Raw genomic sequence first — 55,872 nt, 5'->3', positions numbered from 1 at the left:
CGGCCTACGCGACGGGGCTCGTCCGGATGCGGGCGATCCGCGCGAGAGCGGTCGACCTCGTGCAGACCGGCGGATTGAGCGAGACCGGCCACGACCGCTGGGACAGCTCCGTGAAGACCGTCCTCGGCGACCGTTCGGCCCGTCTCGTGTGGCCGGGGTCGCAGCGGACGACGGGTCGCGACGCTCGGGGACGGGCGATGTCGAGCGTCGGCGACGCGGACGCCCCGCTCGTGTACATCGAGCACGACGCCGCGCTCCTCGACAACCCGCAGCTGCTGCGTTCGGTGTCGGCGTCGTTGCGCATCATGATCGACAACGAACGGCTCACCGGTGAGTTGCGCCACTCCTTGCGCGAGGTGAACCGTTCGCGGTTGCGCATCGTCCAGGCGGCGGACGAGGCGCGCCGTCGTGCGGAGCGCGACCTGCACGACGGTTCGCAGCAGCAGCTGTTCTCGGTCGCCCTCCGGCTCCGGATGGCGAGCGATGCGGCGCGAGCCGACGGGCAGCTCGCGCTCGCCGAAGGACTCGAGACGACCATCGAGCAGCTCGCCAGCGCGATCAAGGAGCTCCGGGAACTCGCGCGCGGGCTCCATCCGGCGCTCCTCGCCGACGGTGGTCTCGGGCCGGCGATCGCCGAACTCGGTCGGCGCTGCACGGTCGTCACCCGCGTCAACGTCGAGCTCGCCGAGCGTCCGACGCAGCTCATCGAGTCCACCGTGTACTACGTCGTGTCGGAGTGCCTCGCCAACGTCACGAAGTACTCGGAGGCCACCGGCTGCGAGGTGACCGTGGTCGGCGACGCGGACGGCCGCCTGCGGGTGGTCGTGGCGGACGACGGTGTCGGCGGTGCGGACCCGGCGAGCGGGAGTGGACTGCGCGGCCTCGCGGACCGGGTCGACGCCGTCGGCGGGACCATGCGGATCGAGAGCCCGCGCGGCGGCGGGACGGTCGTCACGATCGACCTGCCCGTCTGAGCCCGAATCGCGGGCGTCAGTGGAGGAGGGCCTCCCGGCCGAGCCGGTACCGCCCACCGCTCATCCGGACGATCGGTGTGCCCTCGGCCTCGTAGTGCTCGAGCGCGCGTTCCTCGTGGCCGGTCGGCGGCAGGCCTCCGGAGCGGACGACGCGCCACCAGGGCACGGCGTGCCCGTACTGGGCCATCACCCGCCCGACCCCGCGGGCCGACCTCGATCCGATGATCGCGGCGACCTGCCCGTAGCTGAGGGCACACCCCTCCGGGATGTCGGCGACCACCGCCAACACGGCCTCTGCGAAGGCCTCAGCGGTGTCGATCGCCGGCTGCCCGCCCAAAGGTCAGAGGCTGATGCTGCCGATGGTCTCGCCGTACTGCGTCTCACCGACGGGGGAGAAGCCCACCCGGAGGAAGAACGCCTCGGGGCCGAGGTCGCCGGGCTCGTAGATGACGTTCACGTGGTCGAAGTCGCGCTTCTTGGCCTCCTCGATGAGTGAGGCGACCGCGAACCGGCCGACGCCGCGGCCCTGGTCGTCGGCGTCGACGTTGATGCGCCAGAGGGCGGAGCGGAACTCCTCCTGCGTCGACTCGTGGTCGAAGTTGGCGGAGATGAAGCCGACGACCTCGTCGCCGTCGAGGATGACGCGCTGCCAGGAGGTGGCGGGGTTCACGACCGCGGCTGCGACCGCGTAGGACACCGGGGCGATGAACTGCTCCTGCCCGGGTTTCATGGTGAGCGCATTGACCGCCACGATCGTCGATGCGGACAGTTCTTCCAGACGCAGCTCAGCCATGCCCTCAGGCTAACCTGTCCGGCCCACCGCGGATAGTCCGCCCGGGTGTCGACACGCCCCGGGCGTGCACACGCACGGCGGATCCCCAGTCGGCGGCGTGGGTCCCGCTGGTCTCTGATCCGGAACTGTCTCGATGTCAAGAGACCTGGCGCGTCTTGTAAGCTAGGTGCTGGCCGTGCCGTCCCACCTTTCGGATGCGGTCTCCTCCATGCCATGCGGAGCACTCCACCGCGTGCGCACCTCCGTAGGCCGCTCGGCTCAGGGCGGCATCAGAAAGGACAACCAGTGTCGAAGATCAAGGTCGAAGGCACCGTCGTCGAACTCGACGGCGATGAGATGACTCGCATCATCTGGCAGTTCATCAAGGACTCGCTCATCCACCCCTACCTCGATGTGAACCTCGAGTACTACGACCTCGGCATCGAGAAGCGTGACGAGACGGACGACCAGATCACGATCGACGCCGCGCACGCCATCCAGAAGCACGGCGTCGGCGTCAAGTGCGCCACGATCACGCCCGACGAGGCGCGGGTCGAGGAGTTCGGCCTGAAGAAGATGTGGCGGAGTCCGAACGGGACCATCCGCAACATCCTCGGCGGCGTCATCTTCCGCGAGCCGATCATCATCTCGAACATCCCGCGGCTTGTCCCGGGTTGGAACAAGCCGATCATCATCGGCCGTCACGCGTTCGGCGACCAGTACCGCGCGACCGACTTCCTCTTCAAGGGCGAGGGCAAGCTCACGGTCGAGTTCACGCCCGATGACGGCTCGGAGCCGCAGAAGTTCGAGGTCTTCCAGTCGCCGGGCGACGGCATCGCCCAGGTGCAGTACAACCTCGACGCCTCCATCCGCGACTTCGCACGGGCGAGCCTCAACTACGGCCTCAACCGCAACTACCCGGTGTACCTCTCGACGAAGAACACGATCCTGAAGGCCTACGACGGCCGGTTCAAGGACATCTTCCAGGAGATCTTCGACGCCGAGTTCAAGGAGCAGTTCGAAGCTGCTGGCATCACCTACGAGCACCGCCTCATCGACGACATGGTCGCTTCGGCCATGAAGTGGGAGGGCGGCTACGTCTGGGCGTGCAAGAACTACGACGGCGACGTCCAGTCCGACACCGTCGCCCAGGGCTTCGGTTCGCTCGGCCTCATGACGAGCGTGCTCGCCACCCCGGACGGCAAGATCGTCGAGGCCGAGGCGGCGCACGGTACTGTCACGCGTCACTACCGTCAGCACCAGCAGGGCAAGCCCACGTCCACGAACCCGATCGCCTCGATCTTCGCGTGGACCCGTGGCCTGCAGCACCGCGGCGTGCTCGACGGCAACCAGGAGCTCATCGAGTTCGCGGCGACCCTCGAGGACGTCGTCATCAAGACGGTCGAGTCCGGCGCGATGACGAAGGACCTCGCGCTCCTCGTCGGGCCCGAGCAGGCCTACCAGACGACCGAGGAGTTCCTCGAGACGATCTCGGCGAACCTGAAGGCGCGCCTGGCCTGATCGCCGAGGCGATCGGCCGCAGGGCCACAGACGGACGGGGTCCGGGAGCAGCTGCTCCCGGACCCCGTCCGTCGTTCCGGCCTGCTCAGAGGCTGCAGGTCGTACCGAGGTCCGTGAACTCGGACTGGAGCTTCGAGAGCGAGTCCGTCAGAGCGGCCTGGTCGGCGGTCGCCGGGTCGCTGACGGCGGTCCTCGCCTGTTCGATGAAGGCCTGGAGGGCGTCGACGGAGGCGTCGGCCGAGTCCTTGACCTCCTTGTTCGTGACCTTGCCGGCTGCCGCTTCGAAGGTGTCGGCGAAGTCGTCGAGCTGCGTCACGGCGCCCTCGGGGTCGGAGGAGAGCGAGCTGAGGCCCGACTGGAGCTTGGCTGCGGAGTCGGTCACTTCGGATTCGATCACCTTGCAGGCGTCGGCTTTGCTCTGGGCGCCACCGGCACAGCCGGTGAGGAGCAGGCCTGCGACGGCGATCGCGCCGAGGAATGCTGCTGCGTTCTTCTTCATGGTGGTGTGGGTCCCCCGTGTTCGGTACCCGTCACCGGGCCGCCCGCGCGCTGCGGGCCGGTCTCCAGGGTACCGCTGGAGGCCGACACCTGTCGGGGATCGGGTGGCATCGCATCGGCCAGCAGGCTGCGGCATGGACTTGCGCCGCGAATATTTGTAAGCTTGGCAAACAAACCGGTGGGAGCAGCTCGCACCCGGGATCGAAGGAATCACGCCATGCACACGAGCCACGACGATCTCCGCGGACGACCCGCGTGAGGGTGGGACTCGACATCGGCGGCACGAAGACCGACGCCGTCGTCGTCACCGACGACGGCGCGCTGCTGCACCGTCTCCGACGCCCGACCGGGCGGGGCGCGCAGGTCGTGGTGGAGACGGCCCTCGAGGCGGTCCGTGCACTCGCCCTCGCGGTCGACCGCCCGGTCGACAGCTTCACCTCGATCGGCGTTGGCATCCCCGGTCTGGTGGTGCCCGGCACCGGCGTCGTCGCCCATGCCGTCAACCTCGACGTCGAGGAGCTCGAGCTCGGCGCGATCCTCCACCGGCACCTCGGCGTGCCGGTCGCGGTCGAGAACGACGTCAAGGCGGCCGCGCTCGGTGCCTGGCAGCTGCTCGACGGCTCGGGCACCATGGCCTACCTGAACCTCGGGACAGGTGTCGCCGCCGGGATCATCACCGACGGCCGCCTGTGGCAGGGGTCGAGCGGCGTCGCCGGCGAGGTCGGCCACCTCTCGGTCGACCCCCTCGGCGATCGCTGCGGATGCGGCCAGCGGGGCTGCATCGAGACGATGGCCGCGGGGGGCGCCGTCGCCACCGCCTGGGGCGGGAGTGCCGCGTTCCCCGTGCTCGAGATGTTCGACCGCGCCGACGCCGGAGACCCGCGCGCCATCGCCCTCCGAGCGCGTCTCGGCCACGGCGCCGCGGCGGCCGTCCGCATCCTGACCCTCACCGTCGACGCCGACGACATCGTCCTCGGTGGGGGACTCACCGCTCTCGGCGGGCGCCTGCTCGCCGTCATCCGAGAGGCCCTGGCCGAATCCGCCGCCGGGTCCCGGTTCGTCGAATCACTCCACCTGGAACAGCGAGTGCGCTTCGTGCCGACGGGGTCACCCGTCGCGGCGGTCGGTGCGGCACTCGTGGGAAGAGGAGCGTCATCACATGGCTGAAGTCGTGATCGTGAAGGATGCAGCTGCCGCAGGCGAGCTCGTCGCCGAGGCGGTCGTCGCACTGATCTCGGGGCGGCCCGACGCCGTCCTCGGGCTGGCGACGGGATCCACGCCGGTACCGGTCTACACGGCACTCGCCGAGCGGGCGCGCGGACTCGACCTGTCGCAGGTGCGCGGGTTCGCCCTCGACGAGTACGTCGGGCTGCCGGCCGGGCACCCCGAGTCGTACCGCGCCGTCATCACCCGCGAGGTCGTGGAGCCGCTCGGACTCGTGCCGGAGCGCATCCACGTGCCGAACGGTGCGACGGAGACCATCCAGCATGCCGGCGCCGACTACGAGGCGGCCATCGAAGCCGCCGGTGGCGTCGACCTGCAGATCCTCGGCATCGGCACCGACGGACACATCGGGTTCAACGAACCCGGCTCGTCGTTCGCCTCCGTGACTCGGGTGAAGACGCTCACCGAGCAGACCCGTCGCGACAACGCACGGTTCTTCGACTCGATCGACGACGTCCCGATGCACTGCATCACGCAGGGGCTCGGCACCATCCTGCGCGCGAGGCATCTCGTGCTCCTGGCGTTCGGCGCGGGGAAGGCGGCCGCCATCGCCGCCGCGCTCGAGGGTCCGCTGTCCGCGAGTCTGCCCGGTTCCGCCGTGCAGTTGCACCCGCGCGCCACCGTCGTCGTCGACGAGGCGGCTGCATCCGAGCTGCAGCACGCGGACTACTACCGCTACGCCTACGCGAACAAGCCGGCCTGGCAGGGGATCTGACCCCGGTACCCGAGGTGGCCCTTCGACAGGCTCAGGGACCGGCGGGCGGCTCAGGGGCCGGAGCGTGGGTCCGGGGACGGATCAGGCGACGCCGGCCAGGCGCAGGAGCGCTGTGCTGACGGCTGCGGCCAACACGATCACGACGAACGGCGCCTCCCGCCACGCGAGGACGCCGGCGACGAGCACGCCCGAGAGCCTCGCGACACCGGCGAACTGCTGGTCCTGCGTGAGTGCGGTGGTCGCCAGCACGGCGGCGAGGAGGACGATCGCGGCATCGGCGAGGAGGGCCTCGACGCGTTCCGAGACCTCTGCGCGGGTGCGGAGGAGTGGTCCGGCCAGACGGAACGCGTAGGTCCCCGCCGCGAGGATGACGATCCCGGCCAGGACGATGAGGGACTGGTTCACGAGGCGACCTGCTTCGTCGGTCGCCGGCGGCCGAACCCGAAAAGCAAGCCGACGAGGGACAGGAGCACGGGCACGCCCGCCGGCAGGAACGGGGTCGCAGCGACGGCGACGACGGCTCCGACGAGTGCGGCTCGCCTCGTGCGGCGCTCGCGGAGTGCGGGGAAGATGAGCGCCAGGAGGACCGCCGGGAACATCGCGTCGAGCCCGAACGCGTCCGTGTCCTCGATGACCGAACCGGCGAACGCCCCGAGCGCCGCCCCGGCGGGCCAGCAGAGCAGGATGCCGAGCCCGCACGCCCAGAAGGCGGCGCGCTTGCGGTCGAGCGTGTCCTGGTCGAGGGCGAAGACGACGGACTCGTCGTTGAGCAGGTGCGTCCCGAGGATCCGGCGCCAGCCCGTGCCGACGACCTCGTGGATCGCGAGGCCGAAGGGGAGGTGTCGCGCGTTGACGAGCAGGCCGGCCCGTGCGGCCGTCAGCGGGCTGCCTCCGGCCGCGACGATGCCGACGAACAGGATCTCCGAGGCGCCGGCGAGCACGAGCAGGGCGAGTGCCAACACCACCCAGGGCTGCAGGCCGGAGTGGACGGCGACCGCGCCGTAGGAGATGCCGACGAGTCCGTCGGCGACGCACACGAGCGCGATGGCGCGGGTGGTCCTCCGACCGAGCAGACTCCATATCGAACGCACGTACACTATATTGAACGACCGCCCATCGTTCGTCAAATCGAACGCACGGCCTATAGGAGTGAACGCATGACCCAGGTGGAGCAACCGGACGACGGAGCACCGCACGCCGCGGTCGCAGCGGCGCTGACCCGCGAACGGCAGCGCGCCGGTCTCTCCCTCGCCGAAGTCGCCCGTCGCGCAGGGATCGCGAAGTCGACCCTGTCCCAGCTGGAGGCGGGACTCGGCAATCCCAGCCTCGAGACCCTCTGGTCGCTCAGCGTCACCCTCGACGTCCCCTTCGCGCGTCTCGTCGAGCCGGTGCGACGGCCCGTCCAGGTGATCCGCGCGGGGGAGGGGCCGACGCTCGCCGCCTCCGGAGCGAACTACGTCGCGACCGTGCTGTCGGCCTGTCCGCCGAACGCCCGGCGGGACATCTACCGCATCGTCGTCGAGCCGGGTGCGCCGCGGCTGTCCGAGCCGCACTCGCCCGGCGTCATCGAGCACTGGGTGATCAGCACCGGCCGCGCGTCGATCGGTCCCGTCGGCGAGGAGGTCGAACTCGGGCCAGGGGACTACCTCTCCCACGCCGGCGACGTGCCGCACCGCTTCGAGGCGCTCGAGCCGGGCACGACCGCCGTGGTCGTGACCGAACACGTCTGAGCACCTCGACAGGCTCGGTGACCGCGGCGGCTCGGTGGGCGGGACGGCGCGGTGACCGGGACGCCTCGGTAGGCGCTCAGGCGTCGATGACGTGCACGAGCTCGTCGATGAAGCCCGCGAAGTCGTCGGATCGCCGGATGATGCGGGCGACGCTCGACCGTTCGGAGAAGACCTCGACGAACTGGTCGAAGACGGTCTGGAACGCGGCGCGACCCGATTCGCTGAACGCGACGAGCGCGACGACGCTCACGCGCGCTCCACCCCACTCCATCGGCGTCTCGTTCACGGCGATCGCGATGGCCGTCGAGTGGGCCGTCATCGTCATCGCGTGCGGCACCGCCAGGGTGTCGGTGAACGCGGTCGACGACATGCGCTCCCGCTCGATCGCCGCCGTGAGGTAGCTCTCGTCGATGATCCCGCGATCGATCATGCGTTCGCCGAGCAGCCGGATCATCGCCTCCTCGTCGGCCGCGTGCGCGTTGCGGAGGAAGAGGTCGGGGTGGAAGTACTGCAGCAGTTCGTCGCTGATCTCCGACAGCCGGGAGGAGCGGCGCACCCGGCTGACCGCGCCGCGGACGCGCTCCACGTCGGCCGCGGTGAGGAAGGGCTGGATGACGACGATGCCGTCGGCCGGCGCCGGCGGCTCGATCGTCGTGAGCACGAGGTCGCTGTCGATCGCCGACCAGTCGACGTCGGTGCGGGTGATCACGGATCGGACGTCGAGGACGTCCCCGAGCTGCGATTCGACGCGCCGGCGGAGCACCTCGTGCATGTCGTAGTAGCCGGCCGAGACGATCGTGCAGCCGAGCAGGGCCTCTTTGCGAGCCGTCTGTTCGAGCTGGGCGCCGACGTGCATGGCGATGTACGCGATCTCGTCGTCGTTGATGACGATGGAGCCGTGGCGCTGCAGCTGGCTCGCGATGAAGACCGCGAGCTCGTAGATCATCGGATACGAGGTCTTGATCGACCGCGTCAGCGGGTTCCGCGAGTAGGACTGGTCCTGCGCCCGACGGATGAGGTTCTGCACGTGCAGGGTGAGCCGCACGATGAAGTCCTCGTCGGAGAGGTCGACGAGGTACTCGCGGCCGGCGCGGTCGACGGCCTGACGGACCGCCGCGAGGTCGGCCTGGTCGACGTAGTCGTCGACGAGCACCTCGGCGGACGCGCCGCTCCCCGGGGTGACCACGCGCGTGACCAACAGGTAGCTCAGGTAGACGAGGTCGGCTTCCCCGAGGGCGACGTGGAAGTGGGCGTCGACGAGCCGTGCCAGGTCCTCCGCGACCGCCTCGACCTCGGGGGTGCGCGGCGCGTGGTCCGTCGGCTCCGCCGGCCGGTCCTTCGTGACGCGGTCGATCGCGATCGCGATGTGCAGGAGGACGTTCGCGATCCCGTACTCGTTGACGTAGTAGCCGCGGGCGGTCAATGCGTCGAGGAGTTCGCCCTTGAACGGGCTGAACTCGTTCGGCGCGAAGGCCCGCTGGAGTGCTTCGAGCTCGACGATGCCCCGGTCGGTCTCGTCGCGGAACATGCGGCTGAGCAGTCGGCGACGCTCGGTCTCGCCGCCCGCCATAGTGACGGTCGACCCCGAACGGTCGAGCGTGAGTGCGGTGTCGGCCAACATGGCGCGGACGCGGCCGAGATCACCCTCGACGGTCGACTCGCTGACGTGCAGGCGCTGCGCCGTCTCGTGGACGTCGATGCCGGACGGCGCGCTGATGAGGAGGCGGACGAGACCGTACAGCCGGTCCCGGGGCGTCTCGGACTCGAACGCCGACGCTGCTCGCCGGCGGTACACGGCGTACCCGTCCGCGTTCAGCCGGTAGCCGTTCGGGCCCGACTCGACGACGTCGTGCGGTGCAGTGCGGGTGTTGACCGCCGTCACATAGCTGCGCACGCTCCGCGGGGTGACCCCGAGGACCTCGGCGACCTCGGTCGCCGTCGTCCAGCCGTCGCGGCCTGCGAGGTAGCCGAGCATGCGGTCGTGTTTCTCGCGTGCCACGATGCCCCTCTCCGGCGGACGGTCCTCGCGCGGTCCGGGCGAACCGCTTCACCGAGTCAACCATCATCCGATGCGCTTCCGCGCGTTCGACGACCTTTCCGCCCCGCCGGAAGAGCTTCTGGTGGAGCGGCGACCCGCCCGAGGGAATGATGGTTCGGTAGGCAATCGGCGGTTCTGGAGAAGGTTCGATGAAGATCCTGGTGATTTGCGGCGCGGGTGCGTCGAGCACGTTCATGGCGCAACGCCTCCGACGTGCCGCAGCCGACCACTCCCTCGACGTCTCGGTCGAGGCCGGTGCCGAATCCCAGGTGCTCTCCGGCACGCTCACCCTCGACGGCGTCGACGTCCTGCTCGTCGGAGCCCACCTCGCCGATCACGAGCCCGCGCTCCGCGCCGTGGCCGAGCCACTCGGCACCGCCGTCGCTGTGCTCCCCGGCGACGTCTTCGGCGTCGAAGGCGGCGCCAGAGCCCTCGAACTCGTCCTCTCGATCCAGTCACCAACCAGGAGGTAACCCCATGGCAACTCGAACCGTCCGCATCGGCTCGTCGCACGGCCTGCACGCCAGGCCCGCGAAGCTGTTCACGCAGGCTGCGAAGGACGCCGGGGTCCCGGTGACCATCGCCAAGGGCAGCGGCAAGGCCGTCAACGCGGCGAGCATCCTCGGGGTCATCGCCCTCGCCGTCGAACACGGCGACTACGTGACCCTGTCCGTCGAGGGAGAAGGCGCAGCGGCCGAGGGCACCCTCGACACCCTCTCAGAGCTCCTCGTGACCGACCATGACGAGCAGTAGTCCGATGAGCGCGCTCCAGGGCATCGGCATCGGCCAGGGGGTCGCCGTCGGCCCGATCGCACGGATGGCCGATCCACTCCCGGCGCCGGCGGACGTCGCCAGCACCCTCGACCTCGCGACCGAGACCGAGCGGGCGAACACCTCCCTCGCCGCCGTCGCACGCGAGCTCGAAGCCCGCGGTGCAGCCGCCGGTGGTGCCGCACGCGACGTGCTCGAAGCGCAGGCCATGATGGCCGAGGACCCGACGCTGGCCGAGGAGATCGCCACCCGCCTCGCCGACGGCAAGACCGCCGAATGGGCCGTCTACGCGGCGTTCGCGTCGTTCCGCGACCAGCTCGCGGCGATGGGCGGGTACCTCGGCGAACGCGCCGCCGACCTCGACGACGTGTCCCAGCGGGTCATCGCGGACCTCATGGGGGTCCCGGCGCCCGGCGTCCCCTCGCCCGGTCACCCGTTCATCCTCGTCGCCCGCGACCTCGCACCGGCCGACACCGCCCTGCTCGACCTCGACCTGGTGCTCGGACTCGTCACGAGCGACGGAGGCCCCACTTCGCACACGGCGATCCTCGCCCGCGAGAAGTCGATCGTCGCCATCGTGGGCGTCGTCGGTGCCGCAGACCTCACCGACGGCACGACGCTCGTCGTCGATGCGGCGACCGGCGCGGTCACCGTCGATCCCACGCCCGAACTGGTGGCCGAGACGGAGCAGCGCATCGCCGACCGGCTCGCCCTGGTCAACGCCCCGGCCATCCCCGGCGCGCTCGCCGACGGCACTTCCGTGCCGCTCCTCGCGAACCTCGGGTCGGCCGAACACGCCGATGCCGCAGCCGAGCTCGGCGCCGAGGGTGTCGGCCTCTTCCGGACCGAGTTCCTCTTCCTCGACCAGGCGCTCGCGCCGACCGTCGAACAGCAGCGTGCGCACTACGAGAAGCTGCTGCGAGCCTTCCCCGGCAAGAAGGTCGTCGTCCGGGTGCTCGACGCCGGTGCCGACAAGCCGCTGGCGTTCCTGAACGACGCGCACGAGGACAACCCGGCGCTCGGGCTCCGCGGACTCCGCGCACTCCGGGCGAGCGAGGACATCCTTCGCGAGCAGCTCACCGCACTCGCCCAGGCGGACGCGGCGACCGACGCCGACCTCTGGGTCATGGCGCCGATGGTGTCGACCGTCGAGGAGACGAAGTACTTCATGGCGATCGCCGCCGAGTACGGACTCAAGACACCCGGCGTCATGGTGGAGGTGCCGTCGAGTGCGCTCCTCGCCGACCGCGTCCTCGCCCACGCCGGCTTCGCCTCGATCGGGACGAACGACCTCACGCAGTACACCCTCGCCGCGGACCGCCTGCTCGGCTCCGTGGGTGCGTTCCAAGACCCGTGGCACCCGGCGGTCCTCCGTCTCGTGCAGCTCGTCGGTGAAGCCGGCCGGCATCACGGCAAGCCCGTCGGCATCTGTGGCGAAGCAGCCGCCGACCCGCTCCTCGCCGTCGTCCTCGTCGGACTCGGCGCCACCACCCTGTCCATGTCGCCGTCGGCGCTCGCCGACGTCCGACACTCCCTCCAGCAGTACACGCTCGACGACGCCCGACGCATCGCAGCAGCAGCACTGGCCACCGACGGCGCAGCCGAGGCCAGGGCAGCGGCCATCGCCGCGACCACTCCCGAAATGAAAGAGGCAACATCATCATGACAACGACGTCTACTCCCAAGAAGCCGGGAGGTGCACGAGTCGGCGTTCAGCGATTCGGCACCTTCCTCTCCGGCATGGTCATGCCGAACATCGCGGCCTTCATCGCCTGGGGCCTCATCACCGCGTTCTTCATCGCCACCGGCTGGCTCCCGAACGGTGTGCTCGGCGGCTTCGGCAATGCCGACGTCATCGGGTGGCAGGGTGCCGCGACGGCACTCGCACAGGCCGACGACGGCACGACCTTCCCGCAGTACGTGGGCCTCGTCGGCCCGATGATCACCTACCTGCTCCCGTTGCTCATCGCGAACACCGGTGGCCGGATGATCTACGGGGAGCGTGGTGGCGTCGTCGCCTCCATCGCGACCATGGGTGTCATCGTCGGTAGCGCGATCCCGATGTTCATCGGCGCGATGATCATGGGTCCGCTCGCCGCTTGGCTCATGAAGCAGGCGGACCGCCTCTGGGACGGCAAGATCAAGGCCGGCTTCGAGATGCTCGTGAACAACTTCTCCGCGGGCATCCTCGGCGCGCTCCTCGCCATCGGCGGGTTCTACGGCATCGCGCCGATCGTCACCGCCCTCAGCAGCTTCCTCGAGGGCGTCGTCGACTGGCTCGTCGCCAACTCGCTCCTGCCGATCGCGAGCATCTTCATCGAGCCCGGCAAGATCCTCTTCCTGAACAACGCCATCAACCACGGTGTGCTGACCCCGCTCGGCGTCCAGCAGTCCGAGGAGACCGGCAAGTCGGTCCTGTTCCTCCTCGAGGCGAACCCCGGCCCGGGCCTCGGCATCCTGCTCGCCTTCTGCTTCTTCGGCATCGGCCTGGCGAAGGCCTCGGCTCCCGGCGCGGTCATCATCCAGTTCTTCGGCGGCATCCACGAGATCTACTTCCCGTACGTGCTCATGAAGCCGATGCTCGTCTTCGCGGCGATCGGTGGCGGCATGGCCGGTGTGGCGACGAACGTCGCCTTCAACACGGGTCTGCGCGCGCCGGCCTCGCCGGGCAGCATCATCGCCGTGCTCATCCAGACGGCTCCCGACAGCTACATCGGCGTGATCCTCTCGGTCATCGTCGCGGCAGCCGTGTCCTTCGCGATCTCCGCGATCATCCTCCGGGCGAGCCGCAAGCGCGACCTCGAGAACGAGAACGCCGGTGACCTCTCGGCCGCCGTCGCAGCCACCGAGGCCGCGAAGGGCAAGAAGTCGAGCGTGCTCGGCAACCTCTCTGCCGGAAGCGCCGCCGCCGGTGCCGACGTCGTCGACGAGGGCGTCGTCACCACCCTCGAGCGTGGTCCGATCCGCAACATCGTCTTCGCGTGCGACGCCGGTATGGGGTCCAGCGCGATGGGCGCCTCGGTGCTCCGTAACAAGATCAAGAAGGCCGGCATCGACGAGATCACCGTCACGAACAAGGCGATCGCGAACCTCGCCGACGACGTGGACCTCGTGATCACGCAGCGGGAGCTCACGGAGCGCGCGAAGGAGAAGACCCCGAGCGCCGTCCACATGTCGGTGGACAACTTCATGAACTCCCCGAAGTACGACGAGGTGGTGGAGTTGCTCCGCGGAGAGGGAGCACACTAGCAACGGAACGATCCCGGGGTGCACGCGAAGGGCGTGCACCCCGGGCCACACCCACCACCCTTCACCGGGCTCCCGGCCGCTCAGGCGGAGCCCTCCACGAGGAATGCAGAGGAAGCCATGTCGCAGGTACTGACCCAGGACCGCATCACCATCGTCACCGGGACGGTGACCCAGGAGGAGGCCATCCGACGCGCGGCCGACGCCCTCGAGGCGGCGGGGGCGGTCACCGACGAGTACTTCGAGGCGATGCTCGCGCGTGAGCAGTCGGTGTCGACCTACATGGGCAACCTCCTCGCGATCCCGCACGGCACGAACGACGCGAAGGAGGCGGTCCGCGATTCCGCCCTGTCCTTCACCCGGTACGAGACCCCCATCGACTGGGACGGCGAGGAGGTGCGCTTCGTCGTCGGCATCGCCGGCAAGGACGGCGGCCACATGGAGATCCTCTCCAAGATCGCCATCATCTTCTCCGAGGACGACGAGGTCGCCAAGCTGCTCGCCGCTGAGACCGCGGAGGAGCTCTACGCACTCCTGAGCGAGGTCAACGAGTGATGCGGGCCGTCCACTTCGGCGCCGGGAACATCGGACGCGGGTTCGTCGGCCTCCTCCTCCACGAGGGCGGCTACGAGGTGGTCTTCGCGGACGTCAACGCGGAGCTCATCGGAGCCATCGCCGCGGCCGACAGCTACACGGTCCACGAGGTGGGCGACGGGGCGAAGGACACGGTCGTCACCGGGTTCCGCGCCATCAACAGCGCGACCGACGAGGAGGCGCTCGTCGCCGAGATCGCCGCCGCCGACGTGGTGACCACCGCCGTCGGGCCGACCATCCTGCGGTTCGTCGCGCCGGTCATCGCACGCGGCATCGCCGCCCGTCCGTCGGACGCGGCACCGCTGGCCGTCATGGCCTGCGAGAACGCGATCAACGCGACCGACCTGCTCGCCGCCGAGGTGCGGCAGGCCGTCGGCGACACCGCCTGGGAGTCGCTGGCGGGCCGCGCCGTGTTCGCGAACACGGCCGTCGACCGCATCGTCCCGGGCCAGCCCGCCGGGCAGGGCATCGACGTCACCGTCGAGACGTTCTTCGAGTGGGCCATCGAGACCCCGGCCTTCAACGGTTCCCTCCCGTCGATCCCCGGCGCGCACTTCGTCGAGGAGCTCGCCCCGTACATCGAGCGCAAGCTGTTCACGGTGAACACCGGTCACGCCTCCGTCGCCTACTTCGGTGCTCGCGCCGGTATCGGGACGATCGCCGAAGCGCTCGCCGAACCGTCCATCGCGGCGGCCGTCGGTGCGGTACTCGAGGAGACCTCCGCGCTGCTCGTGGCGAAGCACGGCCTCGACGTCGACGCGCAGCGCGAGTACCGCGAGACGATCCTGCGTCGGTTCGCCAACGTGCACCTGCCCGACACCGTCGAGCGCGTCGGTCGCCAGCCGCTACGCAAGCTGAGCCGGACCGAGCGCTTCATCGGACCTGCCGCCGAGCTGGCGGTGCGCGGCATGGGCCACGACGCCCTCGTCGCCGCCATCGGAGCAGCACTGGAGTTCGACGTGAGCGACGACGAGCAGAGCGTCGAGCTGCAGGCCAAGTTGCACGACCTGGCGGCGGAGGCGTTCGTCGAAGAGGTCACCGGGCTCGCGCCCGAGCACCCGCTGGCTCCGGCGGTGCTCGCGCAGGTCACCGCTCGGCAGGCGACGCTCTCCTAGCAGGGCAGCCCTTCGACAGGCTCAGGGACCGGACATCTCCGGACCCTGAGCCTGTCGTTGTTCACGGGTCGGCCACCCCGGTCCCTGAGCCTGTCGAAGGGCTACGGGTCAGAACACCTTGCCGGGGTTCAGCAGGTTCTGCGGGTCGAAGAGCTGCTTGATCCCGTGCTGGAGTCCGAGCTGGTCGGCGCCGAGCTCGTCGCCCAGCCACCGCTTCTTGAGCAGCCCGATCCCGTGCTCGCCCGTCAGCGTCCCGCCGAGCCGGAGCGCGGCGGTGAACAGCTCCTCGGCCGCCTGCCAGATGTGGTCCGGTACCTCGGTGCCCTCGAAGACGAAGTTCGGGTGGAGGTTGCCGTCGCCGGCGTGCGCGACCGTCGGGATGGTGATGCCGTAGCGACGCTCGATGTCGCCGATCTCGGCGAACATCGCGGCCAGCTGGCTCCGCGGGACGGAGACGTCTTCGATGAGCGGGGTGCCGAACCGCTCGAGCGAGGGGTGCAGGGCGCGGCGGACCGCGAGCAGGTGCTCACCGGTCGCGTGGTCGGTCGACATCTCGGCGCGACCGCCGGCGGCACGCAACACCTCGAGGACGGCCGCCGCTTCGACCTCGGCGCTCGGCCCGTCGGTCTGGATGACCACGTGCGCTTCGCCGCTGCTCGGTGTCGGGAGCCGCAGGTACCGGTGGACGGCGACGAGTGCGACGGGGTCGAGCAGTTCCATGATGGACGGCTGGATGCCCGCCGCGGTGACGGCCGCCGTGGCACCGGCGGCGGTGACGACGTCAGGGAAGTACCCGGCGATCGTCGCGACGGTGCCGGGGGTGATCCGCCTGATGCGGACGGTCGCCTCGACGATGACGCCGAGGACGCCCTCGGATCCGACCATGAGGCTCGTGAGGTCGAGCCCGGTCACGCCCTTGATGCTCCGGTGACCGACGCTGATGAGGCGACCGTCGGCCAAGACGACCTTGAGCGCCAGGACGGCGTCGCGGGTCACCCCGTACTTCGCGCACAGGAGGCCGCCGGCGCCGGTGGCGATGTTGCCGCCCACGGTCGAGATCGCCCGGCTCGCAGGGTCGGGGGCGAACCAGAGCCCACGGGTGAGCAGGAGGTCGTTGAAGGCGCCGTTGATCACGCCGGGGTCGACCACGGCGAGCAGATCGGGTTCGTTGATCTCGTGGATCCGCGTCATCCCGAGGGTCGACAGCACGATCTCGCCCGCTCCGCCGAGTGCGCCGCCGGCGAGTCCCGTGCCCGCGCCCCGGGTCACGACCGGTGTCCCGGTCGCCGTCGCGATCCGCATGACGGTCTGGACGTCCTCGGTGGAACGCGCGGACACCACGGCGATCGGCGCGGCGTCCGACACGTGCCCGGACTTGTCCGTTCGCGCCGCCGCGAGGTCGGCATCCGTCGTCGACACCGCGTCGCCGAGGGCGTCGCGAAGGGCGTCGAGGACGTTCGGCGCGGTCATCGCGGCAGGGCGGTTCCGTCGGCCCAGACCGCCTGGACCGACCAGCGGTGGTCGAGGAGGACCGCGTCCGCGGCGTATCCCACGGCCAGGCGTCCGAAGCGCTCGCCGAGGCCCAGGACACGGGCGGGGGTGCTGGTGAGGGCTCCGACGGCCACCGCTGCGGGGATCCCGCTCGCGACCGCCAGGCGGAGCGCCCGGTCGAGCGTCAGGGTGGAGCCGGCGATCGAGTCTCCCTCGACGAGCCTCGCGAGGCCGTCCGTCACCTGGACCTCGAGGGCGCCGAGGAGGTAGCGGCCGTCGGAGGACCCGGCCGCCGCCATCGCATCGGTGATGAGGGCGACGCGGCCGGGAGCCTGCTCGAACGCGAGCTTCGCCACGTCGGGGTGCACGTGTTCACCGTCGAGGATGAGTTCGACCGTCACCCGCTCGTCGGCGAAGGAGGCGATGATCGGCCCAGGCGCACGGTGGTGGATCCCGTTCATCGCGTTGAACACGTGGGTGACGAGGCGTGCGCCGAGGTCGAAGGCCGTCTTCGTCAGTGCCTCGTCGGCGTCGGTGTGGCCGACGGCGACGACGACGCCGGCCTCGACGAGGACCTGGATCGCCTCGAGCGCGTTCGGCAGTTCCGGCGCGATCGTGATCTGGCGCAGGGTGCCACGGCTCGCGTCGATGAGCCGTTCGACGATGGCGGGGCTGGGGTCGATGAGCGCGGTGGGGTCGTGCGCGCCCTTCTTGACGGGCGACAGGAACGGCCCCTCGAGGTGGGAGCCGAGCACCAGGGGGTCTTCGGCGACGAGGTCGGCGATGCCGCCGAGACTCGCGACGAGCGCGTCGACCGGGTTGGACACCAGGCTGATGAGCGATCGGGTCGTGCCGTGCGCGCGGTGGACCGCGAGGGCGCGCTCGATGGCCTCCCGACCGTCGTCGAACGACGCCCCACCACCGCCGTGCACGTGGAGGTCGATGAAGCCGGGCGTCAGGTGGCCTCCGTCGGCATCGTGCACGAGGGCACCGGCGCCGAGGGGGAGTGACCGCCAGTCGTCGCCGGATCCGGTCGCGCGGATGACCCCGTCGACCGCGTGCAACCAGAAGGCGTCGATCTGGCCGTCGACGTCGACCTTGGTGGCCGAGTGGATCAGGAGGTCGGTCATGCGAGCTGCTTCCGTCCGCGGATGACGCCGCTGGCGACGGCGACCACGGCGAAGACCGCCGCGATGATCGGCTGCCCGAGGTGCAGCCACGCAAGGGCCGCCGCGGCGAAGATGAGGAGTTCCACGACGGCTTGGCCGTAGAGGTCGATCCGGATGACCGCGCGGGGCGACAGGAACAGCGCCCACAGGATGATCGCGACCACCGGTGCGGCGATGCCGATGACGACGTTGAGCGGGAACGGCCAGACCGCGACGCCCCAGAACCCGAGTGAGAAGAAGGCGAAGAGGTCGAGGAAGAACCGCAGGATCTCGGTGGGGCCGATCTTCACATCGGCGGGAATTCGTTCAGACACCACACGATTCTACGGCGGTGGCCGAGGTGCCGCCTCGTCTCAGCGGAAGATGATGGTCCGTGCGCCGTCGAGCAGGACGCGGTCCTCGGCGAACCACTTCACCGCCTGCGTCAGGGTGCGGCTCTCCTCGTCCTGCCCGATCGCGACGAGCTCCGACGGCGAACGCGAGTGATCGACGCGGACGACGTTCTGCTCGATGATCGGACCCTCGTCGAGGTCGCTCGTGACGAAGTGAGCCGTCGCTCCGATGAGCTTGACCCCGCGCGCGTGCGCCTGCTTGTACGGGTTCGCACCCTTGAACCCGGGGAGGAACGAGTGGTGGATGTTGATGGCCCGGCCGGCGAGCCGCTCGCAGAGCTCGGGGGAGAGGATCTGCATGTACCTGGCGAGGACGACGAGCTCGATGTCGTGCTCCTCGACCGCGGCGACGACTCGGGCCTCGAACGCCGCCTTGGAAGCGGCGTCAGTGACGGGCAGCGACTCGAACGGCACGCCGTAGAACGAGGCGAGGTCGCGGAGCGAGCCGTGGTTGCTGAGCACGAGTGGGATCTCCACCGCGAGCTGGCCGGCGCGCTGGCGGAACAGGAGGTCGTTGACGCAATGCGCGGCCGTCGACGCCAGGACGAGCGTCCGCAGCGGGCGCCCGACCACATCGAGTCGCCAGTCGAGCGCGTACCGCTCGACGACCGGGGCGATGGCCGCCTCGAACCGGTCCCTGGTGACGGCGGCCTCGACCTGCAGGCGCATGAAGAACCGACCGGTGTCGTCACTCGAGAACTGCTGGCTCTCGGTGATGTTCCCGTCGGCCTCGACGATCGCGCCACTGATGGCGTGCACGATGCCCGGGCGGTCCTCACAGATGATGGAGAGGACCCAGTGGACGGAGCGCTCGTGCGGAGCTGCGGGCGCGGCGGTGGGGTCGGTCGAGTTCGTCACCGACCCAGGGTACCGGCCGGGGGAGGCTCAGGCCGCCGGGACGGACCGCTCGTCGACGAGGTCGGCGTGCGAGGACTGCCGCAGGTAGGACCGGACGGTCTCGCGGCTGCGCTGCAGGCAGTCGATGCGGTCGTCGATCGACGCGATCTGTGTCCGGAGGGATTCGGCCGTCGCCCGTGAGCAGTCGGGCACGGCCCGCGTGGCCCGGGTGTCGTCGAGATCGAGGACCACGCGGACGAGCCGGGTCGTGAGACCGGCGTCGACGAGGTTGTCGACCGTGATCACGTGGTCGACGGCGGACGGCCCGTACTCGTCGAGCGCGTGCGGGGCCCGCACCGGGGCCAGCAGACCCTCCTGCTCGTAGGAGTGGAGCCTGGATGCCGGGACGCCCGTCCGTTCAGCGAGTTCTGCGATGCGCATGTGCGGCCTCTCTGTCACCTTCACCTCACGTGCAACGTCGGACCGAGGCCGCCGCATTCCCGGCCTCGGGTAGACTCGTCCGCGGTCGCCGGATGTCGGTCGGCCCTGGGCGCGCACATCAGCGCGTAGACGAACTCGTCCGCCGTGTCGGCCGACGGGTGAACGCCATCGTTGGAGCGATCCGATGACCTCCTCTCCTCCCTCCTCGGCGCGCCCCGCCGTACCGACCAAGCCGTCCTCGCCTCCGTTCCCGTGGGTGGGATTGATCGCCCTCGCGGCCGGGACCTTTCTCTCGGTCACCGGCGAGATGATCCCGACCGGGCTCCTCCCCGAGATGAGCGCGTCGCTCGGCGTCACGGAGTCCCAGATCGGGCTCCTCGTGAGCGTGTTCGCGTTCACGGTCGTCCTGTCGAGCGCCGCCCTCATCCATCTGACCAAGCGCGTCCCCCGACATGCGCTGCTCGTCGCCGTCATCGCCGTGCTCGGTGTCAGCACCGGCCTCGGAGCCCTGGCACCGAACTACGAGCTCCTCGTGGCGACGCGCGTCCTCGGCGGACTGGCACACGGGGTCTTCTGGGCGGTCGTCGGCGCCTACGCCGGCCACCTCGTGCCCAAGGAGCAGCTCGCGAGGGCCGTGTCCGTGACGATCGCCGGCGGCACGCTCGCGTTCGTCCTCGGCGTCCCGCTCAGCACGGCGCTCGGACACGCCCTCGGCTGGCGGCTCGCGTTCGGCGTCCTGGCCGTGGCGATGCTCCTCGGTGCCCTCGTGGTCTGGTGGAAGCTGCCGCCCGTCGGCCGGGAGGAGTCGCATGCCGCGTCCGCCGGTGCCACCGGTCGCGATCCGAGCGTCGTCCCCGTCGCGATCGTGTGCATCGCCGTCGGCGTGATCATGGCCGGCCACTACGCGTTCTACACCTACATCGCCCCGTTCCTCATCGGCGAGGTGGGTGTCCCGGCCGGTCAGCTGAGCATCCTCCTCCTCGTCTACGGCGTCGCGGGCGCGATCGGCCTGATCCTCACCGGCAGCGTCTTCGCGAAGCGGGCGACGACGGGACTCTTCGTCGCGCTGACCGTGTCGGCCGCGATGGTGAGTGCCCTCGTCCTGTCGACCGACTGGCTGCCCGGCGCGCTCGTCGCGTTCTTCCTGTGGGGCACGGCGTTCGGGATGCTGCCGCCGCTGATGCAGACCCGCCTGCTGCACGCCGCGAGCCCTAGGATCCGCGACACGGCGAACGCGTTCTACACCACCGCCTTCAACACCGGCATCGGTGGGGGATCCGCGCTCGGGGCGCTGCTCCTCGCCGAGGTCGGGCTCGGGGTGCTGCCCTGGGTCTACGTCGTGCTGGCGGTGGTCGCGACCTCGCTCCTGGCCGCGGACGTGCTCCGCACCCGCAAGCGCGTCACCGTCTGATCGCCCGCCGGAGGCTTCAGGGCGTGGTCGGTGCGTCCGTCGCCGGTGCCGCCGGGAGGTCGTCCGACGGTGCTTCGACGGCGACGTCCGATTCGACCGGAGCGGTCTCCGGGTCGGCCGACCCCTCGGGCGACTCCAGGACCGCGTCGTCCGCAGGCTCAGCGGTGGTGGCGTCCGCCGGGGTCGTGTCCGCCGTCGTCTGGGCCGCGAGGTCCGGGTCGGACGCTGCGGGGAGGTTCGGATCCGTCGCTGCCGGGACCGCGGCCGGCAGCGCCGCGGGATCGGCGGCGGATGCGGCCACAGCCGCGAGTTGGGCGGCGTCCAGCGGGGTGGCGTCGAGGGCGAGGGCGACGTCGGTCGTCAGGAGTCCGGCGAGCGAGAGGTAGTCGACCGAGGTCGACGGCCCCCGGCGGGACGCGTCGGCCGGGTCGACGCCCCAGACGGTCAGCTCATGGAGCCCGATCGCGACCGCGTCTCCGGAGAGCACTGCCCGACCCGCGGCGTCGAGCGTGACGCGTTGCTCGTCGCCGCCGTCCACGGTGTAGCCGATGGTGCCGTTCGGAGCGCCGACGACGACGAGTGACGCCCCCAGCTCGAGGACGCGCAGCAGGCGCAGGTCGAGGAGTCCGGTGACGTCGGGGCCCGCCACGGTCACCGTGACCGGCTCGGCCCCGAGGCTCACGACGTCGCCGAGGGTCTGTCGGACGGTCAGGACGAAGGTCCCCGTGCGGCCGAGGTCGACCGGCGCGGTCGACCAGCCGGCCTCGACGACGGCCGCGGTGGCCCGTTGCGTCTCCGAGGCCGCGACGGTCGTCGAGGCGAGGACCGTGTCACCCTCCAGGATGTCGATGGTGGCGCCGGGCGCTCCGGTACCGGTGAACGAGGGCCAGAGGAACCCTCCGCCGGAGTCCGCGGCCATCGTCGGCTGCGCGGGCTCGACGGGGTCCACCGGATCGACCGGATCGACGGGATCGGTCGGATCGGCGGGCGTCACCGGGTCGTCGGAGCCGGTCGGCGGAGCGACCGACGGCGTGGTCGACGGCGGCGTCACCGGTGTCGCGACCGGGTCCGGCGTCCCGTCCTGGTCCGGCGTCGGCTGGGGGCTGGGAAGCGGGGTCGTCGGCGTGGTCGGGCCGGTGGACGTTGGCGCGTTCGGGGCTGCCGCAGCGGGCGGATCCACGGTCTCGCCGGCGGCCACCGAGGTGCCGGGGTCGGCGGACGGGAACACGAGCGGGCCGAGGACGAGGGCCGCGGCCGTGACTGCGGCGACGACCACCACCCCGATCGCCGCGACGAGTCCGCCCGAGAGGCCTGCCGCGCCGGCGGCCGAGGCCGCCCCGACGCCCCCGGCGGTACCCACGGTGGCGATCCCGGCCCCGCCGGATCCGCCCGCTGTTGCGCCGGTCGCGGCATGGCCGCTGAGGTGTGCGGTCAGGACCGCTCCACCGGTGATACCTGCCGGCATGGCGACGACCGCCGTGGACGCCGGTCCGTCCGTCTGCAACCAGGCCAGATAGCCGGTCGCTCCGGCGGCGCCCGCGACCAGGGGGAGGAGGACGAGCGCCATGCGGGACCCGACGTCCTTCGCCTCCGCGGCCACGATCGTGCACCGCTGACAGGCGTCGAGGTGTGCTTCGACCTTCGCCGTGTCGCGGGCGCTCAGGTTGCCGCGCGCGTAGGAGCCGAGTCGGCTGATGGTGAACGCGTGCTCGGAGTCGTCGTCGACGGCCTGCAGGTGCGCTTGGATCCAGGCCTCCCGCAATCCCTCACGAGCCCGGTAGGCGAGCGCGGACACCGAGTTGGGCTTCATGCCGAGCAAGGGCGCAACTTCGGCGGGCGTCATGCCCTCGATCTCCGTGTACCAGAGGACCTCCTGCCAGCGCGTGGGCAGGCTGCGGAACGCCCGGGCACTCAGACTGCGGTCGAGGGCCTCCATCGACGAGGCCTCGTTCGTGTCGGGGTCCTCGAACGAGTCGAGCGTGTCGAGCGAGGTCTCCCGGCGCGAGCGACCCCATGCCGCCGCGGTGTTCCGGATGGTGGTGAACAGGTAGGGGCGGAAGGCACCCGTCGGGCCCTTCCCGCGACGGACCGCCTGATAGATGCGCGCGAACGACTCCGAGACGAGGTCGTCGGGGTCGAGGCTCGAGGTAATCGACCGGGCGACCGTCCGTCCGGCGTTCGCGTGCCTGCGCCACAGCTCACCGTAGGCGTCCTGCGAGCCCGCCCGGGTGCCGTCGATCAGCTCCGCGTCCGAGCGTTCGGCCAGCGGCGCCGCCTGGGACACGTCCACGCTCATGATGCCTCCGTCTGCATGCTGCGCACTGCCGGGCACCATGCCCGCCCGAGAGAGTCGGGTGGGGCGGGATCATGACGCGGAATCCTCATCTTCGCACGGGGGAGCGGCGGTGCGACCGTCCCGGATGGTCCGGATCCGCGGATCGGTTCGGGAACCCGCGTCATGAAGTGGTGCGGAACCGCTCTCTCAGGGTGAACGGCAGGGTTCCCGACTTCGGGGACTCGGCCGGGTCGTCCTCGGACGACCACGATGCGGACCGCGGCCGGTGCGCATCGGGCGGCGGACCCGAACCGCTGCAGATCTCGACGGGAGGGGGCGCCATCGTGCGAACCCGTCGATCGGCCGGGAGTGGCGCTCGGGGGCGAGCGCCACTCCCGGCCACCTTCCGCTCCTCGGATCCGCTCAGCTGACCCAGTCCACCTCGGGGGAGCGGTGGAACGCGATCCCCGCGGCCGACCAGCCGCGGGCGACCTCGGCCAGACGATCCCGGAAGTCGGGCCAGTCGGCGGCACGACGCTCGGACCAGCCGATCTCGGCGATCGAGGCGACGCGCGGGTACACCAGGAACTCCAGCGTCTCGACGTCCCCGACGGTCTCGGTCCAGAGCGGCGCCTCGACACCGAGGATGTCCTCCTCGCCCACACCGGTGACGACGTCGGTCGGCTCCCAGGCCGCCGACCGTTGCACACTCGTCGGGCCGTCCGCCCAGGTGAGCCCCGCCGAGTCGTCGTCGGGGTACTGCATGTCGAGGTAGGCGGCGTCGGACGGCGACATGATCACCCGCCCGCCCTGTCGGACGAACGACCGCAGCTGCTCGGCGTGACCCGGTTCGGGTGCGACGTAGTTCCAGTACTGGCCGACGGTGCGCGGCGCGAGCTCACCGGAGGCGCCGAACTCATGCCAGGCGACGGCGGTCTTCCCGGTGGCGGCGACCAGGTCGGACACCCGTCGGGCGAAGTACCGGAAGTCGTCCTCCGGGGTCGCGAGCGCCTCGTCGCCGCCGAGGTGGAGGTACGGTCCCGGGGTGAGCGCCGCGAGCTGGCCGAAGACGTCCTCGAGGAACGCGTAGGTGGTTTCGGAGCGGATGTCGAGACTCGAGAAGCCGACCTCGGTGCCGGTGTAGGGCTCGCGCGCGACCCCGTCCGCATTGAGCTCGGGGTAGGCCGCGAGGGCCGCGTTCGTGTGGCCGGGCACGTCGATCTCCGGGACGATCGTGATCGAGCGGTCGGCGGCGTAGTCGACGATGGCGCGGTAGTCCGCGGCAGTGTAGAAGCCGCCCTCACCACCGCCCACGGCCGTCGCCGCCCCGATGCCGGTCAGCTCCGGCCAGCCGGCGATCTCGAGTCGCCAGCCCTGGTCGTCGCTGAGGTGCAAGTGCAGGTGGTTGAGCTTCAAGCTCGCCAGCTGGTCGATGAACCGCTGCACCTGCGCGACCGTGAAGAAGTGTCGCGCCACGTCGAGCATGACGCCGCGGTAGGCGAATCGCGGCGCGTCGTCGACGACGACGGCGGCCACCTCCCACGCCTGCGCGCTGGCCTGGGGTGCCCAGTTCGCGGGCGGGAGCAGCTGGCGGAGGGTCTGGGTGGCATGGAGGACCCCGGCCACGTCGGAACCGACCAGGTCGACGCCCTCCGCCGTCACCGTCAGTCGATAGGCGCCAGCGGTCGGATTAAGCCGCTCGTCGATGCCGAGGGTGATCGCAGGACGGCCGCCGGCCACGACGTGATCCGCACCGCGCTCGCCCGCCGCGACCGTCTCGACCGGGATCGCGTACCCCGTCGAGGTTCGCAGTGCCTCGGCCAGCAGACGCGCCGGAACCGCGGCTTCGGGGGCGGTGACGACGGACGTCTCCGGCCCGAGCAGGAAGGAGGAGACCGACGGATCCGAGCGCTGCGAGCGGGGGCGGGGGAGCAGACTCATGCAGGTTCCTTCGCTGGCTGACCGTCGTGCGCGTCCGTCCGAGCGGGTTTGTTCGGACGGTGAACACGGGTCGGACCATCCTGTCACAGCCCGGTCGGCCCGCGCCGGAGCGACGTCGCGACCAGGTCCGGAACGGTGCGCGACAGCCGTCCCGTTGCTATGCTGCTAGCAGTCGCAACTGGCGTATAGACGGAGCCCGCTCCGCCTCAGATGGTTCACCATCGGGGAGCGACCCTGCACCTTGAAGACAAGGGCGGATTCGGCCGCACGCCTGGGCCGAAACGGCACATCACCGACATCCGTTCTGTCACAAAAGGGAGCCAGTCTTGTCCGACACCTTCAACGCGCCACTGTCCGAGGTCGATCCCGAGATCGCCGCGGTCCTCGAGCAGGAGCTCGGCCGCCAGCGCAACACCCTCGAGATGATCGCGAGCGAGAACTTCGTGCCCGTCTCCGTCCTGCAGTCGCAGGGCAGCGTGCTGACGAACAAGTACGCGGAGGGCTACCCTGGCCGCCGGTACTACGGCGGATGCGAGTTCGTCGACATCGCCGAGTCGCTCGCGATCGAGCGCGCCAAGAGCCTCTTCGGTGCCGCGTACGCGAACGTCCAGCCCCACTCGGGAGCGACCGCGAACGCCGCGGTGCTCTCGGCCATCGCCACCCCGGGCGACACCATCCTCGGGCTCGAGCTGGCCCACGGTGGCCACCTCACCCACGGCATGAAGCTCAACTTCTCGGGCAAGCTCTACAACGCCGTCTCGTACGGCGTCGACCCCGAGACCTTCCTCGTCGACATGGACGTGGTGCGCGACAAGGCGCTCGAGCACAAGCCGCAGGTCATCATCGCCGGGTGGTCCGCCTACCCGCGTCAGCTCGACTTCGCCGCCTTCCGTGCGATCGCCGACGAGGTCGGCGCGAAGCTCTGGGTGGACATGGCGCACTTCGCCGGACTCGTCGCCGCAGGCGTGCACCCCTCGCCCGTGCCGTTCGCCGACGTCGTCTCCTCGACCGTGCACAAGACGATCGGCGGACCGCGCTCCGGCTTCATCGTCAGCCGCGACATGGAACTCGCCAAGAAGCTCAACTCGAACGTGTTCCCCGGCCAGCAGGGTGGGCCGCTCATGCACGTCATCGCCGCGAAGGCCACGGCGTTCAAGCTCGCCGCGACGGCCGAGTTCAAGGACCGTCAGGAGCGCACGCTCCGTGGTGCCAAGCTCCTCGCCGAGGCGCTCACCACCGACGCGTCGAAGGCCGCCGGCATCGACGTCCTCACCGGTGGCACCGACGTGCACATGGTGCTCGCCGACCTCCGGACCTCGGAACTCGACGGGCAGCAGGCCGAAGACCTCCTCCATGAGGTCGGCATCACGGTCAACCGCAACTCGGTGCCGTTCGACCCGCGGCCGCCGATGGTCACCTCCGGCCTCCGGATCGGCACGCCGGCGCTCGCGACGCGTGGCTTCGGCGACGCCGAGTTCGCCGAGGTCGCCGACATCATCGCCCTCGCGCTCCGCAACGGTGCCGAGTCCGGTGCGCTCCGCGAGCGCGTCACGGCGCTCGCCGAGCGCTTCCCGCTCTACGCCGGCCTCCAGCAGTAGGGCCCCGGAGCATGACCGCACAGATCCTCGACGGCAAGGCCACGGCCTCCGTCATCAAGTCCGAGATCGCGATCGAGGTGGCCGCTCTCAAGGAGCGCGGCATCTCGGTCGGCCTCGGAACCGTCCTCGTCGGTTCAGACCCGGGTTCGCAGTGGTACGTCGCCGGGAAGCACCGCGACTGCGCCGAGGTTGGCATGGAGTCCATCCGTCGCGACCTGCCGGAGACGGTGTCCCAGGAGGAGCTCGAGGCCGTCATCGACGAGCTCAACGCCGACGAGAGCTGCACGGGCTACATCGTGCAGCTGCCGTTGCCGAAGCACATCGACACCGATGCGATCCTCGAGCGCATCGATCCGGAGAAGGACGCCGACGGGCTCCACCCCACGAACCTCGGGCGGCTCGTCCTCAACGTCAACCGGCCGATCCACACGCCGCTGCCGTGCACGCCGAAGGGCGTCGTCGAGCTGGTCGAGCGCCACGGCATCAGCTGGGCCGGGAAGCACGTCGTCGTCGTGGGCCGCGGGGTCACCGTCGGTCGGGCCATCGGCCCGCTGCTGACGCGCCGTGACGTCAACGCCACCGTGACGCTGACCCACACCGGTACCGTCGGTCTCGACGACATCCTGCGCACGGCCGACGTCATCGTCGCGGCGGCCGGTGTCCCCGGCATCGTCACGCGCGACGCCGTCAAGCCGGGCGTCATCGTCCTCGACGTGGGCGTGAGCCGCGAGACCGACCCGGAGACGGGCAAGTCCCGCGTCGTCGGCGACGTCGCACCGGACGTCGCGGAGGTCGCTTCATGGATGAGTCCGAACCCCGGCGGGGTCGGACCGATGACCCGCGTGGGTCTGCTCGCGAACGTTGTCCGCATGGCGACACCCGCCGAGTAGCACTCCGCACCGGAACGGCCCGGTCCCGTCCGCTCGCGCTGATGGGACCGGGCCGTCGTCGTCGGGGCTCAGACCTCGCGGGTCGCGCCGGCCGCGGGTCGCACGGCGAAGATCGTCGGGGCCGTGAACGACGCCTCGGCGAACGCGGCCGAGACCGCCTCGGACACGGTCGCTGCGAGCGCCACCGGGACGAGCGCGATCGCCGCTCCGCCGAAGCCGCCACCCGTCATCCGCGAACCGATCGCGCCGGCTGCCATGGCCGTCTCGACGGCGAGGTCGAGCTCGGGGACCGAGATCTCGAAGTCGTCGCGCATGGAGGCGTGCGACGCGACGAGCAGTTCGCCGATCGCGGTCGGACCGTGCTCCCGCAGGGTCCTGACGGTGTCGAGGACGCGCTGGTTCTCGGTGACGACGTGGCGGACGCGGCGGAACGTCTCGTCGTCGAGGAGGTCCCGAGCGCGGTCGAGGTCGCCGACCGTGACGTCGCGGAGCGAGTCGGCGCCGAGGGCTGCCGCTCCGGCCTCGCAGGACGCCCGTCGTGCCGCGTAGCCGCCGGAGACGTGGGCGTGCTCCACGCGCGTGTCGATGACCAGCAGTTCGAGGTCGTGTTCGTCGAAGCCGAGGGCGATGACGTCGGTCTCGAGCGAGCGGCAGTCGAGGAAGACCCCGCAGTCCGGACGACCGAGCAGGGACGCCGACTGGTCCATGATGCCCGTCGGTGCTCCGACGGCGCGGTTCTCCGCGAGCTGACAGATCTTCGCGAGCGTCTTGCGGTCGTGGTCCAGGTGCCAGATCTCGTCGAGGGCGACGGCGACCGACGCTTCGATCGCCGCGGAGGAGGAGAGGCCCGCCCCGACCGGGACGTCGGAGTCGAGGTAGATGTCGACGCCGGACAGCTCCGCGAGGGGTGCGCCGAACTGCCCGAGCGCCCACACCACGCCGAGCGGGTAGGCCGACCAGCCCTGCAGCGCGTCGGGGTCGAGCGTGCGCAGGGACGCCTCGACGACTTCGGGCGAGAAGCTGCTGGACACCCGGATGCGGTCGTCGTCGCGTCGGCGGACGGCCGCGACCGTGCGGCGGTCGATCGCCATCGGGAATACGAAGCCGTCGTTGTAGTCGGTGTGCTCGCCGATGATGTTCACCCGGCCGGGCGCCGACCAGAGGCCGCTCGGTTCGCTGCCGAAGGTGCGCTCGAATCCGCTCGTGGCGGTCTGCTGGAGGTCGGTCATACGGGGTTCTCCTCGTCGGCTGCGGCGATCGCGGCGCGCAGGGCGGTGGCGGTGGACTCGGGAGGCACGTCGCCGATCCACGCACCCATGGCGGCTTCGGAGCCGGCCAGGTACTTCAGGCGGTCGGCGCCACGGCGCGGCGAGGTGAGCTGCAGGTGGAGTCGGAGCTCGTCGCGGTGGACGCGCGTGGGTGCCTGGTGCCAGGCGGCGATGTACGGGGTCGGGGTGTCGTAGAGGGCGTCGACGCCGCGGAGCAGCCGCAGGTAGAGGACGGCGAGCTCGTCGCGCTCCGCGAGGGAGGTGGCGGCGAAGTCGGGGACGTGCCGGTGCGGCATGAGATGCACCTCGACGGGCCAACGGGCTGCGAAGGGGACGAAGGCCGTCCAGTGTTCGCCCGCCAGGACGACGCGCTCGTCGGCCTGCTCCGATGCGAGGATGTCGGCGAAGAGGCCGGGGCCGTACGCCTCGCTCGCCGCGATGAGCCGCTGGGTGCGCGGCGTCACGTAGGGGTAGGAGTAGATCTGGCCGTGCGGGTGGAGGAGGGTGACGCCGATCTGCTCACCGCGGTTCTCGAACGGGAACACCTGCTGGATCGAGTCGATCTGCGACAGCGCGTGCGTGCGGCGCGCCCAGGCCTCGATCACCGTGCGTGCACGGGTGCGGGAAAGGGAACCGAAGGAGCCGGTGCTCGACGGGCTGAAGCTCACGACCTCGCAGCGGCCGACCGAGGTGCGGGTCCGTCCGATGCCGATGGTCGCCAGGTCGGCGAGGTCGACGGGCGCGTTCTCGTCTTCGAGGAGCGGCCCGAAGGACGGCGACTTGTTCTCGAAGACCGCGACGTCGTACTGATCGGGGATCTCGGAGGGGTTCGAAGGACTCGCGGGGGCGAGCGGGTCGAGGTTGGCGGGCGGCAGCATCACACGGTTCTGGCGGGCCGCGGCGATCGAGATCCATTCACCGGTCAGCGGGTCCTGGCGCATGGACGCGGTCGGCGGGCGTGCCGCGAGGTCGCGGGTGTCCGGCAGCCGTTCCGCTGGCAGCGTCGTGTCGACGTCGTCGAAGTAGATGAGTTCGCGGCCGTCGGCGAGGCGCTGGGTGCTGCTCGCGATCGCCGGGTCGATGACGAAGCTGTCGTCGAGTTGGGGCATGGGGATCCTCTGAACGGGTTGTCGAACGGAAACGTGCAACGTTTCGTCTTGAAAAGTATAGGCAAGTCGGCGAAGATTCAAGCATGTCCGTCGACGAGCCGATCCAGCTGCCTGCGCCGCTGCGTCGCGACCGCATCCGCGAGCTGCTCGATGAGCGCGGTTTCGTCCGCGTGGCCGACATCTCCGAGGACTTCGGTGTCTCCCGGGTGACCGCACGGACCGACCTCGACACCCTCGTCGACCAGGGCGACGCCGTCCGCGTGCACGGCGGCGCGATGCCGGTGCTGGGTCGTGGAGCCGTCGAGTCGCCCATCGAGCTCGCGACCGCCACCTCGGCTCACGCGAAGCAGCGCATCGGTGAGGCCGCCGCGGCGATGGTGCGCTCCGGGCAGAGCGTGATCGTCGACGTCGGCAGCACCGGTCTCGCGCTCGCCCGAGCCCTCAAGGCCCGACGGGACCTCTCCGACCTCGTCGTGATCACCAACGGCCTGACCATCGCCCTCGAGCTCGAGTCGGAGATACCGAGGTTCTCGGTGATCGTGACCGGCGGATCACTGCGGCCGCTCCAGCACTCGCTCGTCGACCCCCTCGCCGGGTCGTTGCTCAGTCAGGTCCACGCCGACTTCGCCTTCATCGGGTGCAACGGGGTCGACGCCGAGCATGGTGTCACCAACATCAACCTGCCCGAAGCCGAGGTGAAGGCCAGGATGGTCCGCGCTGCCGAACGCGTCGTCGTGATCGCCGACGCTTCGAAGCTCGGGGTGCGACAGCTCGGCCGGATCGCCGGACTCGACGCGTTCGACGCGCTGTTGACCGACGACGGCGCCTCGCCCGAGACCGTGGCGGGCCTCAGAGAGGCCGGGCTGCCGGTGACCCTGGTGCCACTCGGGGACTGACACGCCGAGCGGGTCCGGGGCACCGACCCTCGCGCACGGACGACCCGATGCGGCACCATGGTCGCATGAGTGATCGAACGCACCCGGCCGTGTCCATCGTCGAGCGCACGCTCCGGGATCGCGGCGCTCAGGGGGAGGTCACGTGGCTCGACGACGCCGCTCGCACGGCGGCCCTCGCAGCGGAGGCCCTCGGGGTCGCGGTCGGCGCGATCGCGAACTCCCTCGTGTTCACCCTCGACGGTGAACCGACCTTGATCCTGACGAGCGGCGCACACCGGGTCGACACGGCATGGCTCGGTGAGCGTCTGGGCGGACGGCTCAAGCGCGCCGACGCCGAGGTCGTCAAGGCGGCGACCGGCCAGGTCATCGGTGGTGTGGCGCCGGTCGGGCACCCCGAGCCGATCCGCACCTACGTGGACGAGGCGCTCGCCGCGTATCCGGAGGTCTGGGCCGCGGCCGGCCACGCGCACACCGTTTTCCCCACGACGTTCGAGGAACTCGTACGCGTGACCGGCGGCCAGGTCATCGCGGTGGAGCCTCCGACGGATCCTGCGTCATCGCCGGGCGTTCCGTCGGCGTAGCCGTCTGCACGGCCATGGCGGTCGGCGGCGTGCCGTGCGACTTCGTCACCCTGCTCGGCGGCAGCGGAGCGGTCGAGACGACGCCGTTCCTGCGGCCCCACCAGGTGCTCACGACGGCAGCGGCGACGCACAACGCCATCGGGATGAGCATGAACGGTCCGCCCGCCCCGTCGCCCCGCTCGAAGACCTGGTCCGTCTGCGACATGAGCGCCGTGGGGACGAGGAGGAGGACGTTGTTCGTCGCGTGGATCAGCACCGGTGCCTCCAGGCCGCCCGTGCCCCGGGCGGCGAAGGACATCGAGGCGCCGAAGACGAAGTAGTAGGCGATGAGCCACGGGTCGCCCGCGAAGTGCACCGAGGCGAAGACCGCGCCGGAGACGATCGAGCCGACGACGAAGGCGGTCATCGGGCGGCTGAACCAGGAGCCGACGGAGCGCTGGATGAGGCCGCGTGCACCGTACTCCTCCCCGGCCGACTGCAGCGGTGTCGTGAGGACGACGACGGCGAGCATGGCGATCACGGTGCCGTCGAGCACGACGGGTTCCAACGGGGACAGGAGGAACGAACCGCCGACGTACACCACCCAGACCGGGATGATGATGAGGGCGAGCCGCCCGAACCAGCGCCAACGGAAGCGTCCCTCCACGGAGGACAACCATCGAGGTCGGACGCCGAAGAGCGCCCACTGGATGAGCATCGACGCGGGGATGAGGGCGGCGAGCGACAGGTTGTTCGCGAGCATCGTGACCGGCGTCAGCGTCATCAGGCCGTTCGCGACGTCGTCGAGCGTGTACGCCCCCGTGGCGACGTCGATGATCAGGGCGACGCTCCCGAAAGCGATTGAGAGGATGAGGAAGCCCACCACGAGCAGGAGGAGGGCGAGCGCACCTCGCCACCAGGCGGGCGCGGCGCGGAGGGCGTGGTCGTACGTCGCCGTCCGCCGCGGAGGCTCGACCGCATCGGGCTGCGCGGGAGGCGTCGTCGAGAAGGATGGCGAAGGCGTCTGCGGGAGCTGTCCGGGATCCGTCATGCAGCCAGCGTAGGCAGGCCCTCCGGCGCGACGCGTCCCCCGAGCGGCGGACGACCAGCGACGGACAGGGAACGACTCGCGACGGATCGACCGGCCGATCTGGTCCCGGGCGGCTACCGATGGGAGACTGGCCGCTATGGCAGGACACCGCATCTTTACGACGAGCTTCGGCAGCATCTACCCGCACTATGTGGCGAAGGCGGAGCGGAAGGGGCACACGAAGGCCGAGGTCGATCAGGTCATCACGTGGCTCACCGGCTACGACACCGCCGCGATCGAGCGGGTGGTCGCCGACGGAACCGACATGGAGACCTTCTTCGCCGAAGCCCCGGCGATACACCACAACGCCTCGCTCATCACGGGCGTGATCTGCGGCATCCGCGTCGAGGAGATCGAGGATCCGCTCATGCAGCGGATCCGCCAGCTCGACAAGTTGGTGGACGAGGTCGCGAAGGGCAAGAAGATGACGTCGATCCTTCGAGGGTCCGCCTGACCTCCGAACGCGAGACCCTCCGATGACGAACACGGCCGCCGCGCGAGTGCGCGGACGGCCGTGTGCTCGGAACCCGGTGGGCTCAGTGCGCGAGCACCGGCTCCGCGGACGCCTCAGGGGCGTGGTGCAGGGCGAGTCCCTGGTTGCGCCGGCGGAACAGCAGCGCCGCGGTCACCGCGCCGACCGCGAAGAAGCCGGCACCCCAGAAGTACGCCGTCTGGTAGCTGCGGATGGCCGCCTGGGCGAGCACCTCGGCTGTCGGCGGGGCGTTGTCCGTGACGTAGGCCGTCGCGGCGCTCGCCGCGAGGGTGTTGAGCAGGGCGACACCGATCGAGCCACCCACCTGCTGGCTCGTGTTGACCGTCGCCGAGGCGACGCCGGCGAACGCGCGATCCACGCCGAGGGTCGCGGTCTGCATCGAGGCGGGCATGATCGACCCCATCGCGAAGCCGAGCACCATCAGCGCGGGCATGACGTCGCCGACGTAGGAGCTATCGAGGTCGAGCCGGGTGAGGAGGAGCATGCCGACCGCACCGAGCGTCATACCGAACGGCACCATGACCTTCGGCCCGAAGCGCGGGACGAGGAGGTTGGTCCCCAGCTGTGCTGCGAGCACGAGCATCGCGATCATCGGGAGGAAGGCGAAGCCGGTCTGCTGTGGTGAGTACCCGAGCGAGGCCTGCAGGTAGTAGGTGACGAACAGGAAGATGCCGAACATCCCGGCTCCGGCGATCATCACCGAGATGAACGCCGCTCCGCGGTTGCGGTCGAGGATGATCGACAACGGGAGGAGCGGATGCGCGGCTCGTCGCTGCCAGAGGACGAAGGCGATGAGTAGCACGGCGGCGGCCGTGAGGAACCCCCAGCTGAGCGGCGAGTCCCAGCCGTCGGTCTCCGCGTTCGCGAAGCCGTACACCAGGCTGAACAGCGCGCCTGAGACGAGCACGGTGCCGGGGACGTCGAGCTTCGGACGCGGACCGGTCGCCTTCGGCGTGGTGATGAAGACGACGGCGCCGACGATCGCGATCACGGCGATGAACACGTTGATGGAGAGGTTCCAGCGCCAGTCGAACTGTTCGGTCAGGAACCCGCCGAGGAGGAGTCCGACCGCACCACCCGCACCGGCGATCGCGCCGAAGACGCCGAAGGCCCTGGCGCGTTCCTTCGGGATCGTGAAGGTGGTGGTGAGCATGGCGAGTGCGGTCGGGGCGAGGAGCGCGGCGAAGACGCCCTGGAGTGCCCGCGCGGCGACGAGCATCCCGAAGGAGTCGGCGGCGCCGCCAAGCGCCGAAGCGACCGCGAAGCCGATGAGTCCGATGATGAACGCCCGCTTGCGGCCCATGAGGTCGGAGAGGCGTCCACCGAGCAGCAGGAGGCTGCCGAAGGCGAGTGAGTAGGCGGTGACGATCCACTGGCGGTCGCCGTCCGAGAAGCCGAGGTCGGCTTGGGCTGCGGGCATCGCGATGTTCACGACCGTGGCGTCGAGCACGACCATGAGTTGGGCGAGGCCGACGGTGACGAGCGTCCACCAGCGACGTGAGGAGACGGCCGGGGTTCCGGCGGTGAGAGTCGAGGTCATGCTGAGGAGCATATACGGAACCGCGTAGTTTCGGAACCGGTAAGTTCCAGAACGTGCGAGTTCCTGAACTATGCTGTTCCTCGAGACGAAAGGGAGGTGAGCCGCGATGACGCAGCTCGAGACTCCGCCCGACGCCCCGAAGCTCGGACGCAAGCGTGACCACTCCCGCGACGCCGAGATCCTCGAGGCGGCACTCGACGTGCTGGCCGAGACGGGCTACGCCGGCATGACGGTCGACATGGTCGCATCGCGTGCCAAGGCGGGCAAGGCGACGCTGTACCGGCGCTGGGCCTCCAAGTCCGAACTCGTGATCGACGCCGTCGCCTGCATGAAGCAGATCGATCCGGACTTCTCGAAGCTGCCCGACACCGGCTCGCTCCGCGGCGACCTCGTCGCGCTCATCAAGGCGCCGTCCATCGCCGACGGTGAACGGAAGATGCGCGTCTTCGCCGGGGTCATGTCGATGATCTCCGACGCCTCCGAACTCACCGAGTCCGTGCACTCCGCCATCGTGGAGCCGCGCATGGCCGTCAACCGGTTCCTGTTGCGGCGCGCGATCGACCGCGGCGAGATCCGCGAGGACGCGGACGTCGAGACGCTGTCGCTCATCAGTCAGGCGATGGTCAGCTACCGGGTGCTGATGTTGCGAGAGCCGGTCACGCGGGACTTCCTCGTGTCGGTGATCGACGGCGTCATCATGCCGGCCGTCCGGAAGTAGCCCGATGGACGAGGGACCGATCCGGCCTCGCACCACGCTGCTCGATTCCGCAGCGCCGGTCCGACTCGGGATGACGGACGCCCCCCTGCGGTTCTCGGGCCCCCGTGAGGTCGGCGGGCGTCACCTCATCGTCGACGGCGTACCGGCGTTCGAGCTGAGCTTCCCGTGCGGCACCTGTGCGCTGCTCTTCCGTCGACTGGATGCGGAGGCTCGGGCGCTCGCCGCTGCGGCGCTGCACGACCACCTCGACGCGCACGTGCCCGCGATCGACGATCCCTCGCTGCGCGAGCTCGTGTCCACGTTCCTCCCCGAGGGGAGCTACCTCCCGCTCCTGCTGTCCGTCGAGCCGGTCCTCGTCGCTCCCGGCGGCGACCTCGACTACTTCTCACACGAGCAGGTGGTGCACCGCGGGATCGATCCGAACCTGGGTGCGCCGGAGGATCCGGCGACCGAGTACTACCGCGGCTCGACCCGGACGATCGGCGATCACGAGACCCTGTTCGAGTTCCTGGTGCCGATGCTGCCGCCGAGCCGGAACGATCGTGCCCGTGTGGACGCCTACGAGGCCGCGTTCCGCGCGGGGGGAGCGGCGACCGTGCTCGCCGTCTCCGTCCTCGATCGGACGCAGCCGTACGACAGCGGCGACGCGCATACGGGGCTCGTGCATTTCGTGCTCGACGGTCACCACAAGCTGGAGGCTGCGGCGAGGCTCGGTGTCGCGGTGACGGTTCTGGCCTTCGTCTCGGTCGAGGCGAGCCTCACCGACGAGGCGACGGTGTTCGGCCTTCCGGAGCTCCTCGCCCGTTGAGGGGCGGTTGTGCTCAGGCCGATGGCGACGCGTCGGCGCCGGAGAACGCCGGGTGACCGAAGAGTCCTGGCAACCCGCCGGTGTGCAGGAAGACCGTGCGTTCCCCGGGCCGGATGTCACCCCGCGCGACCGCATCGACGAGTCCGCTGAACGCGCGGCCGGTGTAGGTCGGGTCGAGGAGGAGGCCCTCCTGTTCCGCGGCGAGCGACATCGCCGCGCGGGTGCCGTCGGTCAGGTGCTCGTACCCCGCGCCGATCTGGGAACGGTCGACGCGCAGCGCCTTGGCGGGGGACCGGTCGCCGTGTCCCATGTCGGCGAGGAGTGCCGCCACCGTCGCCCGTCCGTCCGGAACGGCGCCGCAGTCGACTCCGAGCACCACCTCCGCCCCGAGTCCCGCGACGAGCCCCGCCATCGTGCCTCCCGAACCGACCGCCACGACGACGTGGCGGACGTCGGGCACCTGTTCCCGGAGTTCCCGGGCGGCGTCGACGTAGGCCGTCGCACTGGCGGCGTTCGATCCGCCGAACGGGATCCGGGAGACCGGTCCGAAACGGCCCTCAGCCTCGAGTGCGTCGGCGACGGATTCCGCGGTGGCGTCGCCCGACCAGACGAGGTGCGCTCCGAACAGCTGGTCGAGCAGGACGTTGCCGCGCCGGGTGTCGGGTGCGTCCCCCTGGAGGACGAGGGCGCAGCGCAGACCGACGCGTGCGGCTGCCGCAGCCGTCAACCTCGCATGGTTGCTTTGCGGAGCGCCGGTCGTGAGGACCCACTCGGCGTCGGAGCGCAGGGCCTCACCCATGGTGATCTGCAGCTTCCGGGCCTTGTTCCCGCCGCCACCGAGGCCGATGAGGTCGTCGCGTTTGACGAGCAGGTCGCCCGCGCCGAGGCCGATTGCGGCCGCGAGCCGGTCGGCCCGGTCGACCTGCGTCGGACCGGCGACGAACGTCGGATCCGGGGTCTGCAGTCGGTCACCGTCCACGGGTGTCTCCCTCTCTCCGGCCGCTCGCACGCGAGGGAAGACGAGTGGTGGTGCACTGGTGGGCCCGGTGGGGCTCGAACCCACGACCCGCGGATTAAAAGTCCGATGCTCTGCCAACTGAGCTACAGGCCCATACGGGTTCTACTCTACGAGATCCGGGCGCGCGACGTTGACGCGTCGCGTGATCGTCTCGGGGAGCCGAGCCCGCTCGAGGCGGGTACCGTGGTCGGGTGCGCGGAGCGTGGCGCACGGGAGGAGGACGCATGACCGAGGGATTCCACCGTCCGACGAAGCTGCCGCCGTCGATGCTCGAAGCCGTCCAGGGCGGCCTCGACCCCGAGGCCGTGTCGAGGATCACCCACGAGACCGCGGTTGCATTGCTCACCCGGGTGCGGGCGGACCCCGACCCCGCCGTGGTCGACCGCCTCGTCACGTACACGGACGAGCACGGGATCGACGCCATCGCGGAGCTCTGGTCGCACGCGAGCCCGCGGAGCCTCCCCGGAGCGCTCTGGCGGATCTACCTGTTGCGCCTCCTCATCCGTCAGGACCCGGTCGGCACGAGCTTCAGCTTCCAGCGGGGGACCGAACTCATCACGACGGTGGACCCGGTGATCGCGGGAGCCGCCGAGCCCACCGGTCCGGAGGAGATCATCGTCCTCGCCGACCAGATCCTCCGCGGGCTCTACACCGGCGACTTCGCGATCGCCCTCGAGCGGGCGGCGTCCTTCTGTCGCATCAACGCCGTCGGATGCTCCTCGCTGGCGGACGACCGCGACGCCGTCGATCCGGCTGACGCCGCGCGGCTCACGACGAAGGCCGCCCGGTTTGGCACCATCGCCGAGGAGCTCGCCGGGTGCGCCCGGCTCTGGCGCACCGACTCGCTTGACTGAACCCCACCCTCGGGTCAAGCTCCGGCACCTGGGAATACACACAGGCGATCGCTTGCTACACTGATTCAGCCGGGCCGCAGTAACCCCGGGCTCCAAAAATCGCCGCTTCGAGCGGCCTTGCGCCGAGAGGCGTTTCTGCGGCCTGGCACTTCTTCTCTCGGGCCGCCCCCGAATCCCTGGCTCCGTGATGACACCGGAACTGGGGTGGTGCGTCGTACCGATTGCTCCAATCGGATCCCGGCTCCGCGTCGAACTACGTGCATGACCACCGCACTGTACACGCAGACCCGTCCTCGGGCGGGCGTCGCGCAAACCGTCGGTGTCCGTGAGAAGCTAAGACTTGTGACCACGGGACCGGAAGCCGACGCTGCACCGCAGCCGTCCTTGGCGAACGTCCTCGACGCCCTCCTCATCCGCGTCGCCGGTGGCGACCAGGTCGCCTTCAGTGAGCTGTACGACCACATCGCGCCGCGGGTCCTCGGGCTCGTCAAACGGGTGCTCGTCGACCACGCCCAGTCCGAGGAGGTCACCCAGGAGGTGTTCCTCGAGGTCTGGCAGAACGCCACGAAGTTCGAGGCGGGCAAGGGCACGGCGACGACATGGGTGCTCACCATGGCCCACCGTCGGGCGATCGACCGTGTGCGGGCCTCGCAGGCCGGCCGCGACCGCGACCTCAAGATCGGTATCCGCGACTTCGACGAGCGTGTCGACGACGTCCAGGAGACGGTCGAGATCCGCATCGAACATGAACGGGTGAAGCGCGCGTTCGTGCGGTTGAGCGAGCTGCAGCGCGAAGCGGTGACGCTCGCGTACTACGGCGGATACAGTCACAGCGAGATCTCGAACCTGCTCGGCGTACCGATCGGTACGGTCAAGACCAGGTTGCGGGACGGAATGATCAGACTTCGAGACGAGTTGGGGGTGCGTACATGACCGAGCGAGACGATGCAGCAGACCTGGCAGCCGGCAATGCGCTGCACACCCTGACCCCGCGCGAGCAGGAGCGGTTCGACCGCCTGCGCGCCGAACACGAGTCCGTCCGCGAGGAAGCGGCGGAATTCGAGGAGACCGTAGCCATGCTGGACCTCGCAGCACCACCGGTGCAGCCGTCGGCCGCGCTCAAGAACTCCCTCATGGCGGCGATCCAGAACCTGCCGCAGCTCCCCGTGGACGCCCCGGTCACGACCCCGGTCGTGCAGGACGATGCGATCCCGACCATCCCTCGGGTCGAAGCGACGACGACCCCTGAGGCCGACGTCGCGCCGGCGACGACCTCGTCTCCCGCCACCCCGACGCCGATCGCGGGAGCTGCGGAGCGCAAGGCCGCCTCTCGGTGGCGGCGGGGTGCCGTCGGCATGGTCGTCGGTGCCGCAGCGGCGGTCGGACTCATCTTCGGTGGCGTCGGACTGGCGAACACCTTCGGCGGCGGATCCCTCACGCAGACCGTCGCCCTCGCGGAGATCAACGCGGCGTCCGACGTCCAGCGCGCCAAGGTGTCCATGGACGACGCGACCGCGACCCTCGTGTGGTCCGGTGAGCTCGGGAAGTCCGCGCTCCTCGTCGACGGGCTCGGTTCGCTGCCGGCCGACAAGGTGTACGAACTCTGGTACATCGGCGAACAGGGTCCGGTGTCCGCCGGAACGTTCTCCGCGGCGAACGGCACCACCTGGCGGGTCCTCGACGGCGCGATGAGCGCGGGGGACAAGGTCGGCGTGACCGTGGAACCGCAGGGCGGCTCCGAGCAGCCGACCACCGACCCGATCATGGTCATCGACACGGCGTAGCCCGTTGCACGCAGGTCGCGGGACCGTCCGCCGACCGCACTGACATGACGAAGGCCCCACCCGGGAATCCCGGGCGGGGCCTTCGTCATGTCAGCGTCGGATCAACCGAAGCGACCCGAGACGTAGTCCTCGGTCGCCTGGACCGACGGCTTCGAGAACATCGTGGTGGTGTCGTCGTACTCGATGAGCTTGCCCGGCTTGCCGGTGCCGGCGATGTTGAAGAACGCCGTCTTGTCGCTCACGCGGCTCGCCTGCTGCATGTTGTGCGTGACGATGACGATCGTGTACTCCTGCTTGAGCTCCTCGATGAGGTCCTCGATGGCGAGGGTGGAGATCGGGTCGAGCGCCGAGCACGGCTCGTCCATCAGCACCACGTCGGGGGACACCGCGATGGCGCGAGCGATGCAGAGACGCTGCTGCTGACCGCCGGAGAGTCCGGAACCAGGCTTGTCGAGGCGGTCCTTCACCTCGTTCCACAGGTTGGCGCCCTGCAGGGAGCGCTCGACGAGCGCATCCTGGTCCGACTTCGACATCTTCCGGTTGTTGAGCTTCACACCGGCGAGGACGTTCTCCTTGATGCTCATCGTCGGGAACGGGTTCGGGCGCTGGAAGACCATGCCCACCTGACGACGCACGAGGACGGGGTCGACGCCCGGTCCGTAGAGGTTGTTGCCGTCGATCAGGACCTCGCCCTCGACGCGTGCGCCGGGGATGACCTCGTGCATGCGGTTGAGCGTCCGGAGGAACGTCGACTTGCCGCACCCGGAGGGGCCGATGAACGCGGTGACCGTGCGGGGCTGGATCTGGAGGGAGACACCCTCGACGGCCATGAAGCTGCCGTAGAAGACGTTGAGGTCGTTGACTTCGATGCTCTTGGACACGGGGTTCCTTTGCTCGCGGCCTAGCGGCCGAACTTGGGGGCGAAGATCTTGGCGATGAGACGGGCGATGAGGTTCAGCGCCATGACGATGAGGATGAGGACGAGCGCGCCGGTCCAGGCGCGGTCCACGTAGGAGGCGCCGTCGGTGCCCTGGTTCGCGTACTGGGTGTACACGAAGACCGGGAGGGTCATCATCGGACCATCGAAGAGGTTGTAGTTCATGCTCTGCGTGAAGCCGGCGATGATGAGGAGCGGGGCGGTCTCGCCGATCACGCGGGCGACGGCGAGCGTCACACCGGTGATGATGCCGGCGATCGAGGTGGGGAGCACGATCTTCAGGATGGTCAGCCACTTCGGCACACCGAGTGCGTAGGCAGCCTCGCGGAGTTCGTTGGGGACGAGCTTCAGCATCTCCTCGCTCGATCGCACGACGACGGGGATCATGAGCAGCGAGAGGGCGATCGCGCCGCCGATGCCGAGTCGGACGCCGGGGCCGAAGAAGATCGCGAGGAGCGCGAAGGCGAACAGACCCGCGACGATCGAGGGGATGCCGGTCATCACGTCCACGAGGAAGGTGATGCCCTGTGCCAGTCGGCCGCGACCGTACTCGACGAGGTAGATGGCGGTCAGGATGCCGATCGGGATGGAGATGACCGACGTCGCTAGGGTGATGAGCAGCGTGCCGGTGATGGCGTGCAGCGCTCCACCGCCTTCGCCGACCACGTTCCGCATCGACAGGCTGAAGTAGTTGATGTCGAAGCGGGCGGCGCCGGCGGAGATGACGGTGATGGCCACGGAGATGAGCGGGAGGAGTGCGATCACGAACGCCGCGGTGACGAGCGTGGTGAGCAGGCGGTCCTTCGCCTTGCGGCGGCCCTCGACGAGGAGCGAGGCGACGTACACGGTCACCGCGTAGAGCGCGGCACCGAGCACGACGGCTCCGGGCACGTTGTAGCTCTTGTCGGAGCTGGACTGCTGCACCAGCAGGAAGATGAGCCCGCTGACGATCAGGCTGCCGCCGAGGATCGTGAGCGGCGCGAACTTCGGCAGCTTGCCCGCGGTGAGCGAGTTGGAGAACGGCGTGGCGATGGTCGCCTGACGGCGGTCGGTCGTGGCGGTCATCAGTTCGCTCCCGAGAATTCTTTACGACGGTTGACGATGAGTCTGGCGATGAAGTTCACCACGAAGGTGATGATGAACAGGATCAGGCCGGTGGCGATGAGCTTGTTCACGTCGATGCCGAAGGACTCGGGGAAGTTGAGGGCGATGTTCGCCGCGATGGTGTTCGGGTTGCTCGAGGTCAGCAGGAAGAACGAGTAGACGGCCGCCGGCGAGAGCACCAGGGCGACGGCCATGGTCTCGCCGAGTGCGCGGCCGAGCCCGAGCATGGATGCGGACACGATGCCCGGGCGACCGAAGGGCAGGACGGCCATCTGGATCATCTCCCAGCGCGTGGCGCCGAGGGCCAGTGCGGCCTCCTCGTGGAGCTTCGGGGTCTGGAGGAAGATCTCGCGGGAGATGGCCGTGATGATCGGGATGATCATGACCGCGAGGACGAGGGCGACTGTCAGGATCGTCCGGCCGGTGCCGGAGACGGTGCCGCCGAAGAGCGGGATCCATCCGAGGTTCTCGGACAGCCAGGCGAAGAAGGGCTGGACGAACGGGGCGAGGACGAGCGCACCCCAGAGGCCGTACACGACCGACGGCACGGCGGCCAGGAGGTCGATCACGTAGCCGAGGGCGACCGCGAGGCGGCGCGGCGCGTAGTGGGTGATGAAGAGCGCGATCCCGAGGGAGAGCGGCACGGCGATCGCCAGGGCCAGGACCGCGGCCCAGATGGTGCCGAAGACGAACGGGCCGACGTAGGCCCAGAAGCTCGTCGGTGCGCCGGTGAACGACGAGGAGTCGGCCGTGAGGGCCGGGAACGCCTGGACGATGAGGAAGATCGCGACCGCCGCCAGGATGACGAGGATGAGTGATCCGGAGACGACGGAGAGCGTGGAGAAGACGCGGTCGCCGACTCGTTGCTTGGCTTTGGGTCTCGCAGCTAGGGCCTCGACAGCCATGGGTTCCCGTTCTCTCGATGCGATGGTGATGCCCCTCGACAGTTCGGGGAGCGGGTACTGCGGGTGCTTCGGGTGCTGGTGACGCAGGTCGAGCGTGCCGGGCAGGACCCGGCACGCTCGACCGTCTTACTACTTGATGGACGCGATCGCGTCCTGGACCTTCTTGGCGAGGTCAGCGGAGAGCGGCGCAGCACCGGCCGACTTCGCAGCCTCTTCCTGGCCGGCGTCGCTGGCGATGTAGCCGGCGTACGCCTTGACGAGGTCGGCGGCCTTGGGGTCCGCGTACTCCTGGCAGGCGATGAGGTAGCTCACGAGCACGATCGGGTAGTGGGTCGCGTCCGTGGTCTCGCGGTCGAGCTTGATCGCGATGTCGTTCGCCTCACGGCCCTCGACGAGCGGCGAGCCCTCGACGACGGCGGCAGCACCCTCGGCGCTGTACTCGACGAACTCCTCGCCGACCTTGATCTTCGCGACACCGAGGTCGCCGGCCTTCGACGCGTCGGCGTAGCCGATGGTGCCGGTACCGCCCTTGACGGTGTCGACGACACCCGAGGTGCCCTTGGCGCCCTCACCCGACTGGAACGGGAAGGTGTCGGCCGGCTCTGCGGTCCAGACGTCCGGTGCGTTCTTGTTCAGGTAGTCGGCGAAGTTCTTCGTCGTACCCGAGTCGTCCGAACGGTGGACGGCGGTGATGGCCGTCGACGGCAGCTTCGCCTCAGGGTTCAGGGCGACGATCGCCGGGTCGTCCCAGCTGGTGATCTGACCGGCGAAGATCTTCGCGATGGTCGCTGCGTCGAGGTTCAGCTCGTCGACGCCCTCGACGTTGAAGATGACCGCGATCGGGGAGATGTAGACCGGGAGGTCGATCGCCTTGGTGTCGGCTGCACACGCGGCGAAGGTGCCCGAGAGCTCCTCGTCGGAGAGGGCCGAGTCCGAACCGGCGAACTGCACGCCACCGGCGATGAACGCCTTGCGGCCGGCGCCGGAGCCGTCGGGGGAGTAGTTGATGGTGACGTCCGGGTTGGCCGTCTGGAAGGCGGCGACCCAGGCTTCCTGGGCGCTGCCCTGCGACGAAGCGCCGCTGCCGGCCAGGCTGCCCTTGAGGTCGCTGGCGGCTGCGCTCGTGGCGGTGGCGCCGCCTTCGTTGGCCGCACAGGAGGTCAGTGCGACGGCTGCGACTGCTGCTACGACCGCGACGCGGCCGAAACGTGAGAACTTCACAGGGATGTCCATTCATTGGTGTGGGTGCGAGCCGGTGCTGGCTCGTCAGTGACGCTAACCACGCGGCATGACGAGCATCCCCCGTGCTGGTAAACAACGGGTGAACGGAGATCGACGGCTTCCTTGCGCGACGCCGGGAATGCACGCGAAACGGCCCCCTTCCGGGGGCCGTGACGGACGCCGTGGGTGCGTGGACCGCTCAGACGCGCGGTTCGTGCGTCTCGATCGCGATGATGCCGGAGCTCGGGTTGGTCCGCGAGAGGTGCACGATCGAGAACGCGCCCGTCTCGAGCGCTGCCGCGCTGCCGAGGTAGGACCCGCGGGTGGAGCCGGTCGCCAGGGCGATCTCGCGGAGGATCTCGGGGAGGACCGGACCGTGGCTGCAGAGGATGGCGGTCTTCAGGGCCCGGACGCGGCGCCCGACGACCCGACGGACATCGGCCTCGCCTCGTTCGTATGCGTCCTGGCTGATCAGCTCGGAGCGTTTGGGCTCGATGCCCGCGGCGGCAGCGATGGGGCTCACCGTGCTGACGCAGCGCACGGCCGTGCTGGTGACGATCTTGCGCGGACCGAAGGCGAGCAGGGTCGCGACGTTGCCGGCGGCCTGCTTGACCCCTCGGGCGGCGAGTGGCCGGGTCGCGTCCTCGCCAGGCCATTCGGAGGGGGACGTGGCTTTGCCGTGCCGCATGGCGATGAGGGCGAAGGTCGCGGTCACGCCCTCTTCGACGAGCGCGGCGAACGTCTCGAGGATCTCGACGTCGCGCTCGTAGCTGAGGTAGCTCCGCGCGCGCTTGATGCTGACCCACTCCAGGGCGGCGACTTCCCCGTTGGGGATGAACGTGCTCTCGCGGACGGCCTGCTCGGTGACCTCGGCCGACCAGTAGTGGACGATCTTCTCCCGACCGCTGGAGAGCGGGTAGGTGGAGACGCCGAGGGGGACCCCGAGGTGGACGCTCAGTCCCGTCTCCTCCTTGATCTCCCGGACGGCCGTCTCCGCGAGGGTCTCGCCCGGGTCGACCTTCCCCTTGGGGATCGTGACGTCGCCGTACACCGTGCGGTGGATGACGAGGAGGTGGACCTTGCCGTCGATGAGACGCCAGCACACCGCACCGGCTGCATAGATTGCGGTCGTCGTCATGGTCTCTACCTCGTCGTGTGGTGGTGCTCGTCCAGGTCGCGGTGCCGCATCGTCAGCGACGACTCCTCGGGCGCCGGCGCGCCGCGGTCTCGAGCATGAGGGAGTCTTGCAGATCCGTGAGCGGCTGGCCATCAGCGTCGACCGCGTGGCGTGTCCACACCCCGTCGGCGTCGAGCCACCACGACGAGGTCTGCTCGTCGAGGGCCTGCTCGAACATGGCGGCGGTCGCGGCGAGATGCTTCGGATCGGTGAGGCGAACGAGTGCCTCGACCCGGCGGTCGAGGTTCCGGTGCATCATGTCGGCGCTGCCGATGAACACGTGCGGATCGCCGTCGTTGTGGAACGAGAAGATGCGGGAGTGCTCGAGGTACCGCCCGAGGATGGACCGCACGCGGATCGTCTCGCTCATGCCCGGCTGGCCGGGCTTCAGCGCGCAGATGCCGCGCACCCAGAGGTCGACGGGCACGCCCGCCTGGCTCGCGCGGTACAGGGCGTCGATGATCGCCTCGTCCACCATGGAGTTGACCTTGATGCGGATGCCGGAGGGCTTGCCCTCCTCCGCGTTCGTCCGCTCCTGCTCGATGTGCTTGAGCAGTCCCTTGCGGAGGTGACGTGGCGCGACCAGCAGGCGCTTGAACTTCTTCTCGATGGCGTAGCCGGACAGCTCGTTGAAGAGCCGGGTGAGGTCCTTGCCCACCTGATCGTCGGCCGTGAACAGGCCGAGGTCCTCGTAGATCCGGCTCGTCTTCGGGTTGTAGTTGCCCGTGCCGATGTGGCTGTAGTGGCGCAGCACGCCGCGCTCCTGACGGACGACGAGGGCGAGCTTGCAGTGGGTCTTCAGGCCGACGAGCCCGTAGACGACGTGGACGCCCGCCTTCTCGAGCTTCCGGGCCCAGGAGATGTTGTTCTGCTCGTCGAAGCGGGCCTTGATCTCGACCAGGGCGAGGACCTGCTTGCCGGCTTCCGCGGCGTCGATCAGTGCTTCGACGATGGGGCTGTCGCCGGAGGTCCGGTACAGGGTCTGCTTGATCGCCAGGACGTGCGGGTCTGCCGCCGCCTGTTCGATGAAGGCCTGCACGCTCGTGGCGAAGGACTCGTAGGGGTGGTGGACGAGGACGTCCTCCCTGGCGATCGACCGGAAGAGGTCGGGCTTGCCGTTCGGCTCGTCCGGCTGGAACTGCAGCGCGGTCGTCGGCACCCGCTTCGGGTACTGGAGGTCGGGACGGTCGATGCCGGCGAGGCTGAAGAGCCCACCGAGGTCGAGCGGCGACGGGAGGCGGTAGACCTCCTGCTCCGTGATGTCGAGCTCGCGGACGAGCAGGCCGAGGGTGACGTCGTCCATGTCGTCGGTGATCTCGAGCCGGATCGGCGGGCCGAACCGACGACGCAGCAGCTCCTTCTCGAGGGCCTGGATGAGGTTCTCGGTCTCGTCCTCCTCGATCACCATGTCCTCGTTGCGGGTGACGCGGAACACGTGGTGGTCGACGATCTCCATGCCGGGGAACAGGTGGCCCAGGTGGTTGGCGATGACCTCTTCGAGGGCGATGTACCGGACGCTCGGGGCGGTGTCGAGTGCCGCGGAGCGACGCTCGGCCGGGCCGACCCGGACGAAGCGCGGCATCATCTGCGGCACCTTGAGGCGGGCGAACTCCTCGCGCCCGCTGCGCGTGTTCCGCACCCGCACCGCGAGGTTCAACGAGAGGCCCGAGATGTAAGGGAAGGGGTGGGCCGGGTCGACGGCGAGCGGCATGAGGACCGGGAAGACCTGGTTGCTGAAGTACTCGCTGAGGTAGTCGCGGTCTGCCGCGTCGAGCGAGTCCCAAGTGACGACGGTGACGCCGCGTTCCGCGAGGTCGGGACGCACGAGGTCGTGCCAGGCGCGGGCGTGGCGCTCCTGGAGGATGTGGGCCTGCTGCGAGATCTCGGAGAGGACGTCGGCCGGGGCGTTGCCCACGTTCGTCGGGACGGCCAGGCCGGTGAGGATGCGGCGCTTCAGACCGGCGACCCTGACCATGAAGAACTCGTCGAGGTTCGAGGCGAAGATCGCGAGGAAGTTGGCGCGTTCGAGGACGGGGAGCGCCGGATCCTCCGCAAGCTCGAGGACACGCTGGTTGAAGGCGAGCCAGCTGAGTTCGCGGTCGAGGTAGCGGTGTTCGGGCAGCGCAGGATCGTTGCGTTCGAACGCGGGATCGAAGTCCTCGTCGTCTCCATCGAGGCCGACGTCGAGCACGGTTGGGTCTGCTGGCATGTCTTCATCATGACACCGTGACGGCGGTGGTCGCGACGACTGCGGTGAACACTCTGTAAATGCGCTCGTCCAGGCGTGCTGTGGAGCGGGATCAGGCGTCGGTTCTCGCGTACTGGACGTCGATCGTGTGGTCGGTGAATCCGAGCGAGCGGTACAGCGAGACCGCCGGCACGTTGTCCGCTTCGACGTAGAGCGTGACGGCGTCGACCCCACGTTCGCGCAGCCGCGCCAGCCCGGCTTCCATCAGGAGCCGTCCGAGTCCACGACCACCGGCGGCCGGGTGCACGCCCACCGCGTACACCTCGCCGACCGTCTCCTCGATCTTGAGCCAGATGAACCCGAGCAGGTCGCCGTCGGACCCGCGGGCCAGGAGGAAGTCGCCGGCGTCGAACCACGATTCGGCCTCGCGCGCGCGGAGGTCGTCGAGGCTCATCCGGCCTTGCTCGGGGTGGCCGACGAACGCGAGCGCGTTGACCTCGAGCCACTCCTGTTCGTCCACGCCCGGCGTGAAGGTCGCGATCGTGACGTCCGCGTGCCCGGCGGTCGCCGATCGCGCGCGGTTCGCCGGCGCCTTCGTCAGGCGCAGCTGCAGGAGCGTCCTGATGGACGAGAACCCGAACTCCTCCGCGAGCACCCGGGACGCGGGGTGGTCGCCGTGCGCCCAGATCCGGACGTTCGGTGGACAGTTCGAGAGGACGCCGCGAAGCGCCGCGCGGCCGTACCCGTGCCCTCGCCACTCGGGGCCGACCACGAACTCGAGTTCACCGTGCCCGACGATGGCCGCGCCGACGACCGCGAAGTCGTCCGGGTCGACCGGTGGGTCCTGCGGCTCGACGGCGAGGATCAGGGTGCGCGCACCCGAGGCGACGTCGATGAGCGATTGGTCGCTGAACGGAGGCTGGCCGTCGACGAGGGACGCCGTCCGCACGAGACGGTCGAGCGCGGCCCGCGTGGGCGCGTCCTCGACGTTACGAACCGACAGTGTCAGCCGGGGCATGATCGTCCTCGTAGACGTTGAAGCGGTAGCCGACGTTCCGCACGGTGCCGATGAGCTGCTCGAGGTCTCCGAGCTTCGCGCGGAGCCGCCGGACGTGCACGTCGACCGTGCGGGTGCCACCGAAGTAGTCGTAGCCCCAGACCTCGCTGAGCAGCTGCTCGCGAGTGAACACCCGGGAGGGGTGGGTCGCGAAGAACCGGAGCAGCTCGAACTCCTTGAACGTGAGGTCGAGCGGTTTGCCGTGGACCTTCGCGGAGTAGCTGGCCTCGTCGATGACCACGCCGGACGCCTGGATCTTGCTCGCCGAGTGCTCCTGCGAGGCGCGACCGATGGCGAGCCGGATCCGCGCGTCGACCTCCGCCGGCCCCGCCGACTCGAGGATGACGTCGTTCACGCCCCAGTCGGCGCTGACGGCGGTGAGTCCGCCCTCGGTGAGGATCAGCAGCAGGGGGACGGATAGTCCCGATGCGCCGAGGATCTTGCACAGCGACTTCGCGCTCGCCAGGTCCTGCCGGGCGTCGACGAGCACCAGGTCCGAACTCGGCGCGTTCACAAGCTGCGACGGGTCGGCCGGGATCTGCCGGGTGCGGTGGCTGAGGAGTCCGAGGGATGGGAGGACCTCGGTGCCGACCATGGAGGTCAAGACCAAAATTTGCGCCACGCGCATCCTCCCGACTGAGTTTGGAACCATATTAGGCGAACGACTGCGCCCGCCGTCGCACCATCGGCCGGAGGTGGTCCGCCGCTCCCCGCTCTGTGACAATGGGTCCGTGAGCGAAACCACCCTCTCTCCCCGGCTGCGCTGGATCAGCGTCGTCTCCATCTGGGCGCTCGCGCTCATCGGCGTCGTCGTGTCCGGCTTGCTCTGGAGCCCGGGGGAGACGTTCTTCGGGCTGTCCGCCACGCTCGGCCTCTGCACCCTCGCCGCGTTCTCCGCGCAGCTGTTGACCCGTCAGAAGATCGGGTTCGTCGACCGCATGTCGACGAGTGTGACCGGCTCGGTGCTGATCCTCGCGCTCGGAGGCGCCGTGTATGGCCTCATCGCACTGGCTGCGGGGTAGACTTTCCCCATGCTGCTCGCTCTCGAAATCTTCTTCATCGGCTTGCTCGTCCTCGCCAGCCTCGCCATCGCGTTCACCGCGGTCGTGGTGCTGAAGAACCTGTACCGCGGACAGCGCTAGTCGGGCTCCTCGATGATCGAGATCCCGAGCGGCCTGCCGAGCGAACTGGTCCCGCTGTCCTGGCTGATCGGCGTCTGGGAGGGCACCGGCGTCATCGACTACAAGATCGGTGATGAGACCGTCACCCGCGAGTTCGGTCAGCGCGTCAGTTTCAGCCACGACGGCCTGCCGTACCTGAACTACAACTCCTACACCTGGCTTCTCCCGGAGCAGCCTGCGGCCGACGCCGAGGGTGCCTCGACGACCGACGCCGACAGCCTGTCCGACGACGACGCCGGTGCTGAGGCGACGGACGCCCCGCTCGATCCGCTGGCCGCCCCCGAGCCGCTCGTCACCGAGACCGGCTACTGGCGTCTGGAACGCCCCCTCATCGAAGGCGATCCTGGTCCGGGCATGCTCCCTGGCGAAGGGCCGAGGCCGTTCGGCACGGCCCAGTCGGTGGAAGCGCTACGGACTTCGACCGGCGCCTTCCCGCTGCAGGTGTCGATCGTCCACCCGAACGGCGTGAGCGAGCTCTACCTGGGGCAGATCGACGGCCCGCGCATCGACCTCGCGACCGACGCCGTGGTGCGCACCGCGGGTGCCAAGGAGTACGCCGCAGCCACGCGTCTGTACGGCCTCGTCGAGAACCACCTGCTGTGGGCGTGGGACATCGCCGCGCTCGGCCAGGATCTCCGCACGCACGCCTCGGCGCGCCTGGCCAAAGCCGACTGACGTGTCGATCTCCATCGGATCGGCCGTTCCGAGCGTTCACCCCGGCTCACCCTTCCTCGCGCTGCCCGGCGCCGTCGAACAGGCTGACGCGTTCGACCACGGCGTCCCCTCGCACTACGGCAGCCCGAACATCGAGCAGCGCCTGATCTCGCGTGGCACGGCGATCGTCGACCTCTCGAACCGTGGCGTCGTGACGATCACCGGGCCGGACCGACTGAGCTGGCTCCACTCCATCACGAGCCAGGACCTCCGCTCCTTGCCGGCCGGCACCTCCACGGAGACGCTCTTCCTCGACCAGAGCGGCCGGATCGAGCACGCGGCCAAGCTGCTCGACGACGGGACGACCACCTGGATCATCACCGAGGCCGAGGATGCCGCTCCGCTCCACGCCTGGCTCGACCGCATGCGGTTCATGCTGCGCGTCGAGGTGGCCATCGCGACGGAGCAGTACGCGGTGATCGGCGCGGCGGCGGGCCTCGCCATCGACGCCGCGGCCCCCAACGGACTGCCGCTCGTCTGGCACGACCCGTGGTCGGAGGTCACCGTCGGCGGTCACCAGTACGCGACGGGCGAGCACCCGGGTGCCACCTGGACGTGGACCGAGACCATCGTCGAGCGCGCCACGCTCGAGACGCTCGTGCAGCAGGTCCGCGCGGGCACGTTCTCCGCAGCCGGTTCCCTCGCCGCAGAAGCACTGCGGATCGCCGCCTGGCGTCCACGCCTGCAGGCCGAGGTCGACGAGCGGAGCATCCCACACGAGCTCGACTGGCTCCGCTCCGCCGTGCACCTCAACAAGGGGTGCTACCGCGGGCAGGAGACGGTCGCGAAGGTGCACAACCTCGGGCACCCGCCACGGCGGCTCGTCATGCTCCTCCTCGACGGCTCCGACGCGGTCCTCCCGCCGGCCGGTTCGGATGTAGTGCTCGTCACCGGTGGGGACGACCCGGTCCGCAAGACCGTCGGGAGCATCACCTCGAGCGCGATCCACCACGAGCTGGGCCCGGTAGCCCTGGCCGTCGTCAAACGCTCCACGGATCCGGCCGCCGTGCTGACGGTCGCAGCCGAGGGAGTCGACGTCGCGGCGTCGCAGGAGATCGTGGTACCGGCCGATGCCGGCGCGACGGCGAACGTCCCCCGACTCCCGCGACTCGGCGCCGTCCGGCGCTGACCGGAGTGGTGAGGCAGAACTCGTCCGAGGAGCAGCCGGGTGGCGACCGTTGGACGGTGGCGCTCCTGCGGCGCATCGCCCTCGGTGACGCCTGGCATCGCCTGGTCGCCTCCGTGCCGGCAGTGCTGCAGGTCAGTCTCACCGCGATAGCCGCCTACGCCTTCACCCACTCCGTGCTCGGGCACGCCGTCCCACTGCTCGCCTTGACCGTGACGATCTCGAGTCTCGGGTTCGTCCGCGACGCCCGCCCGATCCGGGTCCTCGAGACGGCCGTGGGCATGAGCGTCGGGATCGCGCTGGCCGAGATCCTGCTCCTCGGATTCGGCCAGGGAACCTGGCAGCTCGCCGTGGCGCTCGTGCTCACACTGCTCGTCGCCCGGTTCCTGTCGCCGGCGGCGTCGTTCGCGATCGCTGCCGCTGTCCAATCGGTGCTCGTCATGCTCCTGCCCGTGCCCGACGGCGGGCCGTTCGTGCGGACGCTCGACGGATTGATCGGCGGGGTCTTCGCCCTGCTCGCGACGGCACTCATCCCGCGCGACCCGCGTCGGAGCGCGCGCCGGGACGGCCAGCGGCTCATCGACGAACACGTCCGGACGCTGGCGTCACTCGTGGCGGGCCTCCGGCTCGGCGATCTGGAGCAGGCGGACCGTGCGTTGGCCCGGGCGAGGGCCACCCAGCCGGCACTTGACGCGTGGCGCGGAACCCTCGATTCAGGGCTCGCCATCGCGCGCATCTCCCCGTTCCTCAGGAAGGCCGTGTTCGACCTGGAGCGTCAGCGGACGATGCTCGACGGGATGGATCTCGCGACCCGCAACCTCCGGGTCATCGCCCGGCGCATCGACTACGTGTCACGCGATGCCACGAGCCGCCCCGAACTCGCCGACCTGCTCGCCCGCACCTCCGTCGCGCTCGGCATCCTGTCGCAGTCGATCGGCGACATCGCGCAGCAGCCGGTCGCGAGGCAGTCCCTGCTCGAGATCGCCAAGCACCTCGACCCGGTCGCCCTGCTGCCGCAGGCCTCGGTGTCGGAGCAGGCGCTCGTCCTCGTGCTCCGTCCGTACCTCGTCGACCTGTTGACGGCGACCGGATTGCCGACGGCGGACGCCCAGGCGGCGCTTCCCGCGGTCTGAATCGCGACACGAGCCGGTGCTCAGTCGAGCGGTGCTCAGGCGACCGGCGTCGGAGCAGGGGCGACGGCCGACCACGGCAGCGTCAGCTCGCCCAGGCGCCAGCGGGAGCGACCCGCGGTCACGGGCCACCCGGTGTCGACGAGCGTACCGACGGTCGCCAACCAGCGTTGCACGGGGCCATAGACCGCCAGCGGGGTGTGCACGCGCCATGCGCGGTCCAGGTCGGTCATGAGCGCATGGACGCGTTCGCCCGGGACGTTGCGGTGGATCAACGCCTTCGGCAGCCGTTCCGCGACGATCGACGGGAGCTCGAGGTCGGCGAGCCGCAGACTGATCGAGAACGACTCGGGGTGCCCCTCATCGTCGACGGCGACCCAGCTGGCCACGCGCCCGATCTCGTCGCACGTCCCTTCGACGAGTGTCCCGCCCGGCTGGAGTCGCTTCGCCATGAGGTGCCAGGCCTCGGCGACCTCGGACTCGTCGTACTGGCGGAGCACGTTGAACGCGCGGATGACGACCGGGCGGTCGTCGCCGGTCGGGACCTCGAAGCCGCCGAGCGCGAAGGACACCCGGGCGGCGGGGGAGAAGCGGGTCGCACCGGCGCGCACCTGTCGCAGCTGGGCGTCGGCGGTACGGACGCGGCTCGGCTCGATCTCGAGACCGATGACCCGCAGATCGGGCCGGACGGCGAGCAGCCGCTCGTGCAGCTCCAGGGTCGTGACGCCGCTCGCGCCGTAGCCGAGATCCACCACCAGGGGGTTCGTCGTCCGCCTGAGCGAGGGCCGGGTCGTGATCCAACGGTCCACCCGGCGGAGCCGGTTCGTGTTCGTCGTCCCGCGAGTGATCGATCCGACGGGCATGGCCCCATTCTCCCTCACCGACGAGACCTCCGGGTCCACCTCGCGGTCACGCGCCGTCGGTATGCTGGAGGCATGCCTGAGACTTACACCCTCGTCCTGCTGCGCCACGGCAACAGCGACTGGAATCAGAAGAACCTGTTCACCGGTTGGGTCGACGTCCGACTCAGCGAACTCGGTGTCACCGAAGCCAAGCGCGCGGGAGAGCTGCTCGCCGACTCCGGCATCACCCCGGACGTGCTGTACACCTCGGTCCTCTCCCGTGCGATCCAGACGGCCAACCTGGCCCTCGAGACCGCCGACCGCATGTGGATCCCGGTGAAGCGCAGCTGGCGCCTCAACGAACGTCACTACGGTGCACTGCAGGGTAAGGACAAGGCGCAGACGCTCGCCGAGTACGGTCCGGAGCAGTTCCAGACCTGGCGTCGGTCCTTCGACGTCCCGCCGCCGCCCATCGCGGACGACGACCAGTGGTCGCAGGCGGACGACCCGCGGTACGTCGGCATCGACGGCGACCTGCCGCGCACCGAGTGCCTGAAGGACGTCATCGACCGCATGCTTCCGTACTGGGAGTCCGACATCACGGTCGACCTCGCGGCAGGCAAGACGGTGCTCGTCACGGCGCACGGGAACTCGCTCCGCGCCCTCGTCAAGCACCTCGACGACATCTCGGACGACGAGATCGCGGAGCTGAACATCCCGACCGGCATCCCGCTCGTCTACGAGCTCGACGCCGATTTCCGGCCGATCGCTCCGGCCCGCTACCTCGACCCGGAGGCCGCCGCCGCCGGTGCCGCCGCTGTCGCGGCTCAGGGCAAGAAGTAGCGGAAACCCCACCAAACCAGGGCCCCGGCCAGGGGTGCAGCTCGACGGACTCCACGTCGAATGTGCTTCTGGCCGGGGTCTTCCGTCGCGCGAAAAAAGGCTTGAACGGTTTACGAGTTGGGCGTACAGTGACTGCACTGTGACCCGATTGGGGGGATACGCATGGAGCAGTCGACCGACCGCACCCGGTTCCCCCTGTGGCGCGCCTTCGCCCTCGGCGGTTTCGCCGCTGCGGCGTTCACGGCCGTCGCCCTCCTCGGGTCGCCCTCCTCCGCACAGGCTGACGACGGTGCAGACCCGTCGCTCCTCGGAGCGGTCACCGAGGTGGTCGAGTCACTCGACCAACCGATCGATGCCGTCGTAACGGTGGTCGACGTCGTGGACACCACGGTCGTCGAGCCCGTGGTGGACGTCGTCGACGACACGGTGGCGGCCGTTCCGGTCGTGAACACGGTGGTCGAGGAGACCGTCGGCGCGGAGCCTGTGGCCACGATCGTCGAACCGGTCGTGCAGACGGTCCAGGACACGGTCAGTGGGCTCGGTGACGTGGTCACGGCCGTCCCGGTGCCCAGCGTTCCGGTCGTCGTGCCGACCGTTCCGGTCCCGGCGAGCCCGGACCCCGCCGTGCCAGCGCCTGAGCAGGCCGGCGACACGTCAGTCGGTCCACCGTCGGCGGTCGTTCCGGCCGCGGTGTTCGGGCCGCCGTCCGCGCTGCCCGGAGACGATTCCTCCTCAGGCCTCGGCTCGGATCGCGAGAGCGCTGCCTTCCAGGCGTCGGCCGATACCATCGTGCCGAGCGCCACGACGCTTCCCGCGGCACCCGGCGGTCTGCCGATCTTGCCGTCCGTCGACGACCGCTGGGCGGTCTCGCCGAGCGGGTCCAGTTCGTCCGGATCGGGCGCGGCCGCCAACGGCCCGGCGAGCGGCGAGCAACCTACCGACGTGGTGATCCCGGCACCCGGGACCGACCGGCGCGCCATCGCTCGTGACGACGACCTTCCAGCCTCACCCACCTTCCCTGCAGACACCGCTCCTGACTGACGCCGGACGACTCCGCCCTGTTCGGCGGAGGCCCACCCATCGGGTGGTTCAACAGTCCGAAGTCTCCCGACAGCGGGAGCACACCAGTCATTCTGCAAGGAGCAGGAATCATGAATTCGTATGTCAAGAAAGGCCTCTATTGCGGCCTGTTCGTCGCGGGACTCACGTTCCTCGGAGCCACGGCGGCCAACGCCGACACCTCGGGAGAGGACAGCATCCTCGGCGGCAACCTCGTCGACGTGGTGCTCGAAGCACCGGTCGAGATCGTCGACACGGCGGTGAGCGTCGTCGGCGACTCATCGGCGACCAGTGCGCCGGAGCCGGCGCCGGCGGAGCCCGCGCCTGAGCCGGCACCGGCACCGGCACCGGCACCGGCACCGGCACCTGAGCCGGAAGCCACCAGCACCAGCGGTGACGACAGCGTCGCCGGTGGAAACCAGGTTCAGCTGCCCGTCACGATCCCGGTGACGGTCGAGGACAACGCCGTCTCGATCATCGGCGATGCCGAGCAGTCGAGCGGTGCGGCGGTGCCGGCGGGGGAGTCGGCCACGGCTCCCGCAGGCGGCGAGACGACGACCGGTGACGACAGTGTCGCCGGTGGGAACCAGGTGTCACCGGTGGTGAC

Annotated in this window: 56 protein-coding genes, 1 tRNA gene and 1 riboswitch (1 of these 58 only partly in view); of the genes, 29 read left to right on the top strand and 28 right to left on the bottom strand. The window is 69.9% G+C overall.

Annotated features, from left to right (window positions below):
• Nucleotides 1-974, top strand: partial view of a sensor histidine kinase gene (locus tag QRN27_RS03695; RefSeq protein ID WP_285040791.1) — the 3' portion only. The gene continues 805 nt to the left of window position 1, outside the view; the window shows 974 of its 1,779 coding nt (coding positions 806-1,779); the start codon falls outside the window, past its left edge; it ends in the stop codon at nt 972-974.
• Nucleotides 975-990: 16 nt separating this feature from the next.
• On the opposite strand, the gene QRN27_RS03690 is transcribed toward QRN27_RS03695, so the two are convergent.
• Together QRN27_RS03690 and QRN27_RS03685 are read right to left on the bottom strand one after the other, a co-directional pair.
• Nucleotides 991-1,311, bottom strand: coding sequence for an MGMT family protein (locus QRN27_RS03690; RefSeq protein WP_056007964.1), 321 nt, complete (start codon nt 1,309-1,311; stop codon nt 991-993).
• A 3-nt stretch (nt 1,312-1,314) separates the two neighbouring features.
• Nucleotides 1,315-1,767, bottom strand: a complete 453-nt coding sequence (locus QRN27_RS03685; RefSeq protein WP_285040790.1) for a GNAT family N-acetyltransferase — start codon at nt 1,765-1,767, stop codon at nt 1,315-1,317.
• 285 nt (nt 1,768-2,052) lie between these two features.
• On the opposite strand from QRN27_RS03685, the gene QRN27_RS03680 reads away from it, so the two are divergent.
• Nucleotides 2,053-3,267: an NADP-dependent isocitrate dehydrogenase gene (locus QRN27_RS03680; RefSeq protein WP_285040789.1), complete on the top strand. Its 1,215-nt coding sequence runs from the start codon at nt 2,053-2,055 to the stop codon at nt 3,265-3,267.
• 85 nt (nt 3,268-3,352) lie between these two features.
• On the opposite strand, the gene QRN27_RS03675 is transcribed toward QRN27_RS03680, so the two are convergent.
• Nucleotides 3,353-3,766: a hypothetical protein gene (locus QRN27_RS03675; protein ID WP_056778657.1), complete on the bottom strand. Its 414-nt coding sequence runs from the start codon at nt 3,764-3,766 to the stop codon at nt 3,353-3,355.
• Between the two features lie 254 nt (nt 3,767-4,020).
• On the opposite strand from QRN27_RS03675, the gene QRN27_RS03670 reads away from it, so the two are divergent.
• Nucleotides 4,021-4,932 carry an ROK family protein gene (locus tag QRN27_RS03670; protein ID WP_285040788.1) on the top strand — a complete coding sequence of 304 codons (912 nt, stop codon included), beginning with the start codon at nt 4,021-4,023 and terminating at the stop codon, nt 4,930-4,932.
• Nucleotides 4,925-5,704 carry a glucosamine-6-phosphate deaminase gene (locus tag QRN27_RS03665; RefSeq protein WP_285040787.1) on the top strand — a complete coding sequence of 260 codons (780 nt, stop codon included), beginning with the start codon at nt 4,925-4,927 and terminating at the stop codon, nt 5,702-5,704. Before QRN27_RS03670 ends, QRN27_RS03665 begins: the two co-directional genes overlap by 8 nt.
• An 81-nt stretch (nt 5,705-5,785) precedes the next feature.
• Here QRN27_RS03665 and QRN27_RS03660 read toward each other — a convergent pair whose 3' ends face one another.
• Nucleotides 5,786-6,109 carry an AzlD domain-containing protein gene (locus tag QRN27_RS03660; protein ID WP_285040786.1) on the bottom strand — a complete coding sequence of 108 codons (324 nt, stop codon included), beginning with the start codon at nt 6,107-6,109 and terminating at the stop codon, nt 5,786-5,788.
• A complete protein-coding gene (locus tag QRN27_RS03655) occupies nt 6,106-6,795 on the bottom strand; it encodes an AzlC family ABC transporter permease (protein WP_285040785.1) in 690 nt (229 codons plus the stop codon). The genes QRN27_RS03660 and QRN27_RS03655 overlap by 4 nt, the downstream gene beginning before the upstream one ends.
• A 66-nt stretch (nt 6,796-6,861) precedes the next feature.
• On the opposite strand from QRN27_RS03655, the gene QRN27_RS03650 reads away from it, so the two are divergent.
• A complete protein-coding gene (locus QRN27_RS03650) occupies nt 6,862-7,434 on the top strand; it encodes a helix-turn-helix domain-containing protein (protein ID WP_285040784.1) in 573 nt (190 codons plus the stop codon).
• Nucleotides 7,435-7,510: 76 nt separating this feature from the next.
• Here QRN27_RS03650 and QRN27_RS03645 read toward each other — a convergent pair whose 3' ends face one another.
• Nucleotides 7,511-9,433, bottom strand: a complete 1,923-nt coding sequence (locus QRN27_RS03645; RefSeq protein ID WP_350224084.1) for a BglG family transcription antiterminator — start codon at nt 9,431-9,433, stop codon at nt 7,511-7,513.
• Between the two features lie 188 nt (nt 9,434-9,621).
• On the opposite strand from QRN27_RS03645, the gene QRN27_RS03640 reads away from it, so the two are divergent.
• The 6 genes from QRN27_RS03640 (at nt 9,622) to QRN27_RS03615 (ending at nt 15,198) form a co-directional block, all read left to right on the top strand.
• Nucleotides 9,622-9,945 carry a PTS sugar transporter subunit IIB gene (locus tag QRN27_RS03640; RefSeq protein ID WP_285040783.1) on the top strand — a complete coding sequence of 108 codons (324 nt, stop codon included), beginning with the start codon at nt 9,622-9,624 and terminating at the stop codon, nt 9,943-9,945.
• Between the two features lie 4 nt (nt 9,946-9,949).
• A complete protein-coding gene (locus tag QRN27_RS03635; RefSeq protein WP_056007926.1) occupies nt 9,950-10,225 on the top strand; it encodes an HPr family phosphocarrier protein in 276 nt (91 codons plus the stop codon).
• 4 nt (nt 10,226-10,229) lie between these two features.
• Nucleotides 10,230-11,909 carry a phosphoenolpyruvate--protein phosphotransferase gene (gene ptsP / locus QRN27_RS03630; RefSeq protein WP_285040782.1) on the top strand — a complete coding sequence of 560 codons (1,680 nt, stop codon included), beginning with the start codon at nt 10,230-10,232 and terminating at the stop codon, nt 11,907-11,909.
• A complete protein-coding gene (locus tag QRN27_RS03625) occupies nt 11,906-13,492 on the top strand; it encodes a PTS mannitol transporter subunit IIBC (RefSeq protein ID WP_285040781.1) in 1,587 nt (528 codons plus the stop codon). The genes ptsP and QRN27_RS03625 overlap by 4 nt, the downstream gene beginning before the upstream one ends.
• A 117-nt stretch (nt 13,493-13,609) precedes the next feature.
• On the top strand, nt 13,610-14,044 hold the full coding sequence (locus tag QRN27_RS03620) for a PTS mannitol transporter subunit IIA (RefSeq protein WP_056007920.1): 435 nt from the start codon (nt 13,610-13,612) through the stop codon (nt 14,042-14,044).
• Nucleotides 14,044-15,198 (top strand): mannitol-1-phosphate 5-dehydrogenase, encoded by a 1,155-nt coding sequence (locus QRN27_RS03615; RefSeq protein WP_285040780.1) that lies wholly within the window; start codon nt 14,044-14,046, stop codon nt 15,196-15,198. The genes QRN27_RS03620 and QRN27_RS03615 overlap by 1 nt, the downstream gene beginning before the upstream one ends.
• Before the next feature lie 108 nt (nt 15,199-15,306).
• Here QRN27_RS03615 and QRN27_RS03610 read toward each other — a convergent pair whose 3' ends face one another.
• The 5 genes from QRN27_RS03610 to QRN27_RS03590 are packed head-to-tail and all read right to left on the bottom strand — an operon-like array spanning nt 15,307 to nt 19,528.
• Entirely contained in the window at nt 15,307-16,668 is a 1,362-nt protein-coding gene (locus tag QRN27_RS03610) for an FAD-binding oxidoreductase (protein ID WP_285040779.1), read from the bottom strand.
• Complete coding sequence (gene nagA / locus QRN27_RS03605) at nt 16,665-17,819, bottom strand: N-acetylglucosamine-6-phosphate deacetylase (RefSeq protein WP_285040778.1); 1,155 nt, start codon at nt 17,817-17,819, stop codon at nt 16,665-16,667. The genes QRN27_RS03610 and nagA overlap by 4 nt, the downstream gene beginning before the upstream one ends.
• Complete coding sequence (locus tag QRN27_RS03600; RefSeq protein ID WP_285040777.1) at nt 17,816-18,172, bottom strand: YrdB family protein; 357 nt, start codon at nt 18,170-18,172, stop codon at nt 17,816-17,818. Before QRN27_RS03600 ends, nagA begins: the two co-directional genes overlap by 4 nt.
• A 39-nt stretch (nt 18,173-18,211) precedes the next feature.
• Nucleotides 18,212-19,108 carry a formyltetrahydrofolate deformylase gene (purU, locus tag QRN27_RS03595; protein ID WP_285040776.1) on the bottom strand — a complete coding sequence of 299 codons (897 nt, stop codon included), beginning with the start codon at nt 19,106-19,108 and terminating at the stop codon, nt 18,212-18,214.
• Nucleotides 19,109-19,135: 27 nt separating this feature from the next.
• Nucleotides 19,136-19,528: a MerR family transcriptional regulator gene (locus tag QRN27_RS03590; protein ID WP_285040775.1), complete on the bottom strand. Its 393-nt coding sequence runs from the start codon at nt 19,526-19,528 to the stop codon at nt 19,136-19,138.
• A gap of 184 nt (nt 19,529-19,712) precedes the next feature.
• Between QRN27_RS03590 and QRN27_RS03585 the strand changes: the two genes are divergently transcribed.
• The gene (locus QRN27_RS03585) at nt 19,713-20,939 is read left to right on the top strand and encodes an MFS transporter (RefSeq protein WP_285040774.1); all 1,227 of its coding nucleotides are present in this window, start codon (nt 19,713-19,715) and stop codon (nt 20,937-20,939) included.
• A 16-nt stretch (nt 20,940-20,955) separates the two neighbouring features.
• Here the strand turns inward: QRN27_RS03585 and QRN27_RS03580 are convergent, their stop codons facing one another.
• Together QRN27_RS03580 and QRN27_RS03575 are read right to left on the bottom strand one after the other, a co-directional pair.
• Nucleotides 20,956-23,235, bottom strand: coding sequence for a sigma-70 family RNA polymerase sigma factor (locus QRN27_RS03580; RefSeq protein ID WP_285040773.1), 2,280 nt, complete (start codon nt 23,233-23,235; stop codon nt 20,956-20,958).
• Nucleotides 23,236-23,637: 402 nt separating this feature from the next.
• The gene (locus QRN27_RS03575) at nt 23,638-25,155 is read right to left on the bottom strand and encodes a beta-N-acetylhexosaminidase (protein ID WP_285040772.1); all 1,518 of its coding nucleotides are present in this window, start codon (nt 25,153-25,155) and stop codon (nt 23,638-23,640) included.
• 166 nt (nt 25,156-25,321) lie between these two features.
• A riboswitch (ZMP/ZTP riboswitch) is annotated at nt 25,322-25,439 on the top strand.
• 42 nt (nt 25,440-25,481) lie between these two features.
• Here QRN27_RS03575 and glyA point away from each other — a divergent pair.
• Nucleotides 25,482-26,753 (top strand): serine hydroxymethyltransferase, encoded by a 1,272-nt coding sequence (gene glyA, locus QRN27_RS03570; protein ID WP_056007889.1) that lies wholly within the window; start codon nt 25,482-25,484, stop codon nt 26,751-26,753.
• A gap of 11 nt (nt 26,754-26,764) precedes the next feature.
• Nucleotides 26,765-27,643: a bifunctional methylenetetrahydrofolate dehydrogenase/methenyltetrahydrofolate cyclohydrolase gene (locus tag QRN27_RS03565; protein WP_194669371.1), complete on the top strand. Its 879-nt coding sequence runs from the start codon at nt 26,765-26,767 to the stop codon at nt 27,641-27,643.
• Nucleotides 27,644-27,711: 68 nt separating this feature from the next.
• Here QRN27_RS03565 and galK read toward each other — a convergent pair whose 3' ends face one another.
• Together galK and galT are read right to left on the bottom strand one after the other, a co-directional pair.
• Nucleotides 27,712-28,872, bottom strand: coding sequence for a galactokinase (gene galK, locus QRN27_RS03560; RefSeq protein WP_285040771.1), 1,161 nt, complete (start codon nt 28,870-28,872; stop codon nt 27,712-27,714).
• Nucleotides 28,869-30,020 carry a galactose-1-phosphate uridylyltransferase gene (galT, locus tag QRN27_RS03555; protein WP_056007881.1) on the bottom strand — a complete coding sequence of 384 codons (1,152 nt, stop codon included), beginning with the start codon at nt 30,018-30,020 and terminating at the stop codon, nt 28,869-28,871. Before galT ends, galK begins: the two co-directional genes overlap by 4 nt.
• An 83-nt stretch (nt 30,021-30,103) precedes the next feature.
• Here galT and QRN27_RS03550 point away from each other — a divergent pair, with 83 nt between their 5' ends.
• Both QRN27_RS03550 and QRN27_RS03545 read left to right on the top strand, forming a co-directional pair.
• On the top strand, nt 30,104-30,916 hold the full coding sequence (locus tag QRN27_RS03550; protein WP_285040770.1) for a DeoR/GlpR family DNA-binding transcription regulator: 813 nt from the start codon (nt 30,104-30,106) through the stop codon (nt 30,914-30,916).
• A gap of 65 nt (nt 30,917-30,981) precedes the next feature.
• Complete coding sequence (locus QRN27_RS03545; protein WP_285040769.1) at nt 30,982-31,497, top strand: YbaK/EbsC family protein; 516 nt, start codon at nt 30,982-30,984, stop codon at nt 31,495-31,497.
• On the opposite strand, the gene QRN27_RS03540 is transcribed toward QRN27_RS03545, so the two are convergent.
• Complete coding sequence (locus QRN27_RS03540) at nt 31,439-32,527, bottom strand: CPBP family intramembrane glutamic endopeptidase (protein WP_285040768.1); 1,089 nt, start codon at nt 32,525-32,527, stop codon at nt 31,439-31,441. The two genes, QRN27_RS03545 and QRN27_RS03540, sit on opposite strands and share 59 nt — an antisense overlap.
• Before the next feature lie 136 nt (nt 32,528-32,663).
• Between QRN27_RS03540 and QRN27_RS03535 the strand changes: the two genes are divergently transcribed.
• Nucleotides 32,664-33,020 carry a DUF2200 domain-containing protein gene (locus tag QRN27_RS03535; protein ID WP_285040767.1) on the top strand — a complete coding sequence of 119 codons (357 nt, stop codon included), beginning with the start codon at nt 32,664-32,666 and terminating at the stop codon, nt 33,018-33,020.
• An 82-nt stretch (nt 33,021-33,102) separates the two neighbouring features.
• Here QRN27_RS03535 and QRN27_RS03530 read toward each other — a convergent pair whose 3' ends face one another.
• Entirely contained in the window at nt 33,103-34,599 is a 1,497-nt protein-coding gene (locus QRN27_RS03530; RefSeq protein WP_285040766.1) for an MFS transporter, read from the bottom strand.
• 106 nt (nt 34,600-34,705) lie between these two features.
• Here QRN27_RS03530 and QRN27_RS03525 point away from each other — a divergent pair, with 106 nt between their 5' ends.
• Nucleotides 34,706-35,317 carry a TetR/AcrR family transcriptional regulator gene (locus QRN27_RS03525; protein WP_285040765.1) on the top strand — a complete coding sequence of 204 codons (612 nt, stop codon included), beginning with the start codon at nt 34,706-34,708 and terminating at the stop codon, nt 35,315-35,317.
• Between the two features lie 70 nt (nt 35,318-35,387).
• Nucleotides 35,388-36,125, top strand: coding sequence for a ParB N-terminal domain-containing protein (locus QRN27_RS03520; protein WP_285040764.1), 738 nt, complete (start codon nt 35,388-35,390; stop codon nt 36,123-36,125).
• Between the two features lie 13 nt (nt 36,126-36,138).
• On the opposite strand, the gene QRN27_RS03515 is transcribed toward QRN27_RS03520, so the two are convergent.
• Together QRN27_RS03515 and QRN27_RS03510 are read right to left on the bottom strand one after the other, a co-directional pair.
• Nucleotides 36,139-37,104 carry a pyridoxal-phosphate dependent enzyme gene (locus QRN27_RS03515; protein ID WP_285040763.1) on the bottom strand — a complete coding sequence of 322 codons (966 nt, stop codon included), beginning with the start codon at nt 37,102-37,104 and terminating at the stop codon, nt 36,139-36,141.
• A gap of 56 nt (nt 37,105-37,160) precedes the next feature.
• Nucleotides 37,161-37,236 (bottom strand) — tRNA-Lys (locus QRN27_RS03510).
• A 131-nt stretch (nt 37,237-37,367) separates the two neighbouring features.
• Here QRN27_RS03510 and QRN27_RS03505 point away from each other — a divergent pair.
• The 3 genes from QRN27_RS03505 (at nt 37,368) to QRN27_RS03495 (ending at nt 39,781) form a co-directional block, all read left to right on the top strand.
• Complete coding sequence (locus QRN27_RS03505; RefSeq protein WP_285040762.1) at nt 37,368-37,997, top strand: DNA-directed RNA polymerase subunit beta; 630 nt, start codon at nt 37,368-37,370, stop codon at nt 37,995-37,997.
• A gap of 261 nt (nt 37,998-38,258) precedes the next feature.
• Nucleotides 38,259-38,930, top strand: coding sequence for an ECF RNA polymerase sigma factor SigK (gene sigK / locus QRN27_RS03500; protein ID WP_194669383.1), 672 nt, complete (start codon nt 38,259-38,261; stop codon nt 38,928-38,930).
• The gene (locus tag QRN27_RS03495) at nt 38,927-39,781 is read left to right on the top strand and encodes an anti-sigma factor (protein WP_285040761.1); all 855 of its coding nucleotides are present in this window, start codon (nt 38,927-38,929) and stop codon (nt 39,779-39,781) included. The genes sigK and QRN27_RS03495 overlap by 4 nt, the downstream gene beginning before the upstream one ends.
• Nucleotides 39,782-39,882: 101 nt before the next feature.
• On the opposite strand, the gene pstB is transcribed toward QRN27_RS03495, so the two are convergent.
• The 8 genes from pstB to QRN27_RS03455 form a co-directional block, all read right to left on the bottom strand.
• Nucleotides 39,883-40,662: a phosphate ABC transporter ATP-binding protein PstB gene (gene pstB, locus QRN27_RS03490; RefSeq protein ID WP_056007815.1), complete on the bottom strand. Its 780-nt coding sequence runs from the start codon at nt 40,660-40,662 to the stop codon at nt 39,883-39,885.
• Nucleotides 40,663-40,682: 20 nt separating this feature from the next.
• The gene (gene pstA, locus QRN27_RS03485) at nt 40,683-41,783 is read right to left on the bottom strand and encodes a phosphate ABC transporter permease PstA (RefSeq protein ID WP_285040760.1); all 1,101 of its coding nucleotides are present in this window, start codon (nt 41,781-41,783) and stop codon (nt 40,683-40,685) included.
• A complete protein-coding gene (gene pstC, locus QRN27_RS03480) occupies nt 41,783-42,727 on the bottom strand; it encodes a phosphate ABC transporter permease subunit PstC (RefSeq protein WP_056007810.1) in 945 nt (314 codons plus the stop codon). Before pstC ends, pstA begins: the two co-directional genes overlap by 1 nt.
• Nucleotides 42,728-42,856: 129 nt before the next feature.
• A complete protein-coding gene (gene pstS, locus QRN27_RS03475; RefSeq protein WP_502929467.1) occupies nt 42,857-43,948 on the bottom strand; it encodes a phosphate ABC transporter substrate-binding protein PstS in 1,092 nt (363 codons plus the stop codon).
• A 199-nt stretch (nt 43,949-44,147) separates the two neighbouring features.
• Nucleotides 44,148-45,086: an NUDIX hydrolase gene (locus QRN27_RS03470; protein ID WP_194669388.1), complete on the bottom strand. Its 939-nt coding sequence runs from the start codon at nt 45,084-45,086 to the stop codon at nt 44,148-44,150.
• 52 nt (nt 45,087-45,138) lie between these two features.
• Nucleotides 45,139-47,334 (bottom strand): RNA degradosome polyphosphate kinase, encoded by a 2,196-nt coding sequence (locus tag QRN27_RS03465; RefSeq protein ID WP_056778593.1) that lies wholly within the window; start codon nt 47,332-47,334, stop codon nt 45,139-45,141.
• A 91-nt stretch (nt 47,335-47,425) separates the two neighbouring features.
• Nucleotides 47,426-48,331: a mycothiol synthase gene (gene mshD, locus QRN27_RS03460; protein ID WP_285040758.1), complete on the bottom strand. Its 906-nt coding sequence runs from the start codon at nt 48,329-48,331 to the stop codon at nt 47,426-47,428.
• Nucleotides 48,303-48,992, bottom strand: coding sequence for a response regulator transcription factor (locus tag QRN27_RS03455; protein ID WP_285040757.1), 690 nt, complete (start codon nt 48,990-48,992; stop codon nt 48,303-48,305). The genes mshD and QRN27_RS03455 overlap by 29 nt, the downstream gene beginning before the upstream one ends.
• Before the next feature lie 109 nt (nt 48,993-49,101).
• Between QRN27_RS03455 and QRN27_RS03450 the strand changes: the two genes are divergently transcribed.
• The 4 genes from QRN27_RS03450 (at nt 49,102) to QRN27_RS03435 (ending at nt 52,524) form a co-directional block, all read left to right on the top strand.
• Nucleotides 49,102-49,392 carry a hypothetical protein gene (locus tag QRN27_RS03450; protein ID WP_194669392.1) on the top strand — a complete coding sequence of 97 codons (291 nt, stop codon included), beginning with the start codon at nt 49,102-49,104 and terminating at the stop codon, nt 49,390-49,392.
• Nucleotides 49,393-49,524: 132 nt separating this feature from the next.
• Complete coding sequence (locus QRN27_RS03445; RefSeq protein ID WP_285040756.1) at nt 49,525-50,226, top strand: heme-binding beta-barrel domain-containing protein; 702 nt, start codon at nt 49,525-49,527, stop codon at nt 50,224-50,226.
• 1 nt (nt 50,227) lies between these two features.
• Entirely contained in the window at nt 50,228-51,394 is a 1,167-nt protein-coding gene (ygfZ, locus tag QRN27_RS03440) for a CAF17-like 4Fe-4S cluster assembly/insertion protein YgfZ (RefSeq protein WP_285040755.1), read from the top strand.
• Nucleotides 51,395-51,402: 8 nt separating this feature from the next.
• Entirely contained in the window at nt 51,403-52,524 is a 1,122-nt protein-coding gene (locus tag QRN27_RS03435; RefSeq protein ID WP_285040754.1) for an FUSC family protein, read from the top strand.
• Between the two features lie 35 nt (nt 52,525-52,559).
• Here the strand turns inward: QRN27_RS03435 and QRN27_RS03430 are convergent, their stop codons facing one another.
• Complete coding sequence (locus QRN27_RS03430; protein WP_285040753.1) at nt 52,560-53,384, bottom strand: class I SAM-dependent methyltransferase; 825 nt, start codon at nt 53,382-53,384, stop codon at nt 52,560-52,562.
• Between the two features lie 72 nt (nt 53,385-53,456).
• On the opposite strand from QRN27_RS03430, the gene QRN27_RS03425 reads away from it, so the two are divergent.
• From QRN27_RS03425 to QRN27_RS03415, 3 genes are all read left to right on the top strand, one after another.
• The gene (locus QRN27_RS03425; RefSeq protein ID WP_285040752.1) at nt 53,457-54,206 is read left to right on the top strand and encodes a phosphoglyceromutase; all 750 of its coding nucleotides are present in this window, start codon (nt 53,457-53,459) and stop codon (nt 54,204-54,206) included.
• A gap of 162 nt (nt 54,207-54,368) precedes the next feature.
• Complete coding sequence (locus QRN27_RS03420) at nt 54,369-55,247, top strand: hypothetical protein (protein ID WP_285040751.1); 879 nt, start codon at nt 54,369-54,371, stop codon at nt 55,245-55,247.
• A 110-nt stretch (nt 55,248-55,357) separates the two neighbouring features.
• On the top strand, nt 55,358-55,872 hold a 515-nt coding region (locus QRN27_RS03415), incomplete at its 3' end, for a chaplin family protein (RefSeq protein ID WP_285040750.1).

Origin of the sequence: Plantibacter sp. LMC-P-059a, from assembly GCF_030209505.1 — a bacterium.
Taxonomy (GTDB): Bacteria; Actinomycetota; Actinomycetes; order Actinomycetales; family Microbacteriaceae; genus Plantibacter.
The sequence above is the reverse complement of the archived record's forward strand: the minus strand, read 5'-3'. Positions and strand labels throughout refer to the sequence as shown.

Coding starts and splice junctions, on each gene's coding strand:
- QRN27_RS03585 (WP_285040774.1), top strand. CDS start 19,713: ATGACCTCCTCTCCTCCCTCCTCGGCGCGCCCCGCCGTACCGACCAAG.
- QRN27_RS03675 (WP_056778657.1), bottom strand. CDS start 3,766: ATGAAGAAGAACGCAGCAGCATTCCTCGGCGCGATCGCCGTCGCAGGC.
- QRN27_RS03520 (WP_285040764.1), top strand. CDS start 35,388: ATGACGGACGCCCCCCTGCGGTTCTCGGGCCCCCGTGAGGTCGGCGGG.
- galK (WP_285040771.1), bottom strand. CDS start 28,872: ATGACCGACCTCCAGCAGACCGCCACGAGCGGATTCGAGCGCACCTTC.
- QRN27_RS03640 (WP_285040783.1), top strand. CDS start 9,622: ATGAAGATCCTGGTGATTTGCGGCGCGGGTGCGTCGAGCACGTTCATG.
- mshD (WP_285040758.1), bottom strand. CDS start 48,331: ATGCCCCGGCTGACACTGTCGGTTCGTAACGTCGAGGACGCGCCCACG.
- QRN27_RS03590 (WP_285040775.1), bottom strand. CDS start 19,528: ATGCGCATCGCAGAACTCGCTGAACGGACGGGCGTCCCGGCATCCAGG.
- QRN27_RS03470 (WP_194669388.1), bottom strand. CDS start 45,086: ATGACGACGACCGCAATCTATGCAGCCGGTGCGGTGTGCTGGCGTCTC.
- QRN27_RS03620 (WP_056007920.1), top strand. CDS start 13,610: ATGTCGCAGGTACTGACCCAGGACCGCATCACCATCGTCACCGGGACG.
- QRN27_RS03445 (WP_285040756.1), top strand. CDS start 49,525: ATGATCGAGATCCCGAGCGGCCTGCCGAGCGAACTGGTCCCGCTGTCC.
- QRN27_RS03550 (WP_285040770.1), top strand. CDS start 30,104: ATGTCCGTCGACGAGCCGATCCAGCTGCCTGCGCCGCTGCGTCGCGAC.
- pstC (WP_056007810.1), bottom strand. CDS start 42,727: ATGGCTGTCGAGGCCCTAGCTGCGAGACCCAAAGCCAAGCAACGAGTC.
- QRN27_RS03665 (WP_285040787.1), top strand. CDS start 4,925: ATGGCTGAAGTCGTGATCGTGAAGGATGCAGCTGCCGCAGGCGAGCTC.
- QRN27_RS03685 (WP_285040790.1), bottom strand. CDS start 1,767: ATGGCTGAGCTGCGTCTGGAAGAACTGTCCGCATCGACGATCGTGGCG.
- nagA (WP_285040778.1), bottom strand. CDS start 17,819: ATGACCGACCTCCTGATCCACTCGGCCACCAAGGTCGACGTCGACGGC.
- QRN27_RS03525 (WP_285040765.1), top strand. CDS start 34,706: ATGACGCAGCTCGAGACTCCGCCCGACGCCCCGAAGCTCGGACGCAAG.
- QRN27_RS03615 (WP_285040780.1), top strand. CDS start 14,044: ATGCGGGCCGTCCACTTCGGCGCCGGGAACATCGGACGCGGGTTCGTC.
- QRN27_RS03540 (WP_285040768.1), bottom strand. CDS start 32,527: ATGACGGATCCCGGACAGCTCCCGCAGACGCCTTCGCCATCCTTCTCG.
- QRN27_RS03545 (WP_285040769.1), top strand. CDS start 30,982: ATGAGTGATCGAACGCACCCGGCCGTGTCCATCGTCGAGCGCACGCTC.
- QRN27_RS03625 (WP_285040781.1), top strand. CDS start 11,906: ATGACAACGACGTCTACTCCCAAGAAGCCGGGAGGTGCACGAGTCGGC.
- QRN27_RS03565 (WP_194669371.1), top strand. CDS start 26,765: ATGACCGCACAGATCCTCGACGGCAAGGCCACGGCCTCCGTCATCAAG.
- pstA (WP_285040760.1), bottom strand. CDS start 41,783: ATGACCGCCACGACCGACCGCCGTCAGGCGACCATCGCCACGCCGTTC.
- QRN27_RS03430 (WP_285040753.1), bottom strand. CDS start 53,384: ATGCCCGTCGGATCGATCACTCGCGGGACGACGAACACGAACCGGCTC.
- QRN27_RS03530 (WP_285040766.1), bottom strand. CDS start 34,599: ATGACCTCGACTCTCACCGCCGGAACCCCGGCCGTCTCCTCACGTCGC.
- QRN27_RS03505 (WP_285040762.1), top strand. CDS start 37,368: ATGACCGAGGGATTCCACCGTCCGACGAAGCTGCCGCCGTCGATGCTC.
- QRN27_RS03580 (WP_285040773.1), bottom strand. CDS start 23,235: ATGAGCGTGGACGTGTCCCAGGCGGCGCCGCTGGCCGAACGCTCGGAC.
- sigK (WP_194669383.1), top strand. CDS start 38,259: ATGACCACCGCACTGTACACGCAGACCCGTCCTCGGGCGGGCGTCGCG.
- QRN27_RS03535 (WP_285040767.1), top strand. CDS start 32,664: ATGGCAGGACACCGCATCTTTACGACGAGCTTCGGCAGCATCTACCCG.
- QRN27_RS03575 (WP_285040772.1), bottom strand. CDS start 25,155: ATGAGTCTGCTCCCCCGCCCCCGCTCGCAGCGCTCGGATCCGTCGGTC.
- QRN27_RS03465 (WP_056778593.1), bottom strand. CDS start 47,334: ATGCCAGCAGACCCAACCGTGCTCGACGTCGGCCTCGATGGAGACGAC.
- QRN27_RS03650 (WP_285040784.1), top strand. CDS start 6,862: ATGACCCAGGTGGAGCAACCGGACGACGGAGCACCGCACGCCGCGGTC.
- QRN27_RS03610 (WP_285040779.1), bottom strand. CDS start 16,668: ATGACCGCGCCGAACGTCCTCGACGCCCTTCGCGACGCCCTCGGCGAC.
- galT (WP_056007881.1), bottom strand. CDS start 30,020: ATGCCCCAACTCGACGACAGCTTCGTCATCGACCCGGCGATCGCGAGC.
- ptsP (WP_285040782.1), top strand. CDS start 10,230: ATGAGCGCGCTCCAGGGCATCGGCATCGGCCAGGGGGTCGCCGTCGGC.
- QRN27_RS03420 (WP_285040751.1), top strand. CDS start 54,369: ATGGAGCAGTCGACCGACCGCACCCGGTTCCCCCTGTGGCGCGCCTTC.
- QRN27_RS03635 (WP_056007926.1), top strand. CDS start 9,950: ATGGCAACTCGAACCGTCCGCATCGGCTCGTCGCACGGCCTGCACGCC.
- QRN27_RS03495 (WP_285040761.1), top strand. CDS start 38,927: ATGACCGAGCGAGACGATGCAGCAGACCTGGCAGCCGGCAATGCGCTG.
- QRN27_RS03425 (WP_285040752.1), top strand. CDS start 53,457: ATGCCTGAGACTTACACCCTCGTCCTGCTGCGCCACGGCAACAGCGAC.